A 57,149-nucleotide genomic window follows, 5' to 3' on the forward strand; every position below is an offset into this window, starting at 1 on the left:
TGTGTATAAGTGACAGCCCTCCCTCCCTTGCGCAGATTGCGCGCGTTTGGATACCGGCCCGTCGAAAAGCGGTAAAATACCGAAGCTTGGTTCCGCATCCGTAGGAGACTGCTCATATGCCAATCGACATCGACACTTTGAATGGGCCGCAGCGCGAGGCGGTCACCACGATAGACGGGCCGCTGCTCGTGCTCGCCGGCGCCGGCTCGGGCAAGACGCGCGTGCTCACGTACCGCATCGCGAACCTCATCGAGAACCACGACGTGGCCCCGTGGGAGATCCTGGCCATCACGTTCACGAACAAGGCGGCCGCCGAGATGCGCGAGCGCCTGTCCGGCCTGGTGGGCCCGCGCTGCCGCGGCATGTGGGTGTCTACGTTCCACAGCATGTGCGTGCGCATCCTACGCGCCGATGCCGAGCGCTTGGGCTTCACGAAGAGCTTCACCATCTACGACACCGACGACCAGAAGCGCCTGTACAAGGAGATCATGGCCGAGCTCGACATCGACCCGAAGCGCTTCCCCGTGAACGCCCTCATGAACCGCATCTCCACGGCGAAGAACGAGCTGGTGGTGCCCCTTGAGTTCGAGAAGCAGGCGAGCGACCCGGTGGGGAAGGTGGCCGCGCGCGTGTACGCGTGCCTGCAGGAGCGCCTCAAGGCCGCGAACGCCTTCGACTTCGACGACCTCCTGCTGTACGCCTACCTGCTGCTCAAGAACCACGCGGACGTGCTCGATGCCTATCAGGACCGCTTTCGCTACCTTATGGTGGACGAGTATCAGGACACGAACCACGCCCAGTACGCCATCACAGGCCTTCTGGCCGCCAAGCACAAGAACATCATGGTGGTGGGCGACGACGACCAATCCATCTACAGCTGGCGCGGCGCCGACATCCGCAACATCCTCGAGTTCGAGCAGGACTACCCCGAGGCCCATGTGGTGAAGCTCGAGCAGAACTACCGCAGCGTCGGCAACGTCCTCGCGGCTGCGAACGCCGTGATCGCCAACAACCAGCACCGCAAGGCGAAGAGGCTCTTCACCGCCGCCGAGGATGGCGACAAGATCCAGGTGTACATGGCTTCCGACGAACGCGACGAGGGCCGTTGGATAGCAGGCGAGATAGAGAAGCAGCGCGCGGCGGGCCTCACGTACAACCAGATGGCCGTGTTCTACCGCACGAACGCGCAGAGCCGTATGCTTGAGGACATGCTGCTGCGCGCGGGCGTGCCCTACCGCATCGTGGGCGGCACGCGCTTCTTCGACCGCGCCGAGATCCGCGATGTGATGGCCTACCTCACGCTCGTGGTGAACCCGGCCGACGACATCGCAGCGAAACGCGTGATCAACGTGCCGCGCCGCGGCGTCGGCAAGACCACCGTCGAGCGCATCGAGCAATTCTCGCGCGAGATGGGCATGCCGTTTTTGGAGGCGGCGGAGCTGGCCATCGTGGATCCGGAGCTGCGCGCATCCGCGCGCCAGGCGGTTGCCGAGTTCGTGGGGCTCTTGAACGAGGCGCGCACTTACGAAGGCGATCTGCGCAAGATCGTCGAGGCTATCGTCGACAAGAGCGGTCTTGTCGATGCCCTTCAGGCTGAGAACACCGACGAAGCGCGCGGGCGCATCGAGAACATCCAAGAGTTCTTGGGCGTCGTGGACGAGTTCTCGGACACGCACGACGAGGAGGATGCCGACTACGCTGCTCCTACGGCGGATGGCGGCGAGGACACGGCGGACGGGGCCGACGAGCCCGTGCGCGTCTTGCGCGGCGACTCGCTCGCCGACTTCATCGAATGGGTTCGCCTGCGCACCGACCTCGACACGGTGGCCGAGGACGGGCATGCCGTCACCATGATGACCGTGCACTCGTCGAAGGGCCTCGAGTTCGACTGCGTGTTCGTGGCCGGCATGGAGGAGACGCTGTTCCCCCATATGAACAGCGTCGGCGATGCGGCAGGCATCGAGGAGGAGCGGCGGCTCGCCTATGTGGCCATCACGCGCGCCCGCAAGCGGCTCTACCTCACCTGCGCCTACGCGCGCCAGATATTCGGTCAGACGTCGTCGAACCCCGTGTCGCGCTTCGTCCAGGAGATCCCCTCCGAGCTGCGCCGGACCACGGGCCTCGGCTCGGCCGGCTTCAGTGGCACGGGCTGGGAGAAACGCGGAAGCCGCAAAGGGATAGCGGGCAGCGGCGCGGAGGCCGGAGGCGGGCGCGTGTTCGGGCGCTCGAGCGCCTCGGGGTCGGCGGGTCGCGCCGACGCGCGGCAGGGCCGCGTGGCCGGCAGCTACGTGCGCCCCGGCGCAGAGAAAAAGGCTGCTGCGAAGATGGCGTTCGCAAAAGGGGATGCCGTGGACCACAAGACGTTCGGCCGTGGAACGGTCGTCAAGGTGGACGGCGACACGCTTCACGTGAGATTCTCCAAGACCGGTCAGACGAAGAAGCTGCTGAAGGACTACGCTCCCATCGTGAAGATCGGCGGCTGACGTTTCGGCGGGTGTCGAAGCGGCGGGTCGACGCGCAGGAGGCGACGGCCCCGGCTGGCGTTGCACCCGCCGGGGCCGTCGCCGTGAGGCCGCTGCGGGGAGGGGCGACGGGCCTCTTGGACGCCGTGTCGGCTACACGCCGCCTGCGTTCTCGTCGGCCAGCTTGCCGAACGCGAGCGCGCGCCGAGCTGCGACTGCCCACGGTGACGGGATACTCCGCCAGATAGCGCCCGTCCTGTATGTTGTCTGCAACGCGCAGTTCCTGATGGGCTCGTCCGCGTCGTCGAGCGGGCGCAGGTCGTCGCACCCAGGGCCGCCATGGGCACGAGCACGCCAGCGCTGTCGAAGCGGCACGCGTAGGCTGGCGGCGCGTCCATGGGGAATAGGCGGCTGGACGCTTGCCGAAGCCCTCGTCGACGCTTTTGCGGTCGGATCGTTGTAGCGCTCGATGGGCGTCTTCGCATTCTCGGCCGGCAGCCCCATGCCCTCGACCGGATCCTCGACGGTGTCGGCTCCGAGGGCGACGACGCCTCGAGCGCCTTTCCGATGCAACGACCGGGATGAAGACCCCGTCGTCATTCCCAGGCGGCGCGGAGGGTGGCGCGTGCGCCGCGACAAGGGCGGTTCGCCAGCTCGATGCAGCCTCCGTGCGCGTGCGCGATATCGGAGGCGATGGAAAGTCCCAGACCGTAATGGGAGGCTTCCGGAGCCGACGGACTGCCCGGCTTGGCAGCTCCTTCACCGCATGCGCGGTCTGACGCGCCGTCTTCGGCGCGCTTGACGTCGCCTGCTGCAGCGCTGTCTGAGCCCCTGCCGCATCCTCGATCGACATCGGCGCCTCCCTTGCGATCGCCGTCCGCGGCTCCGGCACGGCCGCCAGTCGCAATGGCGCCGTCGCAGCGCTCGCGGCCGGTCCCGATACGGGCGCGGGAAGCATCGTCTCGGAAGAAGCGTTCGCAGCCGCGGGAGAGCGCCGCGGGTGTGAAGCCCGCGCCCTCGTCCTCGACGGTAAGGGCGAGCATCGGCGCCGCGCCGCTGAGGGCGCCGTCCTCGCCGGTCGTTCGCTTTCCCGCCTTTCCGTCCTCGCTTTGCTTTCGCGCGCTCGGTGTCCGTGCTGCCTTCTCGTTCGCATCCGTCGCTCGTGCTCCCGCGTCGTCTGCGCTTGTCATCAGCCCTTCTGCCGTCCATGCGCGCGTCTTTTGCGTCTGCGCGTCTTCGAGCGCGGGTGCAGCCTTCGCGTCCGTCGCCCTGCCAGCGCGCAAACGAGCGTCTTCGCATGCGAACGTCAGGCGCACCGTGCTCCCTTTCGGCGCGTGGTCGCAGGCGTTCGCCACGAGGTTGAGCGCCGCGCGTTCGAGCGCCGTCGCATCGCAGACAAGGGGCACTGCCTCCGCGCGCCTGATGAAGCCCCTCTCCCTCACAGCTTCGAGGCGCACGCCAGCCGCATCGGCCACGCGCCGCGCCGCCGTCTCGCATGCGTTCGCCCATGCCGCGGCGTCGATGCGCTCTCGGTGCGCGCCCGTCCCGCCGTCGCGCGACGCATCGATGATCAGGCGCACGTACGCGTCGAGTCGACGGGCGCCCTCGGCCGCCGCCTCTGCGGCTTGGAGCGCGTCGAGGGAGAGCCCCTCCTCCTCGCTGAGGAACTCGGCGTTCGCGCGCACCACGGTGAGCGGCGTCTTCAGGTCGTGCGCGAGCGCCGCCATCTGCGCGCGCTGCGCCTCCTCCGCCTGCCAGCGCCCTTCGAGCGACTCCTTCAGCGCCACGCGCATGCGCTCCATGGCCGCCAGCACGTCGTTCACCTCGCGCACGTTCGTGTGCCCCGTCTCAAAGTCGAGCTCCTGCCGCTCGATATGGGCGGCAGCCAGGACGAGGGGGCGCATCTTCGCCGAGATAACGCGGGCGGCACGTGTGGCGATGAGGGCCATCGCGGCGACGAACAGTATGCCGAGCAGCGCCGTTGCGAGCGATTGCGGGTCGGGCAGCGCGTCGCGCAGTTCGCGCGAGGTGAAGTCGGGCACGAAGTCGTATTGGAGCACGCAGGTGCCGCCGTCGGGAAGCGTCGCCTTCACCTGCAGCATCGCGCTGCCGAGCAGGCCCACGTGCGTCACGCTCTCTCCGGATTCGAGGACGTTTCGCGCTTCGGACGCTTCGGCGGCGGACATGTCGGAAGCGAGCGGGGAGCCGTCGGCGTCGAAGACGGCCCAACGGTAGCACGAGGGAAGCTCTTCGGGGGCGAGCTCGCCCGTCTCCAGCGCGCCGATGACGGCGTCGGCGTTGCTCTCGGCGTAGTTCGCGGCGTACACGACGCCTCCTTCGACGAGTGCGAGGAGCGTGCCGAACGTCGCAACGGCGACGAGCACGGTCGCCATGAGGGCGTAAACGAAGTAGCGTGCGATGACGAGCGCGAGCGGCATCCCTTTGCGGCGCTCCGGGCGACGTCGACGTGCGCCTTCGCCTCGAGCGGACGCAGACGATTCTCGCGCCAACCGCTCGCGCACGTGCCGTCCCGCTCGATCCCTCATCGCCGCCATGCTCCCTCCTTCCCCTCGCCGCCCTCGATGCCGACCGGAGCGCGGTGCCCTACAGCTGCCATTTGTACCCCATCCCCCACACCGTGCCCACCGGGTCGGCGCCCAGTGCGCGCAGCTTCGCGCGAGCACGGCTCACGTGCATGGACACGGCCGCATCGTCGGAGGCGCTGTCCCATCCCAGCACCGCCTCGCGCAGCTGCGCGCGCGAGAACACCTGGCCGCGCCGACGCGCCAAAAACTCGCAGATCTCGTACTCGGTGGGGGTGAGCTGCGCGCGCTCGCCGCCCACGGACAGCTCCTTGGCGCCCAGGTCAAGCCGCACCGCGCCGAACGTGAGAGCCTGCCTGTGCTCTCTGTGCTCGCGGCGCAGATGCGCGGCCACTTTCGCGCGCAGTTCGGCGTTGCCGAAGGGCTTGCGGAGGTAGTCATCCGCTCCCAGTCCCAAGCCCATCACGGCATCCTCCTCGGCCACCTTCGCCGTGAGGAAGATGATGGGCGCGTCCACTTCGTCGCGGATGCCGCGCACCAGCTCGAAGCCGTCCAGGCCGGGCATCATCACGTCGCAGATGATGAGGTCGAAGCGCGAGAGGTCCATCTGCCGCGCTCGCAACGGGTCGGCGCAGCCCTCCACCTCGTGCCCGTCGCGGCGCAACACGCGCGCGAGCACATCGAGGATCGCTTGCTCGTCGTCTATCGTTAGGATGCGCGCCATGTCCGGCCCTCCTCGCGCGTCTCTCTTGGTGCTCGGCTGCCAGAGCCGCGCTCGTCGCGGGCTCGCGCGGCCCGGGCAGCCGGCTTCGTCGGCGGTGGTTGCACGACCGCCTGGGCGGTGCGGGTCGCCGCTGATGGGGCCCGCGCGGCGGTCCAAGCGGGCATTGCCGTCTTCGCCGCTCGAATCGCCGCCGGAACCGGCGGCTTCCGTTCGGTCGTCCGCGACATCGCCCTGGTGGCCGCCGACCGCATGGCTGCCCGAGCGGCTCGTACCGTCGTCCGGGCCATCGCCGTCCGAGCGGCGGGCCTCTCCGCGAACCGTGCGATCATAGCATATCCGCAGCCGCGCGGGGAACGTCCTCTTCGGCGACGTATTCCCATGTCACCGTCGTGGCGCCTTTCACCTGGAGGCGCATCCACGCGAAGGGCTCGTCGCTTGCGGACGGCGCGGGCTCCTCCGCGCTGCCGACCTCCGTGGACGATGCGGGAGCCTCGGCGCCGTCGGCCTCTGCCGTTGCCGCGGGCTGCTCCGCCTCGCCCAGTTTCGAGCCGAACGCGTTCACGCTCACGCGCAACGGGGCGCCTTGGGCGTCGACCGCGTCCACGAGGTAGCGGTAGTCGTCGTAAGCCCCGCTCGCATCACGCCAGGAATCCACGTAGGAATCCGCCGGGGGCACGCGCGCGTACGCTGTCGCGCTCGGTGCGAGCGGGTTCGCGCGGTCGATGAGCTGCGAGACGATGTTTCCCGGGAACAGGTTGGCTGCCAAGGCTGCAGCTGCGAGCGCGACGATGCAGACGGCGGCGAGCGCAACGCCCGAAAACGCGATCTTTCGGCCCATGAGGGGCCTCCTTCCTCTTCGAGTCGGATGAAACGCGGCAGGGCGCCCGAGGTCCCGCCGCAGGTGGTGCCGCGTGCCGCGGCGGACGGTCGGGATGCGGCCGTCCGCAACCGTCCAGGGCGCTCCGAACACGCTGAGCGCAGCGGTGCGGCAGTGGGGCGCGGCGACAGAATCGTGCGACATGCGGCGGCGGGGTGGCGAGATGCGTGGCGTCGGGGTGACGGGCGGGCATCGAAGCTTGCCTAGCGCCCACCGTGCCGCACTCCTCCTGCCGGCAGAAGCGCTCCGCGCGACGCGGGCGGCTATTCCCCGGCGCGACGCCTGTCCTCGTAGCGGTTCGCCCGCGCAAGCGAGACGGCTGCGAGCGCCGTCGTGAGGATCGCGCACGTAACCGCCACCTGCGAGAACGCCGAGACGAGCGCGCTTTCCTGCCCAGCGGCGCCCAGTTGCCCGGCCACTGCCAGCTCCACGGTCAGCGAGGCGAGGCGCGAGGGCCATGCAAAGGGGAGAAACGCTGCCAGCTCCACGCCGAATTCGCCGCTGAGCGTTCCCGTGACCAGCCCGTTCGCCAAACCTCCCATAGAACCCATCGCAAGGAGGAACCCCAGCGCGCCCGCGCCGATGGCGGCGTTGCGCCCGAAACGCAGCGCCGTCCATGTTAGGACGACGTACAGCCCGATGCTGCCCGCCGCCACGCCGCCGGCTGCCGCCAAGCACGTTGCGAGCGGGGGAGTCGCGCGTCCCGCAGCCGCCACCGGGGCGAAGAACGCCAGCGCCGCGACGACGGCCGCTGAAAGCCCGAGAGCCCACAGCGCCGCCGCCTTCGCCGCCAGCGCGATGCGGCGCGAGGGGACGCCCAGGAGGTTCGCGCATTCGCCCGCCTCGCGCTCCGCGTCGAGCGCAAGCCCGCAGGACAGCCCTGCGAGCAGCGGCGCGCCCGCGCCCAGCAGCTGGAAGAACGCGTCCGCGCCGAGAAGGCTGTCCCACGGCGCGTAGCCGAAATAGGCCCCGGCCGCCAGGCCGAGCGCAAGCGCGAGCGCCAGGTGCAGCGGCGCGAGCGGGCTGCGGCGCAGCTTAAGGGCTTCGGAGCGCAAGGCGCGCGTGAGCCTCGCAGCCGCCGACGCGCGCCGCATGCCGGCTTCGGAGCGCACGGCGCGGCCGTCCGCGCCGCAGGGGCGGCGGATCGGCTCGCGCGCCCCATCGCCCCCGCGACCTTGGTCGCAGTCGCGGGCGCGCATGCCCGCGCGGTTTGCGCGGATGCTGTCGCGGGCTTCGCGATGCGCCCCGCGCTCCCCATGCACGCCCTGGGCGCATCTGGGGTTCGAATCCCCAGGCACTCTCGCATGCCCCCAGGATCCTGCCGCCTTCATCGCGCCTCCCTCCCCGCGTACCAGCGCGCGCCCGCTGCGGCGAGCGCGGCGAAGAGCGCAAGCGCCACGAAGAGGCCCGCCGCCGTCTCCCAGCCAAACGCCCCCAGCGCGTCGCCCGGGGCGAGCGGCACGCCCGAGGGCGCCACGCCCACGAGGGGGGATACCGCCACGAGCGCCGTGGTCGGCGGGAACAGGAACCACCAAGGGCTCGTCCACAGCCCGATGCCCAGCCCCAGCTGCGCGAGCGCGGGGATGGCGATGCCCGCAAGCGAGCCGAAGCGCGTGGCCAGCGCAAGCGAGGCCGGCACCGCCCAGGCGTTGGCCGCCGTCAGCATCGCCGCCGTCGCAAATCCCGCCAGAGCGCCGGGCGCGGCCCCGCCGAGCGCGCGCACCAGGATGGAGGCGGCCAGCACCACGAGGTTCGCGGCGAACACGAGCGAAAGCGCGTAGGCCGTCTTCGCCCACCAGGTGCGCGCGGGCGGCACGGGAAGCCCCAGCACCGGGCGCAGCTTCTGGCGGGCATCCAGGTTGGCGACGGAGGTGGCGATGAGCGCGATGGCGATGGGCAGCGGCAGCGCGTACCACCAATTCCAGCCGTAGGTGGAGAACGCCCCGACGGCCCCTCCACCGCCGATGCCGCCTGCAAGTGCTCCCATCAGGCAAAACGGCAGCGGCATGAGCAGCGCGATCTTGCGCGGCGCGCCCCGGCGGCCCTTGAGCGCCTCGGCGCGCAGCGCTGCGGCGAACCCGGCGTCCGTTTCCAGACGTTCGCTTTCGTCGCCTCTTTCGGCGCATCCCTGCATGCCCGAGCGCCCGCACTCTTTCGCGGCGATTCCTTTCGCACCGCTTTCGTCGAGCGTCGCCGCGCGTTCGGCCTGCGCAGCCGTTTGGCCTTCGGCCGCGCATCCGTCCTGCGCAGACGGCGCGCCTTTGGCGCTTGCGGAGCCTGCGCGTCCAGCCCGCGCGGCGACCATGCGGCTGGCGACCTCGGCTCCGGCCCGCGCAGCCGCCCTGCTTTGCGTCGTGGTAGCCGCCCTCGATGCTTCGCGCGTCCTCATCGCTCTCCCCCTTCTCCGTGCGCGCCGCGTCGCGACGCCGCCACCTCGCGGCACACGTCCATGAACAGCCGCTCCAGGTCGGCGGCGGGATCAAGCCTGTCCTCGTAGGCCAGCCTTCCCTGCGCGATGATGCCGATGCGATCCGCCACCTGCGCCACTTCGCCCAGGATGTGGCTCGACACCACCACCGTGATGCCCTGCTCCGGCAATGCGCGGATGAACCCGCGCAGATCCTCGATGCCGATGGGGTCGAGCCCGTTGGTCGGCTCGTCCAAGATGAGCAGCCGTGGCCGCGCGAGAAGCGCGAGCGCTATCCCCAGGCGCTGCTTCATGCCCATCGAGAAGCGTCCGGCGCGCTTGGAGCCCGTATCCGTCAGGCCGACCGTCCGCAGCACCTCGTCGATGCGCTCGTCGGGGATGCCCAGAAGCGTCGTGCGCACGCGCAGGTTCTCGCGCGCGGTCAGGTTGGGGTAGAGCGGCGGCGTCTCGATGAGCGAGCCGATCGAGCGCAAATCCTCCCGCCGCCACGGCCGCCCCGCCACCGTGATCTGCCCTTCGGTGGAGTGCAGCATGCCCGCCACCATTTTGAGCAGGGTCGACTTGCCCGCTCCGTTCGGCCCGAGCAGCCCGTACACCGCGCCCTCGGGCACATGCAAAGACACGCGGTCCACCGCCGCCTGCGCCTGCGCGCCGCGACCGAACCGCTTGGTCAGCATCCGCGTCTCCAACGCCCATTCCATCGAATCCGTCCTTTCCGTTCGCGCTCTTCGTCGTTCACGTCGCACATTCTGCCTATCCGGCCCCGGCGGTCGCGCATGTCATGCGCCGCGCGTCCCGGCGGGTCCTTCATCGAACGGAAACCAGCATGCGCCCTGAATCTAACGAAGCCTTAACGGCGGGGAAGGTTTTTCGCCGGCGCGGCGCGATGCCTCATCGTCGGCGCGTGCCCCGCGCCGTCGCCTGAGGCGACCGCTTCAGGCGCGAAAGGCGATCGTTTCAGGCGACGGCGCCCCGACGCGTCCGACGAGGGTCGGGCGGGGGCGCGGGCGCGCCCGTGGGAGCGGGGTGTCGGGACGGTGCACACGAGGCAGGAGCGCAGACGCACTCGCAAGGGCAGGGGCGCGGGGACGAGGTGCAGACGTGCCCGCAAGGGCAGGGGCGCGGGGCGTGCTCATAGGGAAGTGGGGGAGTCGGGGCGAGGTGCGGGCGCGCGCCCGCAGAGGCAGGGTGCCGGGACGGGATGGGCGCGGGGCGGGTGCGGGCGCGGCCATGGAGAGGTGGGGCGCTTGCGCGACGCGCGCGGGGCACGTGGGCGCGGCCATGAGGGCGCGGACGGTCGAGGTGCGCGGACGCGGCGTTCGGCGCTTATAACCGAACGCCGCTGATGCCAACTTCCAGAAAGGGATGGCGGGTTGTCGCCGATCCGATGCCGTCCTTATCCCCCCGGGAGGCTCAGAGGCGTTCGCCCGCATCCGAGGGCTTTGCAGGGCGTTCGCCCGTGTCGGGAGGGTCTACCTTGCGCAGCCTGGGCACCAGGCGCGGGCCGAGGGCGCGGCGGCGATGCCGCCGAGGGCGCTTTCGCGCAGCTCGAAAGGAAGCGAGCGGCCCACTGCGTACAGGGCTTCGACGGTCTGGTCGAAGTCGACGAGGTTGCCGATGCCCGCGAGCGCTATCTGGGCGCTTGCGAGGGCGACCGCGGCCCCGGCGGCGTTGCGCTTCTGGCACGGCACCTCCACCAGACCCGCCACCGGGTCGCACACAAGCCCCATGAGGCTCATGAGCGCGTTGCCGGCCGCATCGAGGCACTGCTCAGCCGAGCCGCCCAAAAGCTCGACGACGGCCGCGGCGGCCATGCCCGCAGCCGAGCCGACCTCGGCCTGACAGCCGCCCTCCGCGCCCGATACGGTGGCGTTGCGCGTGACGAGGTAGCCCACCGCCGCCGCAGCGGCCAGACCGCGCACGAGGTCGTCGTCCGACAGGCCGTGCGAGCGCTGCAGCGCCAAAAGCACGCCGGGGATGACGCCGGCCGACCCCGCCGTGGGCGCCGCCACGATGCGCCCCATCGACGCGTTCGTCTCGAGCACCGCCATCGAGAACGCGACGGCGTCCGAAAGCTGCGCGTCGCACGCCGACCCTCCGCGTGCGACCAGGGCCGCGAGCTTGCGCGCCTCGCCGCCGATGAGCCCGCCCATCGACGGCAGCGCCTCCTCGCGGGGCCTTTGCGCGGAGCGCCGCATCACGTCGAGCACGCCCGCCAAGTAGGCCCGCGCCCCGTCCGCGCGCCCGAGGCTGGCCGCAAGCGCCGCCTCGCGTTCCAAAAACGCCTCCGAGAGCGTCGCGCCGTGCGCTTCGCACCATGCGAGCAACGCCGCTGCGTTGGGGAAGTCGAGTTCGCGGAAGCGCTCGAGCGCCCCCGCCGCGTCCGCAGCTTCCGTCTGTCGCCCGCCGTCTGCCGACCCTGCGCCGCGCGCATCGCCCGGAATGACGCGCACGTCGAGGATGGCGGGGTGCGCCTCGATGGCGGCCTTCGCCTCAGGCCCCACGCCCTCGTCGGTTTCGAGCACCGTGTAGGCCACCGCCCCCTTGCGCTCGCGGTAGAGGCGCGTCGTGGCGATGTTCACGCCGCGCTCGCTGATGCAGGCGGCGATGTGGGCGAGCACGCCGGCCTCGTCGCGCTGTCGCACGACCACGCTCGTGCTCTCGCCGGTGATGCGCACGTCGATGCCGTCGATGCGCCGGATGACCGCCGCGCCGCCGCCCACGCTCTCGCCGCGCACGGCCATCTCGTTGCCGGCGGCGTCGATCACGCGGATGTCGATGGTGTTGGGGTGCTCGTAGTCCGTCGCGTCGGGCAGGGGCGCGAAGGAAAACGAGAGCCCGGCCTGTTCGGCCAGGGCGAACGAATCGCGAATGCGCAGGTCGTCGGCCGCAAATCCCAGCATGCCCGCCACGAGCGCCTTGTCAGTGCCGTGTCCGGAAAGCGTGTGCGCGAACGACCCCAGAAGCGAGAACTCGACGCGCACGGGCTCGGCCAGACACAGGCTGCGCGCCATGGAGGCTATGCGCAGCGCGCCCGCCGTGTGCGAACTCGAGGGCCCCACCATGACGGGCCCGATGATGTCGGTCAGTCCGAGCGTTTCCATGTCGTTCTCCTTCGCTGCCTCGTTGTGCGCGCGGGGCCATCGTAACGCATGCGGGGCCTTTCGTCTGCACTTTCGCAAGATTCGGCGACGAAATGCGGGCGGCGTCCCGACGGCGCGCTATACTAGGGCGCGCCAAAGCGCGGCGTCGGCGGGGCCGCTGGGCGCGCTTTGGGGATACGAAGCCTCGGCCCGTCCGTTTCGGGCCTTACCGTTGAAGGAGCATCGCATGCCGGCATCGACACCGATCATCGTGGTGGGGCACAAGAACCCCGACAACGACGCCATCTGCGCGGCGGTCGCGTACGCGCATCTCAAAAACGAGCTCGCACGCCGCGACGAGGCCGCCGGCCGCCCGGCGAGCTCTTACGTGCCCGCTCGCCTGGGGCCGCTGCCGCCCGAGACGGCGTGGGTGCTTAAGAGCAACGGTCTGCCCGCGCCCGAGATCATCGGCCACATTCACGCGCGCGTGCTCGACGTCATGACGCCGAGCCCCCTCTCCATCGGCCGTGACGCCACCATCTTGGAGGCCGGTCGGCTGCTGCGCCAGCACAACATCCGCGCTCTCGTGGTCACGAACGACGACGGCACGTACCGGGGCCTCGTCACCACGCGTATGATCGCGGAGCGCTACATCGCGGCGACCGACAAGCTCGAGGAGGGCGGCGCCGACGAGGTGGCGGTGGCGAACGACCTCATCGCCTCGCTCGACCAGAAAGTAGAGGACATCACCGAGACGGACGTGCTCGTGCTGGACAAGGACGGACTGCTCAAGGAAGCCGTCGAGGACCTCATGGCCAGCGAGCTGCGCGAAGCCGTGGTGCTCGATGCGGACGGGTTCGCCATCGGCATCGTCACGCGCTCGGACGTGGCGGTGCGGCCGCGACGGCGCGTCATCCTCGTGGACCACAACGAGACGCGTCAGGCCGTTCCCGGCATCGAGGAGGCCGAGGTTGTCGAGATCATCGACCACCACCGCATCGGCGACGTCATGACGACCTCGCCCATCAAGTTCACGAACCTGCCTGTGGGCTCGAGCGCCACCATCGTCACCATGGAGTACCGCCGGTTCGGCATCGAGATCCCGCGAGCCATCGCCGCGGTGCTCCTGTCCGCCATCATGACCGACACGGTGGTGCTGAAGTCGCCCACCACCACCTACGTCGACCGGGAGCAGGTGGAGCACCTCGCGGGCATCCTCGACGTCGACCCTGTGGAGTTCGGGCTGTCGGTGTTCAAGTGCCGCGGGGGAGAGGCGGGCATGCCCGTGGAGAAGCTCGTCGGCGCCGATTCGAAGGAGTTCCAGATCGGCGACGCCACGGTGCTCATCGCCCAGCGCGAGACGGTGGACCTTCCCGGCGTCATGGAGCGCGAGGAGGAGATCCGCGAGTACATGCGCCGCCTGAGGGAGGCGCACGGCTACGAGTTCGTGCTGCTCATGGTCACCGACATCGTGGCCGAGGGCAGCCAGTTTCTCTGCGAGGGGAACCGCCGCATCGTCAACCGCGCGTTCGACATCGAGTGCACGGGCGTCGGCGGCACGTGGATGCCCGGCGTGCTGAGCCGCAAGAAGCAGGTGGCCGCCAAGATACTCGGCGCATAGAACGCGCCGCGCCGTCGCGTCGCCGGTGCGGCGCCCATTGCGATTCGCGCGCCCGTCGCTTCGGCGAAGGGCGTGGTCGGTCGCGGTCTTACGCGCCGAGCGGCGAAGGCTCGCTCCATCGATCCTCGAGAAACGATACGAGGAAGTCGCAGAACATCCGGGCCTCCTCTGAGGAGGATCCGTCGTGGCGAAGCACTTCGAGCGTGCGGACGAACCGCGCGTCGGCGAGCGGTTCGAGCCGGGCGTTGCCGTCGGCGAGGCCTCCCCAGCTGCGTTCGGGCCAGAACCCCACGCCCAGCCCAAGGCCGATCATGCGCTTCACCACGGCGGGGCTGTCGCTTTCAAACGCCACGCGCGGCGCGAAGCCCGCATCGGCGCACGCCTCGTCGCACACCGTGCGGAAGGCGCGGCTTCCCGCCAGGCAGATGAACGGGTCGGCGGCCAGCTCGTCGAGCGCGAGGGGGCCACGTTTTGCGCGCTCGGCCGGCACCGCTGCCCCGATGCGCTCGGTGAAGCGTGCGACGGCAGCCGGATCGCCCGCGCGTCCGCGACCGCCGTCCCCGCGCCGCGCAGTGCGCAGGCGCACGTCCCAGCGCTGATCGGCGTTCTGCATGACGACGAAGCGGGCGTTCGGGCGGCGTGCACGGTAGGCGGCGATGGCCTCGACGGCCAGGGTGGAGGCCGACTCTATCGCGAGGCGCACGGTGGCCTGCTCGCGTCCCGCCGTCTCGGCCAGCTCGGCGGGCAGCGCGTCGAGCGCGGCCAGGACGGGTCGCACGCGTTCGTGCAGCACCGCGCCGCAAGGAGTGAGGCGCACGTTGCGCCCGACGCGCTCGATCAGCTTCACGCCCAGCTCGCGCTCGAGCCGCCTGATGGACTGCGTGAGCGCGGGCTGCGCGACGTTGAGCCGCTTCGCGCTGTTCGTGACATGCTGCGTGCGCGCCACCTCCTCGAAGTACCGAAGCTGCAAAAGCTCCATCTTCGCCCTCCTTCGCTTCTAACTCATAATATGCATATTATCATTTTATAAAAAAGTATATATTAGACAGAGGTGATGGCGAGTCGTACGCTGAGACGCGGAACACGAACGGATGCCGTCGGGGCTTCGGCGGCGAGCAAGGAACGAAGGCGAAGAGCGCATGTCGGAGGTTCTGGAGGCGGCGATGCTCGTCTGCTTCGGTTTGTCGTGGCCGATCAACGGGTACAAAAGTTACAAGGCGGGCACGGCTGCCGGGTCGAGTTGGCAGTTCATCGCGCTCATCACGGCGGGGTATGTGGCCGGCATCGCGGCGAAGTTCGCGTCCGGGACGGTGAACTGGGTGCTCGCCGTCTACCTTGTCAACCTCGTGTGCGTCGGCGCCAACTGGGCCGTGTACTTCCGCAACCGCCGTCTCGACGAGCGGCGCAAGGATGGTGTGCCTTGCCGCCCCGTCTCCGCGCATTCGAAAGCCTAGCCCGCCTGATGCGGGGCGCATGGTTTGCGGTGGGGCGTGCGGCCTGCGGCGGGGACGTGCGGTTCGAGGTGGAGGCGTGTAGCCCGCGGAGGGCGCGCGCGATCCGCAGTGGACGCGTGTAGCTCACGGCAGGGCACGCGCGATCTGCCCGCACCCTTCTCGCCTTCGTCGTGCAGACGCTCCCCATTGCTTGCGCGCCTTCGTCGTGCAGCCCATTACAGTAGATACCAGCCTGATTTGGCCATGCCCAAGGAGCTTGGCGGCTCTGGCTAGGCGATTGCCCAGCCAGCCTTCGCTTATTATCGACATGGCTCCATGCCCCCCCCCTCCCTCGCTCAGGCCCTCCATCGCCTCCGTGCAAAGCGCTCTACAGCAGCACGTCTGCGAGCGCGCGCTTCGGGACGTGATGGACGCCTTCGGCGTCGCGCCAGTAGGCGGTGGAACCGCCGGGGGACATGCTCGTCACGCGCACCTTTTCTGCGGGCTTGCCGAGCGCGAGCACGAGGTCGGGTTGGAACCGCTCGCGGTCGATGCCGAGCGCGTCGGCCACGCCGCGCTTCTTGAACGACCCCACGATGCAGCCGCCGAAGCCGGCTTCTGCCGCTTGCAGCATGATGGTCTGCGCGGCGATGCCCTCGTCCCAGGCCGTGAACGTGTCGGCGAGCGTGCGGTCGCGATCGCGGCAGATCGCGATGTAGCCGCTTGGGCGCTCTCCGGGCTCGGGTCCGTCCCAATCGGGCAGCGCCTTGGCCCAAGCGCAGCAGGAGAACACCTGCGCGCATACGCCTTCGTCGGTTGCGACGGCGTAGCGCAGCGGCTGGGCGTTTCCGCTCGACGCGACGAGGCGCGCGGCGTCCACCCACGATACGAGCGTCGCGCGGCTGAGGCGCGCGCTCTCGTCGAAGCGGCGGTAGCTCCGGCAGGTTGCGATGATGTCTTGCAGCATGGGGCCTCCTCGTTTCGCTGCGCGCCGCGCACCTTCCGTTGCCGGGATCGCCGCGCGCGTCCGTTCGCCCCGCATTATAATGGAGCGCGCCGTTTGCGCATCGCCCATACCCGACAGGCGATGCGCGAGCGCGGCGACGGGAAGCGCGCTTCGCCGAAGACGCCGCGGCGCTTCGCTGCGCACCGCCTCGCGCGTCGGGGCGCAAGGACGTCTGCGCTTCGGCGCCGCCCCTCGTCGCCGCGGGCTTTCGTCGAACCCTGTTGGAAGGAGCCTCATGAACTCGAACCGTCTGCTCGACCTGTTCTGCGAACTCGTCCGCATCGAAAGCCCCTCGCGCCGCGAGGCGGCGATGGCGGGCCGTTGCGCCGACGAGCTGCGCTCCCTGGGGTTCGAGGTGCGCTTCGACGGGTCGGCTTCGCAGACGGGGTCGGACACGGGAAACCTCATCGCGCACCTGCCCGGCACGGCGGGCGGCGCGATCGTGCTCTCGGCCCACATGGACACCGTGCAGCCGTGCGCGGGCATCGAGCCTGTCGTGGAGGGCGGCGTGGTGCGCTCGGCCGGCGACACCATCCTGTCGGCCGACGACAAGGCCGGCGTGGCGGCCATCCTCGAGGGCGTGCGCTCCGCTCTCGAGGACGGAGCCTCCCGCCCCGACATCACCGTGCTGCTCACCACCTGCGAGGAACTGCATCTTCTGGGGGCCGGGGCGCTGGCCGAGGGCGAGCTTCCTGCCGGCGCGCCGTGCTACGTGCTCGATGCCGACGGCGCTCCCGGCACCGTCATCGTCGGCGCTCCGTGCCACTGGGCGCTCAAGGCCCGCTTCTCGGGACGCGCCGCGCATGCGGGCGTCGAGCCGGAGAAGGGCGCGTCGGCCATCGCCATGGCCGCTGCGGCGGTGGGCGCGATGCCGCTCGGGCGCATCGATGAGGCCACGACCGCCAACATCGGGACGATCTCGGGCGGCTGCGCGACGAACGTCGTGCCGGATGCGTGCGCGCTGGCTGGCGAGTGCCGCTCGCTTTTCGCCGAGCGCGCCGGGGCGCAGAAGGCCGCCATGACGGCCGCCCTTAAGGACGCCGCCGCGCGCTTCGGCGGCGCGGTCGAGGTCGAATGGACGAAAAGCTACGACGCCGTGCTCTACGACGAGGATGACGAGTTGGTGCGCGGCCTCTCGTCGGCTATCCGCGCGGCGGGCCTCGAGCCGCGTTTTCATCGATCGGGCGGCGGTGCCGACGCGAACGTGCTGTGCGCCCGCGGCGTGCGCGCGGTGACGCTGGGCATCGGCATGACGGCCTTCCATTCCGTGGACGAGCATATCGCCGTGGCCGACCTCGAGGGCTCGGCGCGTCTCGTGGAGGCCCTTATCGCCGAGGGGGCGCGGGGGTAGAACCCTGCTGCTGCCGGCTCGCCGCGGGCAGTATCCTGCCGCTTCCGGTGCTTTGCCGCAGCCGGCGCGCCGCCGCAGCTGGCATCCTGTTGCCGCGGTCGTCGCAGCCGGCGCGCTGCCGCCGCAGTTGCCGTTACCGGCGCGCTGTCGCCGCGGTCGTTGCAGCTGTCGCGCCGCCGCAGTTGTCGCTTCCGGGGCTTTGCTGTCGCGGGCGGCGTCCTGTTACAGCAGCGGCGGGGCGTCCTGTCCTCGTTTTCGCTTCGCGGGGCCGCTTCGGGCGACGACGGCTCCGCGCGAGCGGAGCCCCCATCTGCGAGCCTCTTGCTCCGCGCCCTCTTTCGCGTTCTCCGCGCTCCGGGCTGCTTCGGACTCCATCTTCCGATGGCATGCGACTTGTTAACCTTAGTTGACACATTCGTGCGTTGTCCCTATAATCAAAACCGCCGGTTTCAAACCGACGGTTTTGATAAGGACACGCGCGAGGCGGCGGGAGAGACGTCCCGGGTCGGGCGCGAGGAAACAGAGCGGCGCGGCGGGGATCGGGCGGCGCGCCAAGGCGAGGCGACGGAAGGGGTGAGGGCGCTGGCGAAGCGCGATGAGGACGCGACCGAGCGGCTTTTGGCCGCCGCGCGCGAGGAGTTTTTCGAGAAGGGCTACGAAGCCGCGTCGCTGTGCGCCATCGCCGAGCGTGCCGGGTCGAGCAAGGGCGCGATCTACGTGCGCTATCCCGACAAGGCGGCGCTGTACGAAGCCGTGGTGGGACCGGTGATCGAAGAGTTGTACGCGAGGATGGAGCGCTGCTTCGACGACTTCGGCCAGATGGATCCCGCGATGCAGCGAACCGAGATGAACGCCTACGCCGACCGGGGCATCGGCTGGATGGTCGATTTCCTGTACGATCACTTCGCCGAGTTCAAGATCCTCGTGTGCGGAGGCAAAGAAGACCTGTACCAACGGTTCATGCACCGCATGGTGGAGCTGGACAGCGCCACGACGTACCGCTACATCGAGGCCGTGGGAAACGACGCCGTGACCTCGGGCCGCCTCACGCCCGAGATCATGCACATGATCAACACGGCGTGCTTCACCGGCATCTTCGAGGTGGTGGCCCACGACATGGGGCGCGAGGAGGCCCATGCCTACGTGGAGCGGCTGTGCCTGTTCTACCGTGCGGGCTGGAACACCATCTTCTACCCCGACTACGACGTGTCCGCGGGCGTGCCGAAGCCGCCGTCCGACCCTGCGGCGGCCGACGAGCTGAAACGGCTCGTGGAGGCGCGGGGAGGCTCGCCGTGACGTCCGCGGACCGGCTGCGCGCCGCGGGCGTGCGCTGCGCGGTCGACGCGCAGGGGTGGGTGCGTTGCCCGGTGTGCGGCTGCAAGACTCGCACGAAGGCGCGTCCCGACACCGTGCTGGCGAACTTCCCGCTGTTCTGCCCGAAGTGCCATCGCGAGACCGTGGTGAGCTTGGGGACGGAGGGAGGTCCGGCCGTCCGTCCGTGAGGACGCGGGCCCGCCTGCGAAGGGCGCGCAGGGCGTCCGCGCGGACGGTCGCGAGAGCTCCCTGGCGGCGCGTCTTGCCACGCGCGATGCGGCGTCCCTCGGCCTTGCTCGGGTTCCGGCCCGCGCGCGGGCGCAAGGGCGTCGCGGGCGCGACGGGCGCGTCTCGGTCTCGGCTTAGCGGAAAGGCGCCTCCGAATGGCGGAAAATCACCGATTTCGGAAACCCTCTGCCGAACGAGGCCGCGAAACGCCTGATCGCAAAGATTCGGGAGCCCTGAAGCGGCGCGAAGCGGCAAGGCGGGCTTCCGAAATCGGTGATTTTTTGCCATTTCGGACGCCGCGCTTGCGCGGAAGTCCGCGATTCGCCGCCGTCCCTGCCGTTCGCCGGGACGGCGAACCTCATAAGAGCCAGACGCATTGACGCAGAGCCGACAGGCCCCTCTGGGAGGAGGGCGCCTGTCGGCTCGTTTTCGTTTGAAGGAAAGCGGTGAGGACAGTGAAAGAGAAGACAGTCCCCTGCGCGACGGACGCGCGGGACGACCCCGGCGAAGCCGCGTCTGTTAGGCCTTCGCACGCACCGAACGAGAAGGCTTCGACGCCGCCGTTCAAGCGGCTGTTCATGTTGGCGGCTCCCCGCAAGGGGACGTACGCGGCCTCCATCGCGCTCGCCGTCGCGGGCGTGGCGTGCGGCTTTCTGCCGTACGCGGCCGTGGCGGCCATGGCCGCGGCGCTCGTGGAGGGCGTGCGCGACTTCGGGTTCTACCTCGCGTGGTGCGGCGTTGCGGCGGCGGGGCAGGTGGCGAAGGCGCTTTTGATGGGGTGGTCGACCACCGTCTCGCACGCAGCCACGTTCGCGGTGCTCTCGGAGGTGCGCCGCGCGCTTGCGGCGAAGCTTTCGCGCATGCCGCTCGGCTACGTGCTGGACACGCCTTCGGGCAAGCTGAAAGCCGCTTTCGTGGAGCGCGCCGAGCAGCTGGAGGTGCCCCTTGCGCACGTGGTGCCCGAGCTGACGGCGAACCTGCTCGTGCCGCTCGTCATCGTGGCCGTGGAGTTCGCGCTCGATTGGCGCATGGCGCTCGCCTCGCTCGCCACCATACCGGTGGGCTTTCTGTGCTACGCCGTCGAGATGCGCGATTACGCGCAGAAGTACGGCGCGGTGGTGGCCGCGAAAGGCCGCATGGGAGCCGCCATCGTGGAGTACATCGGCGGCATCGAGGTCATCAAGGCGTTCAACCAGTCCGCGGCGTCCTACGCCAAGTTCGCCGACGCGGTGCGCGCGAACTCGGGGCTCATGATGGAGTGGAGCCGCACCACGCTGCCGTGGACGGCCATCATGATGAGCGTGTGGCCGGCGGTGCTCATCGCCGTGCTGCCGCTCGGATGCCTGCTCGTGATGGACGGGTCGCTTGCCGTGCCGACGTTCATCACCGTCACGGTGCTGTCGCTCGGCATCATGGGGCCGCTGTTCGCCGCCATCATGTTCACGGACGAGATCGCCAAGATCGCCACCATCGTGGGCGAGATCGGCGAGGTGCTCGACCAGCCGGAGATGGAGCGCCCGAGCGAGCGCGCGTGCGTGCGAGGGCATGCGGTCGAGCTTGCCGGCGTGGAGTTCTCCTACGGCGGCGCGCCCGTTCTGAAGGGCGTGGACCTTGCGGTGGGCGAGGGGCAGACGCTTGCGCTCGTGGGGCCTTCCGGATCGGGCAAGTCCACCATCGCCAAGCTCGTGGCGTCGCAATGGGAGGCCGACGCCGGCGCGGTGCGCATAGGCGGGGCCGACGTGCGCACCATGCCGCTTGAGCAGGCGAACGACCTGGTGGCCTACGTGGCCCAGGACAACTACCTGTTCGACGACACGGTGATGAACAACATCCGCATGGGCCGCCCCGGCGCCTCCGACGACGAGGTGGTGGCGTGCGCCGAGGCGAGCGGCTGCCACGGGTTCATCGAGGGCCTCGAGCGGGGGTATATGACCGCGGCGGGCGGCTCGGGCGGGCGCCTCTCGGGCGGGGAGCGCCAGCGCGTCGCCGTCGCCCGCGCCATGCTCAAGGACGCGCCCATCGTCGTGCTCGACGAGGCCACGGCCTACGTCGACCCGGAGAGCGAGGCCGCCATGCAGGACGCCATCGCGCGCCTGTCGCGCGGCAAGACGCTCATCGTGGTGGCGCATAGGCTGTCCACCGTCACCGGCGCGGACAAGATCGCGGTTATCGACGATGGGCGCGTCGCGGCGTGCGGACGGCACGGAGAGCTGTTGGAGACGTGCCCGCTGTACGCGGACATGTGGAGGGCGCACATCGGCTCTGCCGATGCCGCCGACGACGAGGCGCCCGCGTCCGCGGCGTGCGAGGAGGTGCGCTGATGCTTGCCATCTACCGAAAGTTCTTCCGGTTCGCGGGAAGGCACGCGCGCGACTGGTACGTGTCCATCGTGCTCGAGTTCTTCCAGGCCATCGCCATCGCGGTGGAGATCGTCCCTTTGTTCGTCGTGCTGCGCGACATGCTGGCGGGCACGTTGTCCGCGCAGACGGCGCAGGCGGCGTTCGGGATCATGGCGGCCGCGGTGGCGGCTCAGGCGGTGCTGCACTACGCGAGCCACAAGCGAGAGATGCGCGCGGCCTACCTCATGCTCGACGACAAGCGCATCTCCATCGGCGAGCGCCTGAAGCACGTGCCCATGGGGTTTTTCAACGAGCGCAGCCTGGGCAACCTCACGGCCATCTGCACCTCCACGATGGAGGACATGGAGAGCATGGCGGGCGCCATCGTGGTGCGCATCCTCACGGGCATCATGCACGCGGCGGTGCTCTCCGTCGGGTTCGCCTTCGTCGATTGGCGCGTGGGGGCGGTTCTGCTTGCGGGCATCGCGTGCATGCTGTGGGTGAACTCCCGCATGCTGGCCATGTCGCAAAGGCATTCGCCCGCGCGTCTGGCCGCGCAGATGCGCCTGGTGGACGGCGTGCTGGAATACTTGCAGGGGCTTGCCGTGGTGAAGTCGTTCAACCTCATGGGCAACGCGACCACCTCGCTCGAACGCACCATCCGCGAAACCGAACAGCAGAACTTCTTCCTGGAGAAGAAGAGCATCCCCTACACCGTGGCCCAGCAATGCGTGCTGCGCCTGTTCGCGGTAGCGGCGGTGGCGCTGTCCGTCTGGCTGCATCTGGCGGGCGAGATGGAGCTGTTCGAGTGCCTGCTCATGATCGTCGGCGGGTTTTTCGTCTACAGCCAGATCGAGCAGTCCGGCTCGCTCGCGTTCATGCTGCCGATGGTGGACGCGTCCATCGACCGCGTGGAGGAGGTGGACTCCACGCCGCTCATGGAGGAGCGCGGGGACGTCGAGCGGGCCGCCGACGCGGGGATCGTCCTTGACGGCGTGAGCTTCTCGTACGGAGAGGGGAAGGGGGTGCGCACGGTCGTCGACGACGTGAGCCTGTCCATCCCCGCGGGGACGACCTGCGCCATCGTGGGGCCGTCCGGGTCGGGCAAGACGACGCTCGTGAACCTCATGGCGCGGTTTTGGGACGCGGACGCGGGCGCGGTGCTCCTTGGCGGCGCAGACGTCCGCGACTGGAAGCTCGACGCGCTCATGGGCAATTTCTCGATGGTGTTTCAGAACGTGTACCTGTTCAACGACACGGTGGAGAACAACATCCGCTTCGGCCGGCCCGAGGCCACGCACGAGGAGGTGATGGCCGCGGCTCGCGCGGCGCGCTGCTACGACTTCGCACGCGCCCTGCCGCAGGGCTTCGACACGGTGATCGGGGAGGGAGGGGCCACCGTGTCCGGGGGCGAGAGGCAGCGCATCTCCATCGCGCGGGCGCTTCTGAAAGACGCGCCGGTGGTGCTCCTCGACGAGGCCACGGCCAACGTCGATCCCGAGAACGAGGCCGACCTGGTGGCCGCCATCGAAGCGCTGTGCGCGCGCAAGACCGTGGTGATGATCGCCCACCGGCTGAGCACCGTGCGCCGTGCGGACCAGATCGTCGTGCTGGACGGCGGCCGCATCGTCCAGCGCGGACGCCACGACGAGCTCATGCGCGAAGACGGCCTCTACCGCCGCTTCGTGCAGGGCCGCGAGGCGGCGCTCGGATGGAAGCTGTGAGGGGCGCCGCCCCGCCGCAGGCCGTCCGGCGGGGCGGCCGGCGAAGGCGCGCGCCCGGCTTGGCGGGCGGCCTCGCGCCGCCGATTGCGAAGACGGCCCGCGGCGCGCGGGCCGGACGATAGGACGTTTCGACGAAAAGGAGGCTTCACCATGGAAAAGGCAACGCAGCAGGCGCCGCGCGGCGCGAAGCGGCAGATCGAGCAGAAGCGGGGCATCGGGGTGCGCGATTTGGTGACGTGCGCGGTGTTCGCGGTCATCTACTTCGTCATCTTCTTCGCGTGCGGGTGCCTGGGGATGATCCCCATCATGGCGTATTTGTTCCCGTTGCCGCTCGCCCTCGTGTCGGGCATCTCCCAGATGCTGTTCTACACGAAGGTGAGAAGCTTCGGCATGGTCACCATCATGGGCGCGCTCATGGGGCTGCTCACGTTCTTGATGGGCTACGGTCCCATCGGCCTTGGCTTCGGCATCGTGTGCGGGCTGGTCGCCGACCTCATCTTGAAGGCAGGGGGCTATCGCAGCGTCAAGGCGGCCATCGCGTCGCACTGCGTGTTCTCGCTGTGGATCGTGGGCACGCAGCTTCCGATGTGGATCATGACCGAGGCGTACTTCGAGCCGTACCGCGCCTCGCAGGGTGACGCGTACGTCGACGAGATGATCTCGCTCGTGTCGGGCGGCATGCTGGCCGCCGATCTCGCGGGCATCGTCGTATGCGCGCTTGTGGGCGCGTTCATCGGAACGAAGGTGCTGCGCAAGCATTTCGAGCGCGCGGGCATCGCGTGATGGCGGGCGCCTCGTCTGCCGCGCCCGCCGCGGTCGAGCCCGTCGTTCTCGGAGCGCGCGAGGGCTTTTGGCTCGATCCGCGCACGAAGGTGGCCATGCTCGTGTGCGCGAACGTGACGCTTCTGGCCTCGGGATACTCGCCTGTGGGGTTCGCGCTCAAATCCGCGGCGGTGGCCGTGGCGGTCGCGCTGCTCGCCCAGGCGGGGCGCCGCGCGTTCGCCTTCGGGTTCTCCGCGGCGTTTTTGGCGTCGCTTGTCTTGGAGCTGCTCAACGAAGGGGTCTTGCTGGAGGCCCTCGGCGCGACGAGCCCGCTCGCGGTGCTTCTGCGCCTCGTGACCGCCATGGTGCTGTCGTTTCTTCCCGGCACCGTGTTCGCGTACTACCTGTTCGCCACCACCACGGTGAGCGAGTTCGTGGCGGCGTTCGAGCGGCTGCGCCTGCCGCAGAAGGTGATCATCCCCTTCGCGGTGGTGTTCAGGTTCTTCCCGACGGTGCTGGAGGAGTACCGCTCCATCCGCGACGCCATGCACCTGCGCGGCGTGGGATGGAGGTGCGGGCCTGTCGCGATGATCGAGTACCGGCTCGTGCCGCTCATCGTGAGCCTCGTGAAGATCGGCGACGAGCTGTCGGCGGCCAGCGTCGCGCGCGGCCTTGGCGGCGAGGCGCGGCGAACGAGCCGCTGCCAGGTGGGCTTCGGGGCGGCGGACATCGCGCTTGCGGCGCTCATGCTAGCGCTCGCGGCGTTCACCATGACGAAGGGGGTTCTGGGATGGTAGGGAAGGACGGCTGCGCGCCGGACGCGCGCGGCGGGGCGCCTGATGCGGGGCCGGAGGGCGCGCTTGCGGCGTCGGCGGCGTCGCGGGGCGCGGCAGCCGTGCGGAGGGCCGGCGGCGGTTCCCCGGACGCGCGCGGCGGGGCACCCGTGAGCGTGCGGCACGTGTCGTTTCGGCACAAGGGCGCGCCGGAGGGCTCGTATGCGCTCGACGACGTGTGCTTGGACGTGCCCGCAGGGCAGGTGGTGGTTCTGTGCGGGCGGTCGGGCTGCGGCAAGACCACGCTCACGCGCCTCGTGAACGGCCTCGTCCCCCAGTTCTTCGAGGGCGATCTGTGGGGGGAGGTGCGCGTGGGGCCCACCGACGGCGCGGGCGCACGCGCATCGGGCGGTCGCGCGGCGGCGGGCGCACGTGCGGCGGGCGACGGCGCGGCGGCGGGCGACGGCGCGGCGTGGGCGGCGCTCGATCCGAGCGAGGAGCCCATCGCGCGCACGGCGGCGCTCGTGGGCAGCGTGTTCCAGAACCCGCGCAGTCAGTTCTTCAACGTGGACAGCACGAGCGAGCTGGCGTTTTGCTGCGAGAACATGGGCTGGGACGCGGAGCGCATCGACGCGGCCGTGCTGGATGCGGTCGAGCGCTTCGGGCTTCGCGGGCTGCTCGACCGCAACCTGTTCAAGCTCTCCGGCGGCGAGAGGCAGAAGATCGCGTGCGCGAGCGTGTCGGCCCACGGCCCGCGCGTGCTCGTGCTGGACGAGCCGGCCTCCAACCTGGATGTGCGCTCGATCCGCATGCTCGCGGACGTCATCGCGCGGTGGAAGGCCGAGGGGCGCACCGTCGTCGTGGCCGAACATCGGCTGGGCTACCTCATGGACGTGGCCGACAGGTTCGTGCTTTTGGAGGAGGGGCGCGTCGCGTGGGAGAAGAGCGCCGCGCAGCTGAGCGCGCTTTCGGACGATCAGCTGCATGCGGCGGGCTTGCGCTCGGTGCGCCCCGTGAGCTTCGCCGCCGCGTCGGCGGCCGCGTTTGCGCCACCTCGGCCCCCTGCGCCCGCGCGCCCGCGCGCCCGCTCCCCGCGTCCGCGCATGGCCGTTCGGGAGGGCGCGGTCTTCCGACGGGTGCGGCGGGGGAGGGCGAAGACGCGCCGAAGGCGGGCGCGGCGAAAGGGGATGCGACGGCGGGCCTCGAGGTGCGCTCGCTGCGCTTCGCTTACGGGCGGAGCGGGAAGGCGGCCGTCGACGTGGAGGGGCTTTCGTTTCCCCGCGGAGCGGTCGTGGGCGTGCTCGGCGACAACGGCGCGGGCAAGTCGACGTTCGCGCGCTGCGTGTGCGGGTTGGAGCGCGGATGCGAGGGGGAGGTGGCCGTGGGCGGGCGCCTCTGCTCGAACGCGCGGCGCCGGCGGCTCTGCTACCTGGTCATGCAGGATGTGAACCACCAGCTGTTCACCGAGAGCGTGCGCGAGGAGGTGGCGCTGTCCCTGCGCAACCGCCCCCGCGATCCGCTGCGCGGAGAGGCCGCCGCGCCCGTCGTCGACGCCATCCTCGAAGGCCTCGACCTCGAGAGTCTGGCCGAGCGGCATCCCATGGCGCTTTCGGGCGGCCAGAAGCAGCGCGTGGCCATCGCGAGCGCGGTGGCCGGCGAGCGCGCGGTGTGCGTGTTCGACGAGCCGACGAGCGGTCTGGACTGGGCGCACATGCTGGACACCGCCCGAAACCTGCGCGACCTGTCGGCGCGCGGCGTGACGAGCTTGGTGATCACGCACGATCCGGAGCTCGTGGCCCAATGCTGCGACCATGCGCTGCTCATGGAGCAGGGGCGCGCGGCCTGGTGGGGCCGCCTCGACGATCCGCAGACGGCGCGGCGCGTCGAAGGGTTTTTCGGGTGAGCGGCGCGCGATGCGCGCAGACGCGAAGGAGGCGAGGGCGCATGGCCGTCCGGGAATCGGGCGAAGACTATCTGAAGGCCATCCTTGCGATCGGTCGCGAGCGCGGGTTCGTGCGCGCGGTTGATGTTGCCGGGCGATTGGGCGTGTCGAAGCCGAGTGTGTCGAAGGCCCTGGTCGGCCTTGCCCGCGAGGGCTGCGTCGAAGTGGTGGCGCACGAGGTGCGCCTGACCGAGCGGGGCCGCGCCATGGCCGAGCGCATGCGCGAGCGCCATGAGTTCTTCCGGGCGCTTCTTGTCGGCTGCGGCGTGAATGCGATGGTCGCCGACGAGGAGGCGTGCCGATTGGAGCACTGCCTTTCCGACGAGTCGTTTCGACGGCTCGCGCGGGCGGTCGTGCAAGCCGGTCCGTCGCCGGACGCAGCCGCTGCGGCTCGCACGGCCGAGGCTTTGTGCGAGCCGGGCGGGGTGCCGGGCGGGCAGGGCGCGCGGCCTTAAGCGGTTCGCGGTTGCGGCTCCTGCGTCGGCTCGGTGGCGGGGGAGGCCAAAGGGTCGTCCACCCTTCGGCTCGGCATGGGCGTGCCTTTGCGCTTCCAGCGCAAAAGGAGCGCGGAGTTCGAGATGACGAGGACCGATCCGGCGTTGTGGACGAGCGCGCCCGCCACCGGGTCGAGGATGCCGGCCATGGCGAGCGCGATGGCGGCGAAGTTGAGCGCCATCGAGAACGTCATGTTCAGCTTGATGGTGGTCATCATGCGCTGCGAGACGGCGATCAGGTGGGGCAGCGCGGCGATGTCGTCGCGCACGAGCGCGATGTCGGCGGCGTCGACGGCGATGTCGCTGCCCGCGCCGCCCATGGCGATGCCGACCGTCGCGCGTTTGAGGGCGGGCGCGTCGTTGATGCCGTCGCCCACCATGCACACCGGCGTTCCGCCGTCTTCTAAGCGTTCGATGGCGCGCAGCTTGTCTTCGGGCAGGCAGCCGGCCTCCACGTCCGAGATGCCCGCCTCCTCGGCGATGCGCCGTGCGGCTTGGGGACGGTCGCCGGTGAGCAGCACCGGCTCGACGCCGAGCGCGCGGACGGCGCGCACCGTCTCGCCTGCCGACGGGCGTATGGTGTCGGCGAGCGCCACCAGCCCCGCCGCGCGGCCGTCCACCGCCACGTGCACCACCGTGCGCCCTTCTTCGAGGTGCTCGGCGGCGGCGCTCTCCAAATGGAGCGCTCCGGCCACGCCGTGCTCGAGCATCATGTCGAGGTTGCCCGCCAGCACGCGCCGCCCCGCCACCGTCGCCGCCACTCCGCGGCCGGGGATCATCGCGAAATCGTCGGATCGGGGAAGGGCGCGCGCGGCGCCGTCGGCGGGGGAGGTGCGGGCGCCGGGCGCGACGGCGTCCACGGCGTCCGCAGGGCCTTTCGCGCGTCCCGCCTCGGCTTTGCGCGCGCTCTTCCATCCGCGCACGATGGCCTTGCCCAGCGGGTGCTCGCTCATGCTCTCCGCAGCCGCCGCATAGTCGAGCAGCGCCGCCTCGTCCAAGGGGGCCGCCGCTTCGTCGTGCGCGCCGCAGCAGCCTTCGTGGCGCCCGTGTCCCGACGCGCACGGCACGACGGCCACCACCTCGGGGCGGCCGTGGGTGAGCGTGCCCGTCTTGTCGAATGCCGCCTTGCGCGCCTTCGCGAGGCGTTCGAGCGCGTCCCCCTCGCGCACGAGCGCGCCGAACCTCGTCACGTTGCCGATGGCCGCCATGATGGCCGTGGGCGTGGCCAGCACGAGCGCGCACGGGCAGAACACCACGAGGATGGTGACCGCGCGGATGGCCTCGCCGGTGACGAGCCACGTGCCCGCCGCGGCCGCCAGCGCGATCACCACGATCCGCGTGGCCCAGCGGTCGGCGAGGCGCACGATCTTCGCCTTGCCAGCGTCGGCCGATCTCACGAGCTCGATCATGCGGGCGAGCGAGCTGTCCTCTCCCACGCGCTCGGAGCGCATGTCGAACGCCCCGAAGCGGTTCACCGTGCCGCTTCTCACCTCGTCGCCCACCGTCTTGTCCACGGGAAGCGGCTCGCCGGTCATCGCCGACTCGTCGATGGAGGTGGATCCGCTGACGACGGTGCCGTCCACGGCGATCGTCTCCCCGGGCAGCACGCGCACCACGTCGCCCGCCCGCACGTCTTCGGCGGCGACGACCTTTTCGGTCCCGTCCGGCCGCACGATTCGCGCCGTGCGGGGGGAGAGGCGCACGAGCCGCTCGATGCCTGCGCGCGCCTTCGCCACCGTCAACTCTTCCAGAAGCGCGCCCAGCTGCATGATGAGCGCCACCTCGCCGGCGGCGAAGTCCTCGCCGATGGCCACGGACGCGACGAGCGCGAGCGACACGAGCACGTCGGCCTTGATGTCGAACTCCGTGACGAGGCCGATGACGGCGCCCAAGACGATGGGCGCTCCGCACAGCACGATGGCGATCCACGCCGGGTCGAAGGGCAGCGCGTCGGGCGCGAAGAGGCTGAGGGCCAGCGCTGCGGCCGAGATCGCCAAAAACGCGACGTCCCTCCTCGTGCCCCCGATCTCCAGCAGATCCTCCAGCTTTCCCATCGCGCGGATGCGCAATGGCTCCGAGGGCTTGGCCGCCTCTCCGGTTATGCCGGCCGTGTTCGCTGCGGGTGCTTCCGGCCCACGTGCGCCGCCCGTGCTCGGAGCCGCCCCTTCTTCCGCTTTCGTCCGCGCCGACGCGTCGTTGTCCTCCATGGTTCCTCCGCTCACTGCATTATACCTATACCCCTATGGGTATAATAGCGCAAAGGGGGGAAGTTTTCCAGGGCTTATTCCGCGGGGTGGTTTTGCAAAGCCCGCGTACGACGATGCCGCTGCGGGCGTAGAGGTCGCGGGCTGTAAAGCGGGCGGCGGCGCGGCCTAGCTCATGTTCGAGAAGCGCTCGACCGCCTTCGTGAAGCTCTCGATGGTCTTGTCGGCGTCGCCGTGCTCGATGCCGTCGCGCACGCAGTGCTTGATATGGCCTTCCAGCACCACCTGCCCGCACCGGTGCAACGCCGATTTCGCGGCGTTGATCTGGGCGAGCACATCCTCGCAGGGCACGTCCTCGTCCACCATGCGGTCGATGGCCTGCACCTGGCCGACTATTTTCTTGAGCCTGCGATGCAGGTTGTCGGCATCCATGCACTGCCTCATGACGCTCCCTCCGCTCGCGATGCGCACTGTTTCGTTCAAGGCCCCATTCTAGGCGAAAACCGGATCGGGCGCACGGCGGGGCCTTCCAAGGCGGTGGTTTTTGGAGATTGTTCGGAGGTGGCGCATATATGATAGAGCACGTATAACATTTATGGTAAAGTTTGTAAAGGATAACAATTGGTGCGAGGCGAGAACGCAGATAGGAGCGAATCTCATGTCGATGATCAACAAGGAGATCGAGGACTTCTCCGTCCAGGCATTCCACAACGACGAGTTCAAGACGGTGACGAAAGACGACGTGCTGGGCCATTGGAGCGTGTTCTTCTTCTACCCGGCGGACTTCACGTTCGTGTGCCCGACCGAGCTTGAGGACCTTGGCGCCCTCTACGGGAAGTTCCAGGAAGCGGGATGCGAGATCTACTCCGTGTCCTGCGACACGCACTTCGTTCACAAGGCATGGCACGACGCCTCTGAGAACATCAAGCAGCTGCCGTATCCGATGCTCGCCGACCCCACGCACAAGTTGGCCGACATCTTCGACGTCTACATCGAGGAGGACGGCGTGGCCGAGCGCGGCAGCTTCATCGTGAATCCCGAGGGCAAGATCGTGTGCTACGAGGTGAACGCCGGCAACATCGGACGCAACGCTACCGAGCTTCTGCGTCGCGTGCAGGCCAGCCAGTTCGTGGCCGAGCACGGCGACTCCGTGTGCCCCGCTCGCTGGGTGCCGGGCGCCGACGTGCTGCATCCGGGCATCGATTTGGTGGGCAAGCTGTAAGGGCGGCGTCGCCCTCCGATGTGCAGCGCCCGGCCCCGTTTGGGGTCGGGCGCTTTTTTGCGCATGCGGACAAATGTTTCACGTGAAACATTTCGGCCGGGGAAGGGCGCGCTGGGGTTCTGTGCGGCGGCAGGGGCGGCAGACCTTCTTGCGGCGACGGGGTTTCTGCGGCGGCAGCAGGGTTTCTCGCAGCGGCGGGGCAGGGCTTCCGAGGCGTCGCCGGGGCCTTGTGCGGCGGGCTGCCCGACCATTCCGATGCCGGTTTGGCAGCGAGAGCGCCGTGAAGCGGCACGGATCGCGTCTTGCGCATGGGTTTGCGGGCCCTGATCGCATCGCGGTTTTTCGCGAACTGGGCTTTTGCCGTTCGCGTTTCGGCGCGAAGCCGTTTTTCAGGGAGAAACCTATGCACAAGACGCGATTTCTGCCGGTTTCGGCGATTGTTCGTGTCGCCCCTCCGCTGCGCCGCTCGACGTGCGTCGCCCGCCGGTTGAATGTCAGTGCAAGCGCAAGCTGCGCCGCCCTCCGGGCATGCGCGTTGAGCGGCGCAGCGGGGTTTTCGGGAGTTCGCCCCGCTTGGGTGCCCGCAGGGGCGCCCGCTGCGCTCCGCGAGCCGGGCGTCCGTCTTGCGGAGCGCGACCGTCTCGCGCGGAGCGTCCGTCATGCGGGGAAGTCGAGCGTCACGACGAGCGTGTCTCCGTCGAGGCGCGCCCGAAGCCCGATGCGCAGGGCGCGCGCCAGCTCGGCCACGATGGCGAGCCCCAGCCCGCTGCCGTCGGCCGACCTCGCGTGGTCGCCCTGGTAGAATCGCTCGAACAGCCGGTCGACGTCGATGGCGTCGGGGTCGGCCACGCGGTTGGAGAACGACACCTCGCGGCCGGTGCGCGCGATGCGCGGCGGGGCGCTGCCGTGGCGCAGCGCGTTCACGGCGAGGTTGCGGAAGATGCGCTTGAGCGCGTCGGCGTTCGAGACGACGGAGAGCGCCTCCTCGTCAAGCTCGATGTCCGGCTCCCATGCGCGCTCTTTGAACTGGGGATACAGCGAGGCGAGCGATTCCGTCAGCACCTCGTCCACCTCCACGGGCTCCCACTCGACGCGATGGTCGGGGTCCTGCGTGCGCGCGTAGTCGTACAGCTGGTCGAGCAGGGCTTCCACGTCGTCGAGGCGGCGGGCCACCACGTCCTGGTAGCGCGCCCGCTCGCGCTCGTCCTTTTCGTCGGCCAGAAGCTGGACGTAGCCCTGCGCGCCGGCGAGCGGCGTGCGGATGTCGTGGGAGAGGCAGGTGAGCCCGCGGCGCAGGGCGCGCTTGCTCTCCTCGGCGGCGATCCGCTCGCCTTGGTGCCGGTCGATGAGGCGGTTCACGGCCTGTCCCAGCAGCACGAACCCCCGCGTGCGCATTCCGACGGTGACGCGCGCGTTGCTGTCCGGGTCGCGTTCGGCGAGGAACCGGGCGATGGAGCGCAGCTCGCGTTCCGAGCGCGCAAGCTGCACCGCCAGCGCGATCGCGACGAGCGCGAGGGTGCCCACGAGGAGGCAGACCGCGGAGCCCATGGTTACACGTCCCGCTTCTGCAGCGCGACGGCGCCCAGTCCGATGCCGATCACGATGAACGCCGCCGTCACGAGCGCGATGTGCAGCGGATCGAGCGTCCCTGCCGCGTCCAGGCCCAGCGCAAGCGAGGCCGTGCACGAGTAGGGCGTGTAGTCGGCGATATGCGGCGCGCTCGGGAACAGCGCGAGGGCGCTCTTCAGCATGGCCGTCACCACGCCCGAGGCCAGCACGACGCCGATGACGATGCTCGCGGCCATCTTGCGCGTGGCCCAGGCTCCCAGCGCCGTGAGCATTCCGAACGCCGCGACCGAAAGCGCGACGAGCGCGGCCCACAGCGCCAGGTCGGCCGGCGGGGTGGGGGCGAGCTCGAGCCCCGCGACGGCCGCTATGGCCAGCGTCGCGCCGATGCTCACGGCGGTGAACGCGACGGCGAGCACGGCGATCTCCACGCTGCGCGCGGCGAGGAGCGCAAGGCGGTTCGGCTGGGCGCTCAGCACGTTCTTGGCGAAGCCGCCTTCGAACTCGGCCGTCAGGAAGATGGCGACGAAGATCGCGAACAGGCACGCAAGGGCGCCGCCGCTCAAAAGGGAGCTTCCGACAAGGGATTCTGCCGACAGGTTCTGCACAAGCGATCCTAGCGCCGCACCGGCCTCGGCGGTGCTCTTCGCATCCGAGAAGCCGACGTGTAGGCCCTCCGCAGCCTCGAGGCTTTCCGTAAAGGTGGGGCTTGAAACGTACGCCACCGTGCCCGTGCTGATGGCCGCCAATGCCACGATGATGGCCAAAAAGACCCACAGCGCCTTGCTGTGAACGAGGCGGTACAGATCCATCCGCATAATATTAACCACGATGCTCAGCTCCCATCATCTCCACGAAGAACTCCTCCAGATCGCGCTTGTGCGCGTACAGGCCGCTCACCGCGATCCCCTGCTCGGCAAGGGCCGCACCCACCGCCGCCGCGTCCGCGCCGCCGAACGCGCGCAGCGAGGCATCGGGCATGGCCTGGAAGCGCAGAGCGGGGAAACGCTCCTGCAGAACCGCGAGCGCGCGTTTCGGGTTCGCAGTTTCCACCTGCAGAAAGTCGCTGCATTCCCGTTCGACGTCGGCGGCGGTCAACTCGCGCACCATGCGTCCCTCGCGGATGACGCCGTAGCGCGTGGCCATCCTCCCCAGTTGCTCGAGCGCATGCGAGCTCACCACGACGGTGACGCCGCGCTGCTCGTTCAGCTGCATGATGAGGCGTCGCACCTCTTGGACTCCTTCGGGATCCAAGCCGTTGAGCGGCTCGTCGAGCAGAAGCAGGTCGGGATCGCCCAAAAGCGCGAGCGCAAGCCCCAGGCGCTGCTTCATGCCTAGGGAGAACCGCTTGGCCTTCATGCGGCCCACCTGCCCGAGGCCGACGAACTCGAGCAGCTCGCGGGACTTCCCCTTCGGGTCGACCAGCCCGAGCGCGAGGGCCTTCATCATGAGGTTGTCGTAGGCGCTCATCGAGCCGTACAGCCCCGGATGCTCGATGAGCACGCCGATGCGGCGCGCCGTCCCCGCCTCCTTGGGCGAGGCTCCGAACACGCGCACCTCGCCGCCGGTCGGCTCCGCCAGACCCGCGAGCATCCTCATCACCGTTGTCTTGCCCGCGCCGTTGCGGCCGACGAATCCGTAGATGTCGCCTTTTCCGACGCGCATGCCGAAGCGGTCGACGGCCGTCTTGCCGCCGAAGCGCTTCGTCAGATCGCAGGTTCGCACTGCATCCATGCGCAACTCCTTTCCTCATCGCTTCGTTTGCGCCTGTCTGCCACGATACGGAAAAGGTGTTGAGCGCATGGCCTTGAAATGGTTAAGAAAGGGTAAAGAAACGCGCGGGCATGCGGTCGCCTTCGCGCGGACGGGGCCGCGCGGCGCGGAAGAGAAACGGCGATGGAGGGCGCTTCGGGGGCGTGGCGCGCGCGAGGGGCGCGCGTGCGGACGGCCCTGCGATGCGCGAGGGCGGCTGCGCGCGCAGCCGTGTGACGCGCGGAAGGGGAGGGGTCTGCGGCTGCGCGGGGTGGAAGGGGCGCAAGGGGAGCGGGAGTACGTGCTGGCGGGCATGGGGGCCGGCGGGCGCGGCGGGCTGCGGCCGCGCGGCTCTCGCAGAGCGCCGCAGCTGCGCGGCCGCGTACGTCTAGCCGCCTTCGCGCCGCCGCGCCCGCATGCCCGCCGCGCGTCAGTCCGCGAGCTTGAACCCGATGCCCCATACCGTCTCGATGTAGCCGTCGGTGCCGGATGCCTTCAGCTTGCCGCGGATGTTGCTCACGTGCACGTTCACCGCCTTGTCCTCGACGAAGCACTCCTCCCGCCAGGCGGCCTCGAACAGCTCGCGCTTCGTGAACACCTTTTTCGGGCGGCGCACAAGCGCCTCCACGATGCCGTATTCGAGGCGCGTGAGGCGCACCGGCTGGCCCGCGGCCGTAAGCGTGCGGGCCTCGGGGTCGAGCGTCCAGTCCTTGTAGCGCAGCGCGTCCGGGCCGCGGCCCGCTGAGCGGGCCGCATGGCGCAGCTGCACGGCGATGCGCGCGTGCAGCTCGTCGAGGTCGAAGGGCTTGGACAGGTAGTCGTCGGCCCCCAGTTCGAGCAGCGCCACTTTGTCGGCTGCGTCTGTGCGGGCCGACACCACGATCACGGGCGCGTCGCTTTTCTCGCGGATGGCGCGCACGATGTCCTCGCCGGACGCGCCAGGCAGCATGAGGTCGGTGATGACGAGGTCGTAGGGCGCCTCGTCGCCGGTTTCGGTCGCCCTCAGCAAAAGCCGCGCCTCGCTGCCCGAGTACGCCTGCACGCAGACGTACCCCGCCTTGGAAAGCGAGGTGGCCAGCACGTCGTTGATGTCGGTGTCGTCCTCGATGACGAGTATGCGCGCGGTATCTTGCATGGCGCCTATTGTAGCGGAATCGGCGCGTGCGCGGTACGGGAGCCGGCATGCCGCGGGCCGTGTGGCCGGAGTCGCGGCCGGAGTTGGGTTGCCGTGCCGCGGGAGGGGGTTTCCCGATTGGAAGGGCCCCGATTGGAGGGGGTTCCGGTTGAAGAAGCGCGGCGGCCCGCACCGGCCCCAGCCTGCCGTCGCGGTCCTTCTTGCGAAAAACGCGCGCTTAACGGCGGCTTTTCCGCTTTTCGCCGGAGCTTCGGGCTCGCGGCGCCCCTGAGGCTGCGCCGCTCGGCCTTTCTCTGCGGTTACGCTCCGCAGCGGTGCGTTGACCCGGCCTCCTCCACGGTTGCGCTTGTGGAGACGTGCCGCCGCGGCCCTCTCTCTCCGAATGCGCCCTGCGGGGGTGCGCCGTGCGTTTTGCGCTCGGATGCGCTACCATGATCGCACCGATTGGAAGGCGGGACATGGAACAGAATGCAGCAACGCGCGATGCGCGCGGTGGGCGCGTGCGCGGCGCCGGGGAGGTACGGACGCGCATCATGGCGTGCGCTGTCCGCGAGTTCGCGTCCAAGGGGTTCGCAAAGGCGTCCCTGCGCTCCATCGCGGCCGCCGCGAACGTCACCACCGGTGCGATCTACGGCTATTTCGCCGGCAAGGAGGCGCTGTTCGACGCCATCGTGTCCCCGGCGGGCGAGGAGCTGTACCAACGCTACGTCTCCATGCAGGAGGGGTTCTACCGCCTGCCCCTCGAAGCGCAGACGTTCGACCGCATGGAGGACTACGAGACCGGGATGGTCCATCGCATACTCGATTACGTGTACGACAACCGCGAGGTGTTCGCGCTCATCCTCTTCAGGTCGGCGGGCACTTCGTGGGAGCGCTACCTCGACCGCTTCATCGACCTCGAGGTGGAGAGCACGTTCCGTTACGCTCGCGAGATGCGCGGGCACGGGGTGGCGGTCAACGACCTCGATCCCGCCATGGCGCGCGCTTTGGCCGGGATGTTCTATCGCGGCTACTTCGAGCCGCTCGCACTGGGCATGGATCGCGACGAGGCCCATGCGTTCGTCTCCGACCTGGAGCGGTTCTTCCGCACGGGCTACATCGAGCTTATGAAAGGCGGGGAGGGCGCGACCCCCGTCGAGTGAGGGCGGGGCAGCGCGGTCGGAGCAGCGCGGCCGGATCGGTGCGGCCGGAGCAGCGATGCGGGCCGTGCGTTTCCCCACCCGCCCCGACAGGCTTGTCCCTCCGACTCCGGCGTTTTCGAGCGCTCGGTTTCTCCGCGTGTTCCAATCGAATCCGGACCGTTCCGGGCGGCTCGGAAAGGAGCATCCGCTTCGCACGAGGCACCCGGCTGACCAGCGGTAATGCTACGATCTTCAACTTCCGGCAAAGGGGCACCCGCTTCGAGCGAGGCGCGTGCTCCTTTGCCGCCAGGGGCGCGATCCCCATCCGGCCGCGCCGCACCCTTGCGAGGCTTTGGGTGGTCTGTGCGAAGCGTCGCTTCCTTCGCCGCGCGACATCGGAGCGAATGCGCCGGATTTCCCTTTGGCATGCGCGTCCGGGAGGGACCCGTCTCAGGGCCTGCGGGGCGGGGTCGAACCTTCCCGATCCCGCCCCGTCTCCCGGCAGCCCGCCGAACGCCGATGCGCGAACCCGGCCCCGTCCCGCCTCCCGGCTGTCTGCCAGACGTCCCCGGACGGCCCGATCCCGCTTTGCCTCCCGATGGCCTGCCGGATACCGCCGATCCCTCCCGGCAGCTCATCCCCCCCGGCAGTCCGCTGGAAGTTCCTGGGCGAACCCGATCTCGTTTCGCCGGCATCTCCTCTACCCGGCGACTGCGGCCTGATGCTCCCGATCGGGAAGGGCTCGCCGCATGGCGGGCGGACCCGTGCGTCAAGGGGGCGAACGAATGTTTCACGTGAAACAACATCCAGAAGGGCGCAGAGTTGTTCGAAGAGGGTGAACGGGCCGCCTTTGAGGGGCGAGGGGTTCTCCGTTATCGACGACTGTCGCTTTCTGCCTGTCAGCGGCTTCGAGCGCGATCGGCGTTCCGGGCGGGTGCCGCCTTCCGCTCTTTGCCTTCCGTCCCGTCCGATCAGCAAGTTGTCGTGCGCCCTTCGATGTCGCGTCTCGAGCGCGTGCGGGCTTCGAAAGGCATCCTCGAGCGCGCACCTTGCTCTGGGATGCGCCAATTGCGGTAATGGATTTCAAATTATTTCATGATATTTTACCGAATTTGCCCCCTCGGCAAGAATTCAGACGAAAGAAAGGCCAGAATGATAACATATGGCGAAAAATATTTTGATATATTACCGTAATTTTGCAATTCGAGTCGATCAGCAAGCAGAGTCACGCCCGTTCGGTACTATATCAAGAAAAATTCCCGGATTTTTTACCGTTCGCCCGAGATGCCGAGCATGGGCGGCGCTTCGGACGGGCGCTGTCTGCCGAGCGCAAGGCGGCGCTTCGAGTGGGCACCGCCTGCTGAGCGGCGACCGCCTTTCCGCTTTCCGGTCTTCCGTTCCCGCCTATCGCTCCCGCCCTCCCCCCTTGCTCCGTTTCCACCTCCGCTTCCAACTTCGCCTCGCGCAAGCAAGGCCCTCCTCCCTTCTCTCGCCTCCCATCCTCCCATTCTGCCTCTTGTTTCGGGGCGCCCTTCCTCACCCTCTGCCTCCTCATTCTACTTGCTTTTTCTTGGACGGGCAGGGGACGCCCTCCCTCGCCCTCTATTCCCTCCCATTCTGCCTCTAACTTCTCCTCGGACAAGCAAGGGGCGTTCCCTCCCTCCCTCCCTCCCTCCCTCTCGCCCCATCTTTTCGCAAATCGGTTGTAACAACGTTATATAACAGTGTTATACTACCTTGAGTAACCTAAAGGTAACTTGAGGGAAGGACTGCGTATGGATGCGGGCAATGCAACCGTCGCGGACGAGACGGCCGCAAGCGGCGCGGTTGCGGACGAGGCAATCGCGGACGAGACGGCCGCAAGCGGAACGCTAGCGAACGAGGCAACCGCAAGCAACACGGCCGCAAGCGGCGCGGCTGCGAACGGCGCGGCCGCGCGCGGAGCCTCCTCCACCGAGGCCGGTGCCGCTTCGTCGGGACGGGCGGAGGGGCGCAAGGGGCCGAACCCCGTCGCGCGCCTGCTGGAGTGGGCGGGCGGCGCGAACCGGGCGCGTTTCGCGCTGTCGGTGCTTTTAGCCGTCGTGGGCGTGGCGGGCACCGTCGTGCCCTACTACGCCGCCGGCCAGATGGTCGTCGGCGTGCTGGGGAACGTGCGCGACTTCGGATTCTACCTGGGCTGGTGCGCGACGGCCGCCGCAGGCTACGGGGCCTACCTCGTGTTCCACTACTCCTCGACGGCCCTCTCGCACGTCGCGGCGTTCTCGACGATCTCGAGGATCCGCCGGCTCATCGCCGAAAAGCTCACGCGCGTGCCGCTCGGCTACGTGCTGGACACGCCGTCGGGCAAGCTCAAGAACATCATGGTGGAGAAGGTGGACAGCATCGAGACGACGCTCGCGCACCTGCTGCCGGAGATGACGTCGAATTTGCTGGTTCCGCTGGCCGTCGTCGCGTTCATGTTCGCGCTCGATTGGCGCATGGCGCTCGTCGCGCTCGTCACGTTGCCCGTCGGGTTCGCCGCCTACATGGGCATGATGAAGGACTACAACCTCTGGTACGAGAAAACCGTGCGCGCAAGCGAGGACATGAGCTCGACTTCGGTCGAGTACGTCGACGGCATCGAGGTCATCAAGGCGTTCGGCCAGTCGGCCAGCTCGTACGAGAAGTTCTCGAAGACCGTGGACCGCTACGCGCATTCGTTCATCGACTGGATGCACCACGTGCAGGTGTTCCAGGATCTGGGCCTGGCCATCTGGCCGGCCACGCTCGTGACCGTGCTGCCGGTGGGATGCCTGTTCGTTTTGCAGGGCACGCTCGAGCCGGCGACGCTCGTCATGGTGGCCGTCTTGTCGCTGTCCATATTCCCGCCCCTGTACGCGGCCATGAACTTCATCGACACGCTGGCCCAGATCGGCACCGTGGTGGAGCAGATATCGTCGATTCTCGACGAGCCGGAGCAGCGCCGCGCGTCGGATTCGTCGGGCGCCGCGCCCGCTCGTCCGTCCGGCACACGCATCGAGCTTTCCGGCGTGCGGTTCTCCTACGGGCGCGAAGAGGTGATCCACGGCGTCGATTTGACCATCGAGCCGGGCCAGGTGACAGCGCTCGTGGGGCCGTCCGGCTCGGGGAAGTCGACGCTCGCGCGCCTCATCGCCGGGTTCTGGGACGCGAGCGCGGGCGAGGTGCGCATCGGCGGCGTGTCGGTGAACGACCTGACCGCGTCGCAGCTTGCGGCATGCGTCTCGTTCGTCGAGCAGGACAACTACCTGTTCGACGACACGGTGATGAACAACATCCGCATGGGCCGCCCCGGCGCCTCCGACGACGAGGTGGTGGCGTGCGCCGAGGCGAGCGGCTGCCACGGGTTCATCGAGGGCCTCGAGCGGGGGTATATGACCGCGGCGGGCGGCTCGGGCGGGCGCCTCTCGGGCGGGGAGCGCCAGCGCGTCGCCGTCGCCCGCGCCATGCTCAAGGACGCGCCCATCGTCGTGCTCGACGAGGCCACGGCCTACGTCGACCCGGAGAGCGAGGCCGCCATCGAGCGGGCCGTCGGCGCGCTCGTGGCCGGAAAGACCCTCGTCGTCATCGCGCACAGGCTGTCCACCGTGCGCGATGCGGACAAGATCGTGGTCGTGCGCGACGGGCGCATCGAGGCCGAGGGCACGCACGATGCGCTCATGGCCGGCTGCCCGCTGTACGCGAGCATGTACAACGCCCATATGGAATCGAAAGACGCAGCGTAGGAGGCCGCCATGTTCGCAACGTTCAGGAAGTACTTCGCGTTCGGGGGCAGCTTTTCGGGCTTGCTCAAGCGCGGGATGGCGTTCTCGGTGCTGAACTCGTTCTTCGAGGCGTGGCAGATGATGGCGCTTGCCGTGGTCCTGTTCGCCCTGGCCGACGGCACGCTGTCGGAGGCGACGCTGCTGACGGCGCTCGCCATCATGCTGCTCAGCATCGCCGGCTGCTTTATCACCTCGCATTTCAAAAGCGAGAACTTCTGCAAGGGCAACTTCTCCATGACCGGCGAGAAGCGCACGCAGATCGGCGACAGGATGCGCTACCTTCCCATGGGCTACTTCAACGAGAACAGCCTCGGGCAGATCGCGGGAACCATGACGAACACGCTCGACGACGTGCAGAACGCCGGCGGCCAGGTGTACACGAACGTCATCTCGGGATTCGTGTTCTCGGGGATCATGGCGCTTTTCCTGCTGGCGTTCGACTGGCGCCTCGGCGCGGTCGTGATCGTCACCATAGCGGTGTTTCTGCTGGTGAACGCCTGTATGCAGAAGAAGGCGCGCGATGTGTCGAGCCGGCGCGTGGCGGCCCAGGGCGCCATCGTGGGCGCGGTGCTCGAGTACATCCAGGGCATGGGGGTGGTGCGCGCGTTCTCTTTGGTGGGCGATGCGCGCAAAAAGCTCGACGACTCCATCGCGGAGTGCGAGCGCGCGAACGTGACGATGGAGCTGCGCTTCCTCGTGTTCAACATCCTGCAGACGCTCGTGGTGAAGACCTCGAGCGTGCTCATGTGCCTCGTGGCGGTGGGCTGCTGGCTGGCCGGCACGATGGACGCGGGCGTGTGCCTCGTGGCCGTCGTGGCGTCGTTCATGGTGTACGGCAAGCTGGAGATGTCCGGCGCCTTCGCGAGCCTGCTGCGGCAGATCGATTTGTGCATGGACAAGGTGAACGACATGATCGCCACGCCGGCTTTGCCCGAGGGGAAGGGCGCGGGCGCGCAGCGTGCCCGCGGGCTTGACATCGTCGTCGACAACGCGTCTTTCGGCTACGAGGGGCGCACGGTCGTCGACCGCGTGTCGCTGTCCATTCCCGAGCGCACCACCTGCGCCATCGTGGGGCCCTCCGGTGCGGGAAAGACCACGCTCGTACGGCTGATCGCGCGGTTTTGGGACGTGGACGAGGGGAGCGTGAGGCTCGGCGGCGTCGATGTGCGCGACTGGAAGGTGGACGATCTGCTGGCGAACTTCTCGATGGTGTTTCAGGGGGTGTACCTGTTCGACGACACCGTGCGCGCCAACATCGCGTTCGGTCGCCCCGACGCCACGGACGAGCAGGTCGAGGCCGCCGCGCGCGCCGCGTGCTGCCACGAGTTCATCGAGAGGCTGCCGGAGGGCTACGCCACGCGCTTGGGCGAGGGCGGCGCCGCGCTTTCGGGCGGCGAGCGCCAGCGCATCAGCATCGCCCGCGCCATCCTGAAAGACGCGCCCATCGTCATCCTCGACGAGGCCACGGCCAACGTGGACCCGGAGAACGAGCGCGACCTGCAGCGGGCCGTCGCAGCGCTGACGCGCGACAAGACGGTCATCATGATCGCGCACCGCCTCAAGACCGTGCGCGACGCCGACCAGATCGTCGTGCTGGACGCCGGACGCGTCGCGCAGCGCGGCACCCACGACGAGCTCATGGCTGAAGGCGGCATCTACGCCGACTTCGTGGGCATGCGCGAGAAGACCATCGGCTGGAAGCTGGCGGGCACCGCGGCCAGCGCGTGATCGGGCGCGCCGCGCCTGGCCTCCCTGCCTGCTGCGCCCGCGCCCTTCCTTGGCGCGCCGCGAAGGCGCCCGCCCGCAAGGCGCGTCCTTGCGGGCGGGGGGGGGGTGCGGGCGGTCGCAGCGCCGGAAGCGGCCTGAGCGGTTGGAAATCGTGCCGCGCGCCCTGTCCGCGAGCGAGCGGGCGCAAGGCGAAAGGCGGGCCCCTCCTCGCGTCCGCTCGCTAGCGGGCGCGAGGGGCGAGGGCTTTGCGGTAGGCGGCGGGCGAGCAGCCCATCTCGCGCTCGAACAGCTCCTTGAAGCGCTCGGGCGTCCGGTATCCCACGGCGGCGGCAACCTGGGCGAGCGGCATGTCGCTTTCGGCGAGCAGGCGCGATGCGTCGGCCATGCGCCGGCGCTGCAGATAGCCGGTGATGGTGCAGCCGAAGGCCCGCTTGAACTCGGCCCGCAGCTTCGTCTGCCCCATGCAGGCGATGCGCGCGAGCGTCTCGGCGTCCGCACCTTCGCGCGCGTGCGCGTCCAGGTACTCGATCACGCGCCCGAGCGCACGCGCGCAGGACGCGCTTTCGACCGCCGCAGCCCCGCCGGCCCCGCCGCCGTCGCCGGTTTCGGCCCCGTTGGCGTGCGCGCCGGACAGCTCGCGCGATTTCTCCACGATGAGCGCCACGGCCTCGTTCACCTTGCCGCGATAGTACAGCCTGGCCGACGCCCCTTGGCCGCGGTAGGCTTCGATCTGCTTGAGCGCCACGATGAGCTCCGGAAACTGGGCGATGCCGTCGATGCTGGCGAACGCCGCCTCCACGTCCAGCCCCTCGTCGGCGTACTCGTCGCGCAGGTAGCGCTCGTAGAACGCCGGGGCCAGCATGATCTCGACGCTGCGCGCGGGAACCTCGGCGTACAAAAGCGCGTCCCAGCGCTCGCTTCTCATCACGTGTCCTTCGAGGAACGGCCCCTCGTAGCGTTTGCCGGTGACGAACTCCTCCGCCCTCACCGACTCGAAGTAGCGCACGCCCACGAAGCGCGGGTGGCGGCATCGCTCGCGGAAGTCCCGTTTGAGCGTCATGTCGGTCACCGACACGGCGAAGTCGCCGTCGGCGAAGGTCCAGTAGTAGCCGGAGGCGGTGTCTCGCGGAAAACGGTAGTAGACGCCTGCGCGCTTCGGCAAAAGCGCGGCCATCGGCTCGTCGGCCTTGACGGGGCGCATCCCCAGATCCTCCATGCACGGCAGCTGGATGTCGCGCATGACGTCGGGCACCTGCCCGCTGCCGTGCGCGCGGGCGCCTTCCCTCTCTTCGAGCCGCCCTTTGCCGCGGGCGTCGCCGGTTCGGCGGCCGGCGGGGCGGGCCTCCTGATTCGCCATGGTTTCCTCCCGATTCGACGCAACGCGCGCCAGGCCCTTGCGGACGCGTTGGCGGGCGCATAAGTTGTGCAAGGATAACATATCGAGAGGGCGGTTCGGACCGAGCCGCGTACGCGACAAGGAAGCGACATGATGCAGAAACAGGAATCGAAGCGCGCGATGCTTTTGACGCAGGCGCCCGTGCGGCTCATGGTGAGCCTGAGCCTGCCCGCCATCGTGGGCATGGTGGTGGTCGGGCTGTACACGTTCGTGGACGCCATCTACGTGGGGCAGCTGGTCGGGGCCACGGCCATGGGTGCGGTGGCGGTGGCCTATCCGTTCACGTTCGTCAACAGCGGCCTTTCGTCCCTCATCGGCATGGGGTCGGCCTCGGTGCTCTCGCGCGCCATCGGGGCGAACGATCAGCGCACCATCGACCGGGTGGCCGGCAACCTCGTGTTCATGAACATCGTCCTGTCGTCGGCGGTCACGGTGCTCGGCATCGTGTTCGCGCGCGAGCTGCTCATGCTGGCTGGCGCCGAGGGCGAGATGCTCGAGCTTGCGACGAGCTACCTGCGCATCATCTTCGCAGGCAGCCTGTTCGTGAACTTCGGCCAGAGCTCCAACATGATCATGCGCGGCGAGGGCGAGCTGGTCAAGGCCATGCTCATCATGGCTTCGAGCGCGGTGCTCAACATCGTGCTGGCTCCGGCGTTCATCCTCGCGCTCAGGGGCCAGGGCCTCGGGGTGGAGGGGGCCGCATGCGCGACGGTGCTCTCCCAGGCGGCGCTCGCAGCCCTCATGGCCTGGTGGTTCGCCAAGCGCGAGAAGGTCGCGCGCGTTCACGGGGTGCGCTTCGACGGCGCGCTGTTCTCCGAGGTGTTGAAAGTGGGCTTCTCGGCGTTCTTCATGCAGGTGCTCACGCTCGTGCAGCAGGCCGTCATCTACCGGGCCGCGGCCGAATGGGGCGGGGCGGAATGGCAGATCCTGTTCGGCGCCGCACTGCGCGTGCAGGCGTTCGCGTTCATCCCCCTGTGGGGCGTCAGCCAGGGCTTTCAGCCGGCGGCGGGCACGAACTACGGCGCGGGGCGCTACGCCCGCGTCCGACGCATCGCCGTGACGTTCGCGCTGGGGGCGACGGCGCTTGCGCTCGTGTTCTGGATCCCGGCGCTGCTCGCTCCCGAGGCGCTGCTGTCGCTGTTCATCACCGATCCGGCCATCGTGGCCCTCGGCGCGGGCGACTTCCGGGTGTTCTTCTCCACCTACGTCCTGCTCGGATTCATGATCATCGCCATCACGCTTTTGCAGGCGCTCGGCAAGGGAGGCAAGGCCGCCGTCCTGACGCTCGCCCGTCCCCTCATCGTGTTCCTGCCGCTCGTTGTCGTCGTGCCTCGCTTGGCCGGCCTGGGGATCCACGGCGTTTGGCTGGCGTCGGCGCTGTCGGACGGATGCGTGGCGGTCATCGCCGTCGTGCTCATGCTGGGCGAGTTCGGCCGCATGCGCGCCCTCGAGCGTGACGGCGCATGCTCCTCCGACGCGCCCGAGGGCGAGGGGGCGAGGTAGCGTCGAACGCGCCGGCGGTCGGCGCGCGGCGAGCGGGCGGGTGTGCCGCCGCGGGCGGGATGCCCGCAGCGCCGAAGCCGACCGCGTGTGGAGTGTCTTTCGGCAGTGGGGGCGCGTGCTGCGCGGCACGGCTCCGCTGCGGGCGGCGTGCGGCAGGTCGCCCGCCCGACGTTCCTCTGCGCGCCTTGCCCCGACGCCCTCACAGCAGATGGGGGACGGCGTAGAGGGCCAGGGCCACAACGACGGCGGCGCCCGTCGCCGCGGCCCAGATGCGAAACTCGCGGTCCATCCGCGCGCGCTCGTCCGCAGACGGCTCCTCGGTGGCCACCGCCGCGGGCTTCGGCGTGTCCGCGTCGCCGTGCATCCGGCGGCAGACGGCGAACACGGCCAAGCCCGCCACGCACCATGCGATGCCTGTGACGATGGCCTCGGGTGCGAGCTGCGTCATCATGACCAGGTAGACAACCGCGCTCACAGGCGCGCCCACCATGAGGCCGCGCACCTTGAAGGGCCGCGCGAGGTCGGGCATGCGCCGGCGCAGCCCCACCGCCGACACGATGCCGACGACGTAGTAGAACAGGTCGGCGAACAGACTGAGGTTGGATATGTAGACGAGCGATCCCGTGGCCACGAGCACGACCGAGAGGAGGCCGAGTGCGATGATGGCCACGTAGGGGGTTTGGAAGCGCGGATGCAGCTTCGCGAACGCGCGCGGCAGGGCGCCGTCGCGCGCCATCGTGAACAGGTAGCGCGGCGGCACGGCGATGGAGGCGTTCATGGTGGAGAAGTCCCCGCCGAACGCGATGCCCGCCGCCAGCAGCGCGAGCGGCAGCCCCAAGATGCCCGCCGACGTCATAGCCTCCGCGTAAGGCGCCGACGACGCGGCCAGCGCCGCAAGGCCCTCCGGGGGCACGATGCCCACGAGGAACCACTGGAACAGCGCGTTCACCGCGAAGATGATGAACGGCGAGAGCACAAGCGCCCGCGGGATGGTGAGGTGCGGGTAGCGTATCTCCTCTCCCATGGCGCAGCAGGTCTCGAACCCGGCGAAGCACCACCAGATCATGGCAACCGCCGCTATGAACCCGCCCGGCCCCATGCCCGCCAGGAAGTCGGGCGTCTGGACGAAGTTCGGCAGCGACACGTTGGGGATCATGGTGAGAAACCAGATGAGGGCGCATCCCCAGAAGAAGAACATGAACCCGTTCTGCAGACGGCCCGTGATCTGCACGCCGCGCACGTTCGTGATCGTGAACGCGACGAGCGCGGCGCAGGCAAGCGCGACGTCGTCCACGGGCAGTTCCACGCCGAAAGCCAGAAACACCGTCTTGAAGTAGTAGCTGAACGCGAGCGCCTCGCCGCTCGTCACCGCTACGAGCGAGATGACGAAGCTCCATCCCGCCAAAAAGCCGAACGGACGGCCCAGGCCCAGCGACGCGTACCGATACGTGCCGCCCGCATAGGGCAGAGCCGCGCCCATCTCCGCGTAGAGCAGGGCGGGGTAGACGCTGACGAGCATCGCGATGAACGTGGCGAAGACGACGCTCGCGCCCATCTGGCCCACGATGGCGCCGCCCGTGGTGAACAGCCCCACGCCGATGACCGTGCCCGCCGTGATGGTGATGGCTTCGCGCAGTCCGAACGCGCGCTTGAGCGCAAGGCGCCCCTCCGACCCCTTCTCTGGCGACATGGCGCCCCTTTCGTCCGTGCGCGTCCCGCGCGCTGCCGTTCGTTTCGACGCCTCCGTCCGACGTCGGCGATACTTTAGCACAGTACAGTGCTAAAGCGATAGAAGAACGCGGGCTCTCTGCCAAACCGGAATTGACGCGACCCTGCATTCGCTCATCATAGAGCCGAGCCTCCCCTTATCGGACGCTTCGGAGGCCCCCCGTCCAACGGTCTGGGCTTTCCGAAGCGTCGGCAGGCCTTGCCCGACGGGCCGACCCGACCCCTGCCGATCCTGGCTTGACGCAGGGTTCGGCCCGAAGTGGCACGGATCGCGTTTTGTGCATAGGTTTTCCTCCGCAAAAGCGCCCCGAGGGGTCGGAGGCAGCTTCGACAGAGATCCCGACCTGGGGAAACGCCCTTGCCGGGACAGGAAGGCGCTCGGCGACCTATGCACAAGGCGCGATCCGTGCCACTTCGGGCCGACATCCGTGCCGAATCGGGATTGTGCGAGCCCGCGTTCGTCCGATATCGAGCCGACCCTCCTCGGACCGGGTGCTTCGGAAGGCCCGATCAGGATAAGCTCGGCTCGAAACTCGGCGAGCGCGGGCGTGTGCCAATCTTGGTTTGCCGCCCCGAATCCAGCGTCGATGTTTCCTAAAGGCCATCGTGGGGATTGCAGGGATTGCGAAGGGAGGGGGCGAGGGGGTTGCGAGGTGTGGAGAAATTATATACCAAAGCTAACTCTACTTGCCCCGACGATGGAGTTAGCTTATGATAACTTCCGTCGGAAGCGAGGTTTGCAGATGGCGATCCGGTTCAGTCGGTAGTCGATCCGCAGGTTCATCGGCGGCGAACGGATGTTTCACGTGAAACATCCGGCGTGCGGATCGGTCGGCGCGAAGGCGCACGTCCCGCTCGGGGCGGGAACCGCGAAAGGAACCGCGAAAGGAACCGCGAAGGAACCTGCAAAGGATCTGCCACAGGGCTCGCGGCCCATCGCTTCTGGAACGTTTGCCTACCCGGCGGCGGAAGCTCTCCTCTCGTCTGGCTGTCCGTCGCATCGCAAGCGGAGGGAACTCCCCCTTCCCTCCGCTTCTTTTTTGCCTCAAACCCCTCTCGTCTCGCTCGGCGCTTGCTCGACGCTCGCGACGTCCCGTCGCGGATCGCCCGGAGCGCGACGGGACGTCGCGATAGGGAGGCGAAAGGGGCGGGGCGAACCTCGTTTCCCGAACCGCCGCGCCCGCCGCGCCCCGCTGCAGGACGAGGCGTCGCCTCCGCTCTTGCCCCGCAGCGAGGGCACGCCTTCTCGGCCTTAGCCCAGCAGCTTCTCGACGTACGCGAGCTTCACGCAGATAACGAACACGTCGAGGGCTTCGGCGAGCTCCTCGAGCGGCGGCAGAGTCGGGGCGATGCGGATGTTCGCGTCGCGCGGGTCCCGCCCGTAGGGGTACGTCGCCCCCGCGCCCGTCATCTCCACGCCCGCCTCCTTCGCAAGCTCCACGATGCGCCGCGCGCATCCCTGCGGGGCGAAAAACGACACGAAGTAGCCCCCGCGCGGTTTCGACCACAAGCAGCCTCCCGTGTCGGAGAGCCCTTCTGCAAGCTTGTGATTCACCAGGTCGAATTTCGGCCGCAGGATGGCGGCATGCTTGCTCATGTGCGCCGCCAGCCCTTCGGCATCTCGCAAAAAGCGCACGTGCCGCAGCTGGTTGAGTTTGTCGTGGCCGACGGTCTGCACGGCCATGCGCCGCTTGACCTCGGCGATGTTGCCGGGGCTTGCGGCTATCGCCGAGATGCCCGCGCCGGGGAAGGTCACTTTCGAGGTAGAGGCGAACTTGAACGGGCGGTTCTCGGTGCCTGCCTCGCGGCATGCGGCGGCGATGTCGAGGAGCCGGTCCCGCTCGGCCTCGTCGTCGAACAGGTGGTGCACGCAGTACGCGTTGTCCCAGAAGATGCGGAAGTCCTCGGCGGCGCACTCCATGGCAGCCAGGCGGCGCACCACCTCGTCGGAGTACGTGACGCCGTCGGGGTTCGAGTACTTCGGCACGCACCAGATGCCCTTCACGGACGCGTCGGAGGCGGCGATGCGCTCCACTTCGTCCATGTCGGGGCCCTCGTCGGTCATCGGCACGGCGATCATCTCGATGCCGAGCTCTTCGGTCATGGCGAAATGACGGTCGTAGCCGGGGGAGGGGCAGATCCACTTCACGGCGTCGAGTTTTCCCCACGGCGTCGAGCCCAGCGTGCCGAACGTCCAGCAGCGCATCAGGGCGTCGTGCATGGCGTTGAGGCTCGAGTTGCCCAGCACGACGACGTTGCCGGGGTCGTCGTCGAGCATCAAGGCCATGAGCTCCTTTGCCTCGGGAAGGCCGAACCCCACGCCGTAGTTGCGACAGTCGGTGCCGTCGGCGGACGTGCAGTCCTTTGCTGCGACCACGGTTTCGAGCAGGGGCATGCTCAGGTCGAGTTGCGCTTGCGCGGGCTTGCCGCGCGCCATGTTGAGCGCAAGGCCGCGCGCCTTGATCTCGCCGTAGGCCCGTTCCAGCTCCTCTTTGAGCGTCGTCAGCTCTCCAGGTCCCATTTCCGCGTACGTGGGCATCGTGCTTCCTTCCGTCGTCGGTCGTGCGCGCCTGCTTCGGTGTTTAGTATAAAGTCGTATGCTCAGTATAAAGTTGTAAAACCTGATCGTCGATGGCGTTTTCCCGCGGTTGTCCGACTGTCTTTCGCCTTGCTGTTCACAGGATTTCGCTTCGGGAACATCCGCTTTCCCCTGTTGCGGGAGGTCATGAAATCGCCAAATTTGAACTGGGATTATGAAACGCGTTCACAACAGTTTTTGTGCTTGTGCGCAAACGTGCTATCATGCAGTGCAGTTTTTGCCCCTACACGCACCACGTGCTCAATCTAGGAGGATATGCATGAGCGAGCATCTCATCGCACTCGATAGGCGAGCGTTTCTCGGCGGTGCCGTTGCGCTGGGCGTTGCTTCCTTGGTCGCTCCCGACTACGCATTCGCCGAGACGGCCGCCGAAAAGCAGGCCGAGGCCGACGCGGTGCGCAACCAGCTCGTCGGGCTGCAGGCCGACCTCGAGGCCGCGACCGACAGCTATTACAAAGCGGTTGACGAGCGGGACGCCGCGAAGGCGGCCATGGAGGCCGAGCAGGCCAAGATCGACGAGACGAACGATCAGATCGCCGACCTGCAGGGCAAGCTGTCCTCGCGCGCCCGCGACATGTACCGCTCCGGCTCCTCCACGCTCCTCGACTTCGTCCTGGGCGCCACGTCGTTCGCCGAGTTCACGCAGAACTGGGACCTGCTCAACCGGATGAACGAGAACGACGCGGACATGGTCGACGAGACGAAGTCGCTGCGCGAGGAGCTCCAGGCGTCCAAGGACGAGTACGCGCGCCAGGAGCAGATCGCCGCGGACAAGGCCGCCGAGGCCAAGGCCATCCAGGAGCAGGCCCAGGCCAAGGTGAGCGAGGCGACCGAGCTCATGAACTCGCTCGACGCCGAGGCCAAGCAGCTCCTCGAGCAGGAGCAGGCCGCCGCCGCGGCGGCGGCCGCCGCCGAGCAGGCCGCTGCCGCCGAGGCTGCGCTCGCGGCCGAGCAGGCCGCGACCAACAACGGCGGCAACGGCGGTGGCGGCGGCAACGGCGGCGGTGGTGGCAACAATGGCGGCGGTGGCGGCGGCACCGTTGTCTATCCGGGCGGTGGCGGCGGCTCCGTCGGCGACTACAGCTCGGTCGTGGGCTACGCCATGAGCCGCATCGGCTGTCCGTACGTGTGGGGCGCCGAAGGCCCCGACGCCTTCGACTGCTCCGGCCTCGTCACGTGGGCCTACCGTCAGGTGGGCATCAGCCTTCCGCATCAAAGCGAGTCTCAGTACGCTGTTGCGACCCGTGTCGTGTCGGTGTCCGAGGCGCGTCCGGGAGACGTCCTTTGGCGTTACGGTCACGTGGGCATCGCGTGCAACTACGGTGGTTCGCACTACGTGCACGCCCCCACCTTCGGCGCGTACGTGCGCGACACTGATCCGTTGTCATGGGCGCAGTTCACCAACGCGCTGCAATTCTAGGTTTCATCTGCACGAAAAGGGGAGGGCTTCGGCCCTCCCCTTCGTTTTCGTCGGCTTCGCGAGATGAGGAGGCGCCATGCGCATCAAGGTAGAGCTCGAGAACGGGATGCTGCCGGACCGCTTCGGCAAACACGCTCCCGCCGAGTACCAGATCGACGGCCATGCCGTGCGCTCGTTTCCCATCGCGATCGAGGACGTGCCCGAAGGCGCGCGCACGCTCGCGCTCGCGTTCGTGGATTTCGACGCGGTGCCCGTGGGCGGGTTCTGCTGGATACACTGGCTCGCATGCAACTTCCCAGCCGACACACGGCTCATTCCCGAGAACGCGAGCGCGTCGGGAGAAGTGCCCTGCGTGCAGGGGTCGAACAGCGATTGGTCGCCGCTTGCCGGATCGCACACCGATCCGCGCATCATCCGCCGCTACGCCGGCCCATGTCCGCCGGATGCGACCCATTGCTACACCCTTGCCGTGTACGCGCTCGATTGCGAGCTCGACCTGGCCGAGGGCTACTATCTCAACGAGTTCCGCTGTGCCATTCACGGACATGTGCTGGCCAAGGCGACGCTCGAGCTGCCGAGCCGCGCGTAGGATGAGCAGGGAAGGGGAAGGGGCTATGGAGCTGCACGAGGTCCGCCACGAGATCGCGCCTGTGTTCGACGCGCGCTCTCGCGTGTTCGTGCTGGGCACCATGCCCTCTCCGGCTTCGCGCAGCTGCGGATTCTACTACGGACATCCCCGGAACCGTTTCTGGAAGGTGCTCGGCGCGCTCTTCGATGAGCCCGAACCGCTTGGCGTGGACGCGCGCAAGGCGTTTCTGCTCGCGCGCGGCATTGCGCTGTGGGACGTGCTCGCATCCTGCGAGATCGCTGGCGCGTCTGATGCGAGCATCGCTCATGCCGTGCCGAACGATCTTCGCCGCGTTGGCAATGCGGCGAAGATCGAGGCTGTGTTCACCACGGGCGCGAAAGCTGCTTGCCTCTATCGCCGCCTGTGCGCGGACATGCTGCCGGGTGCGGTGCATATGCCGCTGCCCTCCACGAGTCCCGCGAACGCCCGCATGCGCTTGCCCGACCTCGTGACGGCCTACCGCCCCCTCAAAGACGCCGTCGTTGGGTCGCAGGGTCGAGAAAAGGAGAAGTAGTGGAGACACACCCGGGGGCGTGTAAGCGGTTGACAGCCGTAATCGCCTAGCGTATTATTCTCCTGCTCGCGCGTTCAGAAGCTTCTGGGACACGCGGCAGGCAGCTTGATAAATACACATGAATTGAGCAGCGAAACAGGGGCGTGTGCCCGAGTGGTTAAAGGGGACGGGCTGTAAACCCGTTGGCTCTGCCTACCTAGGTTCGAATCCTAGCGCGCCCACCATCTTTCGCCTGTGTAGCTCAGTCGGTAGAGCACTTCCTTGGTAAGGAAGAGGTCGTCGGTTCAAGTCCGATCGCAGGCTCCAGCTTACCTGGCGGTGTAGCTCAGTTGGTCAGAGCACACGGTTCATACCCGTGGCGTCACTGGTTCAAATCCAGTCACCGCTACCATTGCATTTGTCCGCGTCCGCTTTGTCGGACGCGTCGTTATTTTGTTTTCGTTTCGCGAGAAGCGATCCTACTAGAGGAGGATGAAACATGGCTAAGGAGAAGTTCGAGCGTTCCAAGCCGCATGTTAACATTGGCACCATCGGCCACGTTGACCACGGCAAGACCACGCTGACGGCGGCCATCTCCAAGACGCTGTCGAGCAACGACGGCTCTCACGGCACCGCTCACGCCGACTTCACGGCGTTCGAGGACATCGACAAGGCTCCCGAGGAGCGCGAGCGCGGCATCACGATCTCCATCGCCCACATCGAGTACGAGACGGATTCCCGTCACTACGCTCACGTGGACTGCCCCGGTCACGCTGACTACGTGAAGAACATGATCACGGGTGCCGCTCAGATGGACGGCGCCATCCTGGTCATCGCCGCCACCGACGGCCCGATGGCGCAGACGCGCGAGCACATCCTGCTCGCCCGCCAGGTGGGCGTGCCCTACATCGTCGTCTTCCTCAACAAGTGCGACATGGTCGACGACGAGGAGCTCCTCGAGCTCGTCGAGATGGAGGTTCGCGAGCTGCTCGACAGCTACGAGTTCCCCGGCGACGACACCCCGATCATCCGCGGTTCGGCGCTCAAGGCCCTCGAGGGCGACGCCGAGTGGCAAGGCAAGATCTGGGAGCTCATGGACGCGGTTGACTCCTACATCCCGACGCCGGAGCGCGACGTGGACAAGCCGTTCCTCATGGCCGTCGAGGACACGATGACCATCACCGGTCGTGGCACGGTGGCCACCGGTCGTGTGGAGCGCGGTACGCTCCATGTGAACGACCCGCTCGAGATCGTCGGCATCCGCGAGACGCAGAACACGGTCTGCACCGGTATCGAGATGTTCCGCAAGCTGCTCGACGAGGCTCAGGCTGGCGACAACATCGGGTGCCTGCTCCGCGGCATCAAGCGCGAGGAGATCGTGCGCGGCCAGGTTCTCTGCAAGCCCGGTAGCGTGACCCCGCACACCGAGTTCGAGGGCCAGGTCTACATCCTCACGAAGGAAGAGGGCGGCCGTCATACGCCGTTCTTCGACGGCTACCGTCCGCAGTTCTACTTCCGCACGACGGACGTGACGGGCGTTGCCCATCTTCCCGAGGGCACCGAGATGGTCATGCCGGGCGACAACGTGGAGATTCGCGGCGAGCTCATTCACCCGATCGCCATGGAAGAGGGCCTGCGCTTCGCTATTCGCGAGGGTGGTCGCACCGTCGGCTCCGGTCGCGTGACGAAGATCATCAAGTAGCATAACGTTGCAGCACGGTGCGGGGCCCGCAGCACTGCGGGCCCCGTTCATCAAAATTCATGTGTATATCATCAATGCTTGTTTTCGATAAGGCTTAAGGAGAATTATGCGTACGTTGGTCACCTTGGCGTGTACGGAGTGCAAGCGCCGTAACTACACGACCAAGAAGAACAAGCAGAACAATCCTGACCGCATCGAGCTGAAGAAGTACTGCAAGTGGTGCCAGCGCCATACGGTGCATAAAGAGACTCGATAGCGCGTTGGAGGTTTGGACGAGCATAGGCCAGTAGCTCCAATTGGTAGAGCGGCGGTCTCCAAAACCGCATGTTGGGGGTTCGAGTCCCTCCTGGCCTGCCAGCTCGACAGTATGAGCAGCTTGCATTCAGGTTGCTTGCATGAGCAGCTTGGAATCAGGCTGCTTGTTTGGCGTTTAGACGGATACGGAATACCCGGTTAAGGAATCAAATCAGATGGCGAAGAAATCAAAGACACAGCGAGCCAAGGCCTCTGCTGCGCGCGCTGCCCGCAAAGAGCGGGCTCGCCAGGAGGAAGCCGCCGCTGCCGAGGCGAAACAGGTCGCCGAGGACGGTGCCGCTGCGACCGAGACGCCCAAGAGGAAGTTCTTCAAGAAGGCCGAGAAACCCGAAGCGTCCGCCAGTGACGGCAAACAGGCGAATGCCCCGAAGGGCGTCGAGAAAAAGGCTGAGAAAACCCCTGCGAAGAAGTCCAAGAAACATCGCTTAGGGTTTCTCAAGGATGTTCGCGCAGAGCTCAAGCGCGTCACGTGGCCGACGAAGCAGGACGTGCTACGATGGAGCGTCGTCGTGGTCGTCGCCCTGCTGTTCTTCGGCGTGTACGTTGCGGCGCTCGACAATGTTGTCATCGCGCCGATTTTGGTCGCGATCTCCGGCTTGGCTGGGTAGGGAGCTTGGCATGACGAAGAAGTGGTACGTCCTGCACACGTATTCGGGATACGAGAACAAGGTCAAGAAGAATCTCGAGACGCGCATCGAGACGATGGGTCTTGAAAACAACGTCTTCGGCATCGAGATCCCGACGGAGATGGTCACCGAAATCAAAGAAGGCGGCCGTCGCGTCGAAAGCGAGAAGAAGGTGTTCCCGGGCTACGTGCTCGTGCGCATGGAGCTCGATGATCGTAGCTGGGCTGCGGTGCGCAACACCCCAGGTGTAACCGGGTTCGTGGGGGCTGACGGCAATCCCGCACCGCTCACGCGCGAGGAGTACAACAAGATCATGGGTCGCACCGGCAAGACGAAGGGCGACAAGAAAAGCGTTGTGTCCTCAAGCCTTGAGGTGGGCCAGTCGATCAAGGTGGTGTCCGGCCCGCTCGCCGAATTCGACGGCGTGGTGTCGGAGGTTTCGCCCGACGCAGGCAAGGTGAAGGTGATGGTGTCCATCTTCGGTCGAGAGACTCCCGTCGAACTGTCTTTCGACCAGGTGGCGAAGATCTAGCGCTGCGAGCACAAACGGCGCGCGTGCCCGCTGTGGACCGGGGCTTCTCACGTGCGATCGCCGTTTTGTCGATAGAATAATGTAACGTGATCGAGTTTGGTCAGCTGAAAGGATAGCTCACATGGCTGAGAAGAAAGTCACCGGCTTCGTCAAGCTTCAGATTCCGGCCGGCGCCGCGAACCCGGCTCCTCCGGTCGGCCCGGCGCTCGGCGCCCAGGGCGTCAACATCATGCAGTTCTGCCAGGCGTTCAACGCTCAGACGCAGGACCAGTCCGGCACCATCATCCCGGTCGAGATCACGGTGTACGAGGACAAGTCGTTCACCTTCGTGTGCAAGACCCCGCCTGCGGCCGTGCTCATCAAGGAGAAGCTCGGTATCGACAGCGGATCGGGCATTCCGCAGCTGCAAGCCGTTGGAACCTTGACTGAGGGTCAGCTGCGCGAGATCGCCGAGATCAAGATGCCCGACCTCAATGCCAACACCATCGAGGCCGCCATGGAGATCATCGCCGGCACCGCTCGCAGCATGGGCGTGCGCATCGAGGGTCGCGAGATGAAGAAGAAGTACGTGCCGTCCAAGAAGGTGGCGGCTATGCTTCAGGGCAAGACGCTCGAGGACTAAACCGGTTCCGTCAGCCTGACGGTCGACGGAATGAGCCGATCTTGCGGCTTCCCGCAGCACCTCGTCTTGCGGCGATGCCGAAGGCTTGCGTACCTAAGTACACGGCGCCTTCGGCATCCCCACGATTCGGGACGCTGCGGAAACCCTCGCTGGCTTTGACGAGTCTGCGAGATTTGGATTGTTGTGTTGTAAGTGGAAGAGCGCCGCGCGCTCGCTACGAACCACGAAAGGAACCATCATGACGAAACTTCCCAAGAACTACCGTGCTGCTGCCGAGAAGGTGGGCGAGGGCGTTCGCGCTCCGCTCGAAGCGCTTGCGCTTGTGAAGGAGGTGGCGTTCGCCAAGTTCGATGAGACGGTGAGCGTCGACTTCCGTCTGGGTATCGACACCCGCCAGGCCGATCAGCAGCTTCGCGGCACCGTGAGCCTGCCGAACGGCTCCGGCAAGACTGTCCGCGTGGCGGTGTTTGCCGAGGGCGAGGCCGCTCGCGCTGCCGAGGAGGCGGGCGCCGACATCGTGGGCACCGATGAGCTGACCGCCCAGATCCAGGCTGGTGAGTTCAACTTCGATGCCGCCGTCGCTACGCCCGATCAGATGGGCAAGGTGGGCCGCCTCGGCAAGATCCTCGGTCCTCGTGGCCTCATGCCGAACCCGAAGCTGGGCACCGTCACCAACGATGTGGCGAAGGCCATCACGGAGCTCAAGGGCGGTCGCGTTGAGTATCGCGCCGACCGTTACGGTATTGCGCATGTCATCCTCGGCAAGGTGAGCTTCACCGCCGAGCAGCTGGCTGAGAACTACGGTGCCGTGTACGACGAGATTCTGCGTATGAAGCCGTCGGCTGCCAAGGGCAAGTACGTGAAGTCTGTCACGGTGTCCTCCACGATGGGCCCGGGCGTGAAGGTCGATTCCTCCGTGACCCGCAACTACACGGAAGCCGCCGCCGAGTAACGCGCTTTTTTGCATAACGCCGCCTGACGAAAAGGAGCTTTCGGGCTCCTTTTCTTTTTGCCCTGTAAGCGCACAAATATTTGTAGTGAAACATCGAGGTGCGAATGGGCTCTCGGGATCCTAGGCTACCTTGTGAACGAAGCGCGGCGGGAGGTTGAAGGCTCTGCGCGATATCTGCTGCGGCACTTTCGACTGGACCTGAGCGATACTGGCTGCGGCCCTTTCCGACAATGCCGTGCTAAGCTCTTCGGATTCGGTCATTGCACCGCCGCACTTCGGGATGGTGGGGGAGGGCATGTGCCTTGCAGGGAGGGGTATGCGGGGATACGCAGCTTACCTCGAGCCTTTCGCCGGCACATGCATGGACATGCGTCTTGCGCGCAAAGGCATCCCCCCACCTGGAAAGCCAGGAGCTCTGCCTCGGGAAGGCCTCGCCTCGGAAGGTCGCGCGCCCTGTCCGTGCGACTCGCGGGGATCGCCGCGCACCCTGTGGAAGCTATGCGCTCTGCATAGGGCATGCCGCGTATGCTTCGCAACACGATATGAATGTGATATCATAATGCTATCTCCTTGGAATAGAGAAGTGGGTGAGCGCAAGTGGTGCACTGCCCGGGAGAGAAAGGAACCGCAATGACTGGAAAGATCGCGCGTGCGACCGAGGGTGCGTCCGTCGAGAAGAGCGTTCGTGTGAGAAGCGGCTGGCCGATGCTGGCCATCCTGCTCATCGTCACTGCGTTGTGCGTTGCGCTCATAGTTTCCGGGGTCGCTCTGCTGCCGCCTGACGGGGTCCCTATCGAAACCGGGATGCAAGTGCTCGGTGTGGTGCTGCTCGTTGTCGGCATCGTTTCAGTGTGCGTGGCGCCGCTTCTGCTGCTCATGGGCTTCTTCACCATCCAGCCGAACCAGGCGCGGGTGCTCATCCTGTTCGGCGACTACAAGGGCACCGTCCGCGAAGAGGGCTTCCACTGGGCGAATCCGTTCTACTCGCGCAAGACAGGCTATACGGTGGTCAACGACAA

At 68.1% G+C, this 57,149-nt stretch carries 46 protein-coding genes, 4 tRNA genes and 1 pseudogene (1 of these 51 running past the window's edge); 32 read left to right on the top strand and 19 right to left on the bottom strand.

The window, feature by feature from the left end; translation table 11 throughout:
• Positions 1–116 precede the first annotated feature (116 nt).
• The gene (locus tag B5F40_RS08230) at positions 117–2,483 is read left to right on the top strand and encodes an ATP-dependent helicase (RefSeq protein WP_087193863.1); all 2,367 of its coding nucleotides are present in this window, start codon (positions 117–119) and stop codon (positions 2,481–2,483) included.
• A gap of 132 nt (positions 2,484–2,615) precedes the next feature.
• On the opposite strand, the gene B5F40_RS08235 is transcribed toward B5F40_RS08230, so the two are convergent.
• From B5F40_RS08235 to sdaAA, 8 genes are all read right to left on the bottom strand, one after another.
• Positions 2,616–2,966: a hypothetical protein gene (locus B5F40_RS08235; protein ID WP_140396457.1), complete on the bottom strand. Its 351-nt coding sequence runs from the start codon at positions 2,964–2,966 to the stop codon at positions 2,616–2,618.
• Positions 2,967–3,058: 92 nt separating this feature from the next.
• Entirely contained in the window at positions 3,059–5,017 is a 1,959-nt protein-coding gene (locus B5F40_RS08240; RefSeq protein ID WP_087193865.1) for a histidine kinase dimerization/phospho-acceptor domain-containing protein, read from the bottom strand.
• Positions 5,018–5,066: 49 nt separating this feature from the next.
• Positions 5,067–5,729: a response regulator transcription factor gene (locus B5F40_RS08245; RefSeq protein WP_087193866.1), complete on the bottom strand. Its 663-nt coding sequence runs from the start codon at positions 5,727–5,729 to the stop codon at positions 5,067–5,069.
• 325 nt (positions 5,730–6,054) lie between these two features.
• Positions 6,055–6,567 (bottom strand): hypothetical protein, encoded by a 513-nt coding sequence (locus tag B5F40_RS08250; protein ID WP_087193867.1) that lies wholly within the window; start codon positions 6,565–6,567, stop codon positions 6,055–6,057.
• Between the two features lie 302 nt (positions 6,568–6,869).
• The gene (locus tag B5F40_RS08255) at positions 6,870–7,937 is read right to left on the bottom strand and encodes a lantibiotic ABC transporter permease (RefSeq protein ID WP_239442961.1); all 1,068 of its coding nucleotides are present in this window, start codon (positions 7,935–7,937) and stop codon (positions 6,870–6,872) included.
• Positions 7,934–8,995 carry a hypothetical protein gene (locus tag B5F40_RS08260; RefSeq protein WP_239442962.1) on the bottom strand — a complete coding sequence of 354 codons (1,062 nt, stop codon included), beginning with the start codon at positions 8,993–8,995 and terminating at the stop codon, positions 7,934–7,936. The genes B5F40_RS08255 and B5F40_RS08260 overlap by 4 nt, the downstream gene beginning before the upstream one ends.
• Entirely contained in the window at positions 8,992–9,735 is a 744-nt protein-coding gene (locus B5F40_RS08265; RefSeq protein WP_087193868.1) for a lantibiotic protection ABC transporter ATP-binding protein, read from the bottom strand. The genes B5F40_RS08260 and B5F40_RS08265 overlap by 4 nt, the downstream gene beginning before the upstream one ends.
• Before the next feature lie 771 nt (positions 9,736–10,506).
• The gene (gene sdaAA / locus B5F40_RS08270) at positions 10,507–12,138 is read right to left on the bottom strand and encodes an L-serine ammonia-lyase, iron-sulfur-dependent, subunit alpha (RefSeq protein WP_087193869.1); all 1,632 of its coding nucleotides are present in this window, start codon (positions 12,136–12,138) and stop codon (positions 10,507–10,509) included.
• Between the two features lie 226 nt (positions 12,139–12,364).
• On the opposite strand from sdaAA, the gene B5F40_RS08275 reads away from it, so the two are divergent.
• On the top strand, positions 12,365–13,738 hold the full coding sequence (locus B5F40_RS08275; protein ID WP_087193870.1) for a putative manganese-dependent inorganic diphosphatase: 1,374 nt from the start codon (positions 12,365–12,367) through the stop codon (positions 13,736–13,738).
• A gap of 88 nt (positions 13,739–13,826) precedes the next feature.
• On the opposite strand, the gene B5F40_RS08280 is transcribed toward B5F40_RS08275, so the two are convergent.
• Positions 13,827–14,717: a LysR family transcriptional regulator gene (locus tag B5F40_RS08280; RefSeq protein WP_087193871.1), complete on the bottom strand. Its 891-nt coding sequence runs from the start codon at positions 14,715–14,717 to the stop codon at positions 13,827–13,829.
• Between the two features lie 160 nt (positions 14,718–14,877).
• Here B5F40_RS08280 and B5F40_RS08285 point away from each other — a divergent pair, with 160 nt between their 5' ends.
• A complete protein-coding gene (locus B5F40_RS08285) occupies positions 14,878–15,192 on the top strand; it encodes a hypothetical protein (protein ID WP_087193872.1) in 315 nt (104 codons plus the stop codon).
• Between the two features lie 367 nt (positions 15,193–15,559).
• Here B5F40_RS08285 and B5F40_RS08290 read toward each other — a convergent pair whose 3' ends face one another.
• Positions 15,560–16,138 carry a nitroreductase family protein gene (locus tag B5F40_RS08290; RefSeq protein ID WP_239442963.1) on the bottom strand — a complete coding sequence of 193 codons (579 nt, stop codon included), beginning with the start codon at positions 16,136–16,138 and terminating at the stop codon, positions 15,560–15,562.
• 274 nt (positions 16,139–16,412) lie between these two features.
• Between B5F40_RS08290 and B5F40_RS08295 the strand changes: the two genes are divergently transcribed.
• From B5F40_RS08295 to B5F40_RS08345, 10 genes and pseudogenes are all read left to right on the top strand, one after another.
• Positions 16,413–17,528, top strand: a complete 1,116-nt coding sequence (locus tag B5F40_RS08295) for a M20/M25/M40 family metallo-hydrolase (protein ID WP_087193873.1) — start codon at positions 16,413–16,415, stop codon at positions 17,526–17,528.
• A gap of 393 nt (positions 17,529–17,921) precedes the next feature.
• On the top strand, positions 17,922–18,824 hold the full coding sequence (locus tag B5F40_RS08300) for a TetR/AcrR family transcriptional regulator (protein ID WP_239442964.1): 903 nt from the start codon (positions 17,922–17,924) through the stop codon (positions 18,822–18,824).
• The gene (locus tag B5F40_RS08305; protein WP_446718590.1) at positions 18,821–19,030 is read left to right on the top strand and encodes a cysteine-rich KTR domain-containing protein; all 210 of its coding nucleotides are present in this window, start codon (positions 18,821–18,823) and stop codon (positions 19,028–19,030) included. The genes B5F40_RS08300 and B5F40_RS08305 overlap by 4 nt, the downstream gene beginning before the upstream one ends.
• A 486-nt stretch (positions 19,031–19,516) precedes the next feature.
• Entirely contained in the window at positions 19,517–21,391 is a 1,875-nt protein-coding gene (locus B5F40_RS08315; protein ID WP_239442965.1) for an ABC transporter ATP-binding protein, read from the top strand.
• Positions 21,391–23,133 carry an ABC transporter ATP-binding protein gene (locus tag B5F40_RS08320; protein ID WP_087193875.1) on the top strand — a complete coding sequence of 581 codons (1,743 nt, stop codon included), beginning with the start codon at positions 21,391–21,393 and terminating at the stop codon, positions 23,131–23,133. Before B5F40_RS08315 ends, B5F40_RS08320 begins: the two co-directional genes overlap by 1 nt.
• Before the next feature lie 150 nt (positions 23,134–23,283).
• Complete coding sequence (locus tag B5F40_RS08325) at positions 23,284–23,916, top strand: MptD family putative ECF transporter S component (RefSeq protein WP_087193876.1); 633 nt, start codon at positions 23,284–23,286, stop codon at positions 23,914–23,916.
• Complete coding sequence (locus B5F40_RS16655) at positions 23,916–24,692, top strand: energy-coupling factor transporter transmembrane component T (protein WP_239442974.1); 777 nt, start codon at positions 23,916–23,918, stop codon at positions 24,690–24,692. Before B5F40_RS08325 ends, B5F40_RS16655 begins: the two co-directional genes overlap by 1 nt.
• Positions 24,686–25,438: pseudogene (locus B5F40_RS16660) on the top strand (ABC transporter ATP-binding protein); the annotation flags it as partial. The gene B5F40_RS16655 and the pseudogene B5F40_RS16660, both read left to right, overlap by 7 nt.
• A gap of 527 nt (positions 25,439–25,965) precedes the next feature.
• The gene (locus B5F40_RS16240) at positions 25,966–26,571 is read left to right on the top strand and encodes an ATP-binding cassette domain-containing protein (RefSeq protein ID WP_239442975.1); all 606 of its coding nucleotides are present in this window, start codon (positions 25,966–25,968) and stop codon (positions 26,569–26,571) included.
• A gap of 41 nt (positions 26,572–26,612) precedes the next feature.
• On the top strand, positions 26,613–27,065 hold the full coding sequence (locus tag B5F40_RS08345; protein WP_087193879.1) for a metal-dependent transcriptional regulator: 453 nt from the start codon (positions 26,613–26,615) through the stop codon (positions 27,063–27,065).
• Here the strand turns inward: B5F40_RS08345 and B5F40_RS08350 are convergent.
• Positions 27,062–29,311: a heavy metal translocating P-type ATPase gene (locus B5F40_RS08350; protein WP_239442966.1), complete on the bottom strand. Its 2,250-nt coding sequence runs from the start codon at positions 29,309–29,311 to the stop codon at positions 27,062–27,064. The genes B5F40_RS08345 and B5F40_RS08350 overlap by 4 nt on opposite strands.
• 165 nt (positions 29,312–29,476) lie before the next feature.
• Positions 29,477–29,752, bottom strand: coding sequence for a metal-sensing transcriptional repressor (locus B5F40_RS08355; RefSeq protein WP_087193949.1), 276 nt, complete (start codon positions 29,750–29,752; stop codon positions 29,477–29,479).
• A gap of 214 nt (positions 29,753–29,966) precedes the next feature.
• On the opposite strand from B5F40_RS08355, the gene ahpC reads away from it, so the two are divergent.
• Positions 29,967–30,530, top strand: a complete 564-nt coding sequence (gene ahpC, locus B5F40_RS08360; protein ID WP_087193880.1) for an alkyl hydroperoxide reductase subunit C — start codon at positions 29,967–29,969, stop codon at positions 30,528–30,530.
• Between the two features lie 657 nt (positions 30,531–31,187).
• On the opposite strand, the gene B5F40_RS08365 is transcribed toward ahpC, so the two are convergent.
• The 4 genes from B5F40_RS08365 to B5F40_RS08385 form a co-directional block, all read right to left on the bottom strand.
• Positions 31,188–32,078, bottom strand: coding sequence for a sensor histidine kinase (locus B5F40_RS08365; RefSeq protein WP_087193881.1), 891 nt, complete (start codon positions 32,076–32,078; stop codon positions 31,188–31,190).
• A 2-nt stretch (positions 32,079–32,080) separates the two neighbouring features.
• The gene (locus B5F40_RS08370; protein ID WP_239442967.1) at positions 32,081–32,926 is read right to left on the bottom strand and encodes an ABC transporter permease subunit; all 846 of its coding nucleotides are present in this window, start codon (positions 32,924–32,926) and stop codon (positions 32,081–32,083) included.
• On the bottom strand, positions 32,919–33,830 hold the full coding sequence (locus B5F40_RS08375; RefSeq protein ID WP_087193883.1) for an ATP-binding cassette domain-containing protein: 912 nt from the start codon (positions 33,828–33,830) through the stop codon (positions 32,919–32,921). Before B5F40_RS08375 ends, B5F40_RS08370 begins: the two co-directional genes overlap by 8 nt.
• 448 nt (positions 33,831–34,278) lie before the next feature.
• The gene (locus tag B5F40_RS08385) at positions 34,279–34,983 is read right to left on the bottom strand and encodes a response regulator transcription factor (RefSeq protein WP_087193885.1); all 705 of its coding nucleotides are present in this window, start codon (positions 34,981–34,983) and stop codon (positions 34,279–34,281) included.
• A 458-nt stretch (positions 34,984–35,441) separates the two neighbouring features.
• On the opposite strand from B5F40_RS08385, the gene B5F40_RS08390 reads away from it, so the two are divergent.
• From B5F40_RS08390 to B5F40_RS08400, 3 genes are all read left to right on the top strand, one after another.
• Positions 35,442–36,125 carry a TetR/AcrR family transcriptional regulator gene (locus tag B5F40_RS08390; RefSeq protein ID WP_157941018.1) on the top strand — a complete coding sequence of 228 codons (684 nt, stop codon included), beginning with the start codon at positions 35,442–35,444 and terminating at the stop codon, positions 36,123–36,125.
• 1,754 nt (positions 36,126–37,879) lie between these two features.
• Positions 37,880–39,847: an ABC transporter ATP-binding protein gene (locus B5F40_RS08395; protein WP_239442968.1), complete on the top strand. Its 1,968-nt coding sequence runs from the start codon at positions 37,880–37,882 to the stop codon at positions 39,845–39,847.
• Positions 39,848–39,856: 9 nt separating this feature from the next.
• Positions 39,857–41,614, top strand: a complete 1,758-nt coding sequence (locus tag B5F40_RS08400) for an ABC transporter ATP-binding protein (protein ID WP_087193887.1) — start codon at positions 39,857–39,859, stop codon at positions 41,612–41,614.
• Positions 41,615–41,834: 220 nt separating this feature from the next.
• On the opposite strand, the gene B5F40_RS08405 is transcribed toward B5F40_RS08400, so the two are convergent.
• Positions 41,835–42,971 (bottom strand): helix-turn-helix domain-containing protein, encoded by a 1,137-nt coding sequence (locus tag B5F40_RS08405; RefSeq protein WP_087193888.1) that lies wholly within the window; start codon positions 42,969–42,971, stop codon positions 41,835–41,837.
• 129 nt (positions 42,972–43,100) lie between these two features.
• Here B5F40_RS08405 and B5F40_RS08410 point away from each other — a divergent pair, with 129 nt between their 5' ends.
• Positions 43,101–44,513 carry an MATE family efflux transporter gene (locus tag B5F40_RS08410; RefSeq protein WP_191382496.1) on the top strand — a complete coding sequence of 471 codons (1,413 nt, stop codon included), beginning with the start codon at positions 43,101–43,103 and terminating at the stop codon, positions 44,511–44,513.
• A 199-nt stretch (positions 44,514–44,712) separates the two neighbouring features.
• Here the strand turns inward: B5F40_RS08410 and B5F40_RS08415 are convergent, their stop codons facing one another.
• Both B5F40_RS08415 and B5F40_RS08420 read right to left on the bottom strand, forming a co-directional pair.
• Positions 44,713–46,203 carry an APC family permease gene (locus B5F40_RS08415; RefSeq protein ID WP_087193889.1) on the bottom strand — a complete coding sequence of 497 codons (1,491 nt, stop codon included), beginning with the start codon at positions 46,201–46,203 and terminating at the stop codon, positions 44,713–44,715.
• 1,290 nt (positions 46,204–47,493) lie between these two features.
• A complete protein-coding gene (locus tag B5F40_RS08420) occupies positions 47,494–48,780 on the bottom strand; it encodes an aminotransferase class I/II-fold pyridoxal phosphate-dependent enzyme (protein ID WP_087193890.1) in 1,287 nt (428 codons plus the stop codon).
• A 319-nt stretch (positions 48,781–49,099) separates the two neighbouring features.
• On the opposite strand from B5F40_RS08420, the gene B5F40_RS08425 reads away from it, so the two are divergent.
• The 14 genes from B5F40_RS08425 to B5F40_RS08490 all read left to right on the top strand — a co-directional run.
• Positions 49,100–50,260 carry a C40 family peptidase gene (locus B5F40_RS08425; protein ID WP_087193891.1) on the top strand — a complete coding sequence of 387 codons (1,161 nt, stop codon included), beginning with the start codon at positions 49,100–49,102 and terminating at the stop codon, positions 50,258–50,260.
• 76 nt (positions 50,261–50,336) lie between these two features.
• Positions 50,337–50,849 carry a YbhB/YbcL family Raf kinase inhibitor-like protein gene (locus B5F40_RS08430; RefSeq protein ID WP_087193892.1) on the top strand — a complete coding sequence of 171 codons (513 nt, stop codon included), beginning with the start codon at positions 50,337–50,339 and terminating at the stop codon, positions 50,847–50,849.
• Between the two features lie 25 nt (positions 50,850–50,874).
• Positions 50,875–51,402 (top strand): DNA-deoxyinosine glycosylase, encoded by a 528-nt coding sequence (locus tag B5F40_RS08435; protein ID WP_087193893.1) that lies wholly within the window; start codon positions 50,875–50,877, stop codon positions 51,400–51,402.
• Positions 51,403–51,541: 139 nt separating this feature from the next.
• Positions 51,542–51,626 (top strand) — tRNA-Tyr (locus B5F40_RS08440).
• 6 nt (positions 51,627–51,632) lie between these two features.
• Positions 51,633–51,708, top strand: a tRNA-Thr gene (locus tag B5F40_RS08445).
• 8 nt (positions 51,709–51,716) lie between these two features.
• A tRNA-Met gene (locus B5F40_RS08450) sits at positions 51,717–51,793 on the top strand.
• An 87-nt stretch (positions 51,794–51,880) separates the two neighbouring features.
• The gene (tuf, locus tag B5F40_RS08455; RefSeq protein ID WP_087193894.1) at positions 51,881–53,083 is read left to right on the top strand and encodes an elongation factor Tu; all 1,203 of its coding nucleotides are present in this window, start codon (positions 51,881–51,883) and stop codon (positions 53,081–53,083) included.
• Between the two features lie 106 nt (positions 53,084–53,189).
• Positions 53,190–53,339 carry a 50S ribosomal protein L33 gene (gene rpmG / locus B5F40_RS08460; RefSeq protein ID WP_087193895.1) on the top strand — a complete coding sequence of 50 codons (150 nt, stop codon included), beginning with the start codon at positions 53,190–53,192 and terminating at the stop codon, positions 53,337–53,339.
• Positions 53,340–53,363: 24 nt separating this feature from the next.
• Positions 53,364–53,440: transfer RNA gene (locus B5F40_RS08465), tRNA-Trp, on the top strand.
• Between the two features lie 113 nt (positions 53,441–53,553).
• Positions 53,554–54,006, top strand: a complete 453-nt coding sequence (gene secE / locus B5F40_RS08470) for a preprotein translocase subunit SecE (RefSeq protein WP_087193896.1) — start codon at positions 53,554–53,556, stop codon at positions 54,004–54,006.
• Positions 54,007–54,016: 10 nt separating this feature from the next.
• Positions 54,017–54,556 (top strand): transcription termination/antitermination protein NusG, encoded by a 540-nt coding sequence (gene nusG, locus B5F40_RS08475; RefSeq protein WP_087193897.1) that lies wholly within the window; start codon positions 54,017–54,019, stop codon positions 54,554–54,556.
• Between the two features lie 121 nt (positions 54,557–54,677).
• Entirely contained in the window at positions 54,678–55,178 is a 501-nt protein-coding gene (gene rplK / locus B5F40_RS08480) for a 50S ribosomal protein L11 (RefSeq protein ID WP_087193898.1), read from the top strand.
• A gap of 238 nt (positions 55,179–55,416) precedes the next feature.
• Positions 55,417–56,130 carry a 50S ribosomal protein L1 gene (gene rplA / locus B5F40_RS08485; RefSeq protein ID WP_087193899.1) on the top strand — a complete coding sequence of 238 codons (714 nt, stop codon included), beginning with the start codon at positions 55,417–55,419 and terminating at the stop codon, positions 56,128–56,130.
• A gap of 630 nt (positions 56,131–56,760) precedes the next feature.
• Positions 56,761–57,149: the start of an SPFH domain-containing protein gene (locus tag B5F40_RS08490; protein ID WP_239442969.1), read on the top strand. 613 nt of this gene lie beyond the right edge of the window; 389 of the gene's 1,002 nt are visible here — the first part of the coding sequence; its start codon is at positions 56,761–56,763; the stop codon falls past the right edge of the window.

The organism is Gordonibacter sp. An230 (assembly GCF_002159915.1).
Taxonomy (GTDB): Bacteria; Actinomycetota; Coriobacteriia; order Coriobacteriales; family Eggerthellaceae; genus Rubneribacter.

Bases quoted from the DNA above. Each gene is read 5' to 3' on its own strand.
- B5F40_RS08230 (WP_087193863.1), top strand. From the start codon at position 117: ATGCCAATCGACATCGACACTTTGAATGGGCCGCAGCGCGAGGCGGTC.
- B5F40_RS08235 (WP_140396457.1), bottom strand. From the start codon at position 2,966: ATGGGGCTGCCGGCCGAGAATGCGAAGACGCCCATCGAGCGCTACAAC.
- B5F40_RS08240 (WP_087193865.1), bottom strand. From the start codon at position 5,017: ATGGCGGCGATGAGGGATCGAGCGGGACGGCACGTGCGCGAGCGGTTG.
- B5F40_RS08245 (WP_087193866.1), bottom strand. From the start codon at position 5,729: ATGGCGCGCATCCTAACGATAGACGACGAGCAAGCGATCCTCGATGTG.
- B5F40_RS08250 (WP_087193867.1), bottom strand. From the start codon at position 6,567: ATGGGCCGAAAGATCGCGTTTTCGGGCGTTGCGCTCGCCGCCGTCTGC.
- B5F40_RS08255 (WP_239442961.1), bottom strand. From the start codon at position 7,937: ATGAAGGCGGCAGGATCCTGGGGGCATGCGAGAGTGCCTGGGGATTCG.
- B5F40_RS08260 (WP_239442962.1), bottom strand. From the start codon at position 8,995: ATGAGGACGCGCGAAGCATCGAGGGCGGCTACCACGACGCAAAGCAGG.
- B5F40_RS08265 (WP_087193868.1), bottom strand. From the start codon at position 9,735: ATGGAATGGGCGTTGGAGACGCGGATGCTGACCAAGCGGTTCGGTCGC.
- sdaAA (WP_087193869.1), bottom strand. From the start codon at position 12,138: ATGGAAACGCTCGGACTGACCGACATCATCGGGCCCGTCATGGTGGGG.
- B5F40_RS08275 (WP_087193870.1), top strand. From the start codon at position 12,365: ATGCCGGCATCGACACCGATCATCGTGGTGGGGCACAAGAACCCCGAC.
- B5F40_RS08280 (WP_087193871.1), bottom strand. From the start codon at position 14,717: ATGGAGCTTTTGCAGCTTCGGTACTTCGAGGAGGTGGCGCGCACGCAG.
- B5F40_RS08285 (WP_087193872.1), top strand. From the start codon at position 14,878: ATGTCGGAGGTTCTGGAGGCGGCGATGCTCGTCTGCTTCGGTTTGTCG.
- B5F40_RS08290 (WP_239442963.1), bottom strand. From the start codon at position 16,138: ATGCTGCAAGACATCATCGCAACCTGCCGGAGCTACCGCCGCTTCGAC.
- B5F40_RS08295 (WP_087193873.1), top strand. From the start codon at position 16,413: ATGAACTCGAACCGTCTGCTCGACCTGTTCTGCGAACTCGTCCGCATC.
- B5F40_RS08320 (WP_087193875.1), top strand. From the start codon at position 21,391: ATGCTTGCCATCTACCGAAAGTTCTTCCGGTTCGCGGGAAGGCACGCG.
- B5F40_RS08325 (WP_087193876.1), top strand. From the start codon at position 23,284: ATGGAAAAGGCAACGCAGCAGGCGCCGCGCGGCGCGAAGCGGCAGATC.
- B5F40_RS16655 (WP_239442974.1), top strand. From the start codon at position 23,916: ATGGCGGGCGCCTCGTCTGCCGCGCCCGCCGCGGTCGAGCCCGTCGTT.
- B5F40_RS08345 (WP_087193879.1), top strand. From the start codon at position 26,613: ATGGCCGTCCGGGAATCGGGCGAAGACTATCTGAAGGCCATCCTTGCG.
- B5F40_RS08350 (WP_239442966.1), bottom strand. From the start codon at position 29,311: ATGGAGGACAACGACGCGTCGGCGCGGACGAAAGCGGAAGAAGGGGCG.
- B5F40_RS08355 (WP_087193949.1), bottom strand. From the start codon at position 29,752: ATGAGGCAGTGCATGGATGCCGACAACCTGCATCGCAGGCTCAAGAAA.
- ahpC (WP_087193880.1), top strand. From the start codon at position 29,967: ATGTCGATGATCAACAAGGAGATCGAGGACTTCTCCGTCCAGGCATTC.
- B5F40_RS08365 (WP_087193881.1), bottom strand. From the start codon at position 32,078: ATGGGCTCCGCGGTCTGCCTCCTCGTGGGCACCCTCGCGCTCGTCGCG.
- B5F40_RS08375 (WP_087193883.1), bottom strand. From the start codon at position 33,830: ATGGATGCAGTGCGAACCTGCGATCTGACGAAGCGCTTCGGCGGCAAG.
- B5F40_RS08385 (WP_087193885.1), bottom strand. From the start codon at position 34,983: ATGCAAGATACCGCGCGCATACTCGTCATCGAGGACGACACCGACATC.
- B5F40_RS08390 (WP_157941018.1), top strand. From the start codon at position 35,442: ATGGAACAGAATGCAGCAACGCGCGATGCGCGCGGTGGGCGCGTGCGC.
- B5F40_RS08395 (WP_239442968.1), top strand. From the start codon at position 37,880: ATGGATGCGGGCAATGCAACCGTCGCGGACGAGACGGCCGCAAGCGGC.
- B5F40_RS08400 (WP_087193887.1), top strand. From the start codon at position 39,857: ATGTTCGCAACGTTCAGGAAGTACTTCGCGTTCGGGGGCAGCTTTTCG.
- B5F40_RS08405 (WP_087193888.1), bottom strand. From the start codon at position 42,971: ATGGCGAATCAGGAGGCCCGCCCCGCCGGCCGCCGAACCGGCGACGCC.
- B5F40_RS08410 (WP_191382496.1), top strand. From the start codon at position 43,101: ATGATGCAGAAACAGGAATCGAAGCGCGCGATGCTTTTGACGCAGGCG.
- B5F40_RS08415 (WP_087193889.1), bottom strand. From the start codon at position 46,203: ATGTCGCCAGAGAAGGGGTCGGAGGGGCGCCTTGCGCTCAAGCGCGCG.
- B5F40_RS08420 (WP_087193890.1), bottom strand. From the start codon at position 48,780: ATGCCCACGTACGCGGAAATGGGACCTGGAGAGCTGACGACGCTCAAA.
- B5F40_RS08425 (WP_087193891.1), top strand. From the start codon at position 49,100: ATGAGCGAGCATCTCATCGCACTCGATAGGCGAGCGTTTCTCGGCGGT.
- B5F40_RS08430 (WP_087193892.1), top strand. From the start codon at position 50,337: ATGCGCATCAAGGTAGAGCTCGAGAACGGGATGCTGCCGGACCGCTTC.
- B5F40_RS08435 (WP_087193893.1), top strand. From the start codon at position 50,875: ATGGAGCTGCACGAGGTCCGCCACGAGATCGCGCCTGTGTTCGACGCG.
- tuf (WP_087193894.1), top strand. From the start codon at position 51,881: ATGGCTAAGGAGAAGTTCGAGCGTTCCAAGCCGCATGTTAACATTGGC.
- rpmG (WP_087193895.1), top strand. From the start codon at position 53,190: ATGCGTACGTTGGTCACCTTGGCGTGTACGGAGTGCAAGCGCCGTAAC.
- secE (WP_087193896.1), top strand. From the start codon at position 53,554: ATGGCGAAGAAATCAAAGACACAGCGAGCCAAGGCCTCTGCTGCGCGC.
- nusG (WP_087193897.1), top strand. From the start codon at position 54,017: ATGACGAAGAAGTGGTACGTCCTGCACACGTATTCGGGATACGAGAAC.
- rplK (WP_087193898.1), top strand. From the start codon at position 54,678: ATGGCTGAGAAGAAAGTCACCGGCTTCGTCAAGCTTCAGATTCCGGCC.
- rplA (WP_087193899.1), top strand. From the start codon at position 55,417: ATGACGAAACTTCCCAAGAACTACCGTGCTGCTGCCGAGAAGGTGGGC.